Source organism: Paenibacillus sp. VT-400 (assembly GCF_001029205.1).
Lineage (GTDB): Bacteria > Bacillota > Bacilli > Paenibacillales > Paenibacillaceae > Paenibacillus > Paenibacillus amylolyticus.
In genome coordinates this window covers 115,344-173,014 of the sequence record NZ_LELF01000065.1, presented here as the reverse complement: position 1 = coordinate 173,014, position 57,671 = coordinate 115,344, and the positions used below count along the sequence as shown (strand labels likewise).

Sequence of the window (57,671 nt, the reverse complement as noted above, 5' to 3'; positions counted from 1 at the left end):
TGCGTATGAAGAGCGGAGCGATCGGAACCCTCGTAGCGAGCTGGACACAATACAGAGCTGGAGACAACAGTACAGTGCTGTGGTGTGAGAATGGTGTTATGAAGATCGGAACAGTGGAAGGCGATGAAGTTATCGTTGAGCTGACCAATGGTACAGTTGAGACGTACAAAGTTGGTGCCATGGCTACCAACGAGAAACAAGTGCCGAGTGGTGTAATTGACGCATTTGTAGAGTCGATTGTCACTCAAACACCTCCAGCGATTTCAGGGGAAGAGGGCTTGCGTTCCCTGCAAGTGATCTTGGCAGCATTCGAATCCGAGAAAACAGGTCAGATCGTTAAACTGTAATCCAACTGAATGACAGTGCAATTTCTAACGTTCTATATGGCTTAATCTATGATATAAAGGACTTACCTTCAGAGATGTGCTCTGGGGTAAGTCCTTCTGTATTTGTTGATGAATGATTAATTTTCTTTAGATGCCAGCCGGTACATCACTGCCCAGATCCAACCATGCGATTTCAGCAGGAGTCAGCGTGATGCGGGACCCTTCGTCACAGGACAGCAGCTCCGCCTGATTCTGGGCACCGATCAGGGCACAGGTTGGGAACGTCTGATTCAATACATAAGCGAGTGCAATCTGAATGGGTGATGTTTTCTTCGAATTAGCCAATTGTTCAGCCCGACGCAACCGTTCCCAGTTGCCATCACTGTAGAATACACGCACCAGATCTTCGTTATCCCGAACTTCAGGTGTGAATCTTCCAGTGAAGAAACCACGTGCTTGGGAAGACCAGGACAGTAATGGCAACTTGGTTTGATCATGCCATGCGAGCGTCTCTGCATCTGCTGACACACAGCCTTCCCAGAAAGGCTCGTTTGCTTTAGCGAGACTGAGATTCGGACTGCTGAAGGTGAAGCCCTTCAGGCCATTAGCCGCAGCGTACGCATTGGCTTCTTCTAAACGTTGCCAAGTCCAGTTGGAAGCACCGATGGCTCCGATTTTGCCAGAGTTAATATGTTCGTTCAGTGCTTCAAGAATAACACTCACAGGGGTGTTTGGATCATCGCGGTGCAAGGCATACATCTCTACGTGATCTGTCTGAAGACGCTCCAGACTTTCCATCAAGTCACTGCGGATGGCATCAGCGTTCACACGTGGCCCATTCTGGTCATGATGCGCGCCTTTGGTGAGAATGACGATCTGGTCGCGGTTACCACGTTCTTTCATGTAACGACCAAGGACTTCTTCACTCTGTCCACCACAATAGATATGAGCTGTATCTACAGTGTTACCGCCAATCGACAGAAAAGCATCCATGTTCGTAGCTGCTTTATCGTAGGCATTATGCACGAAATAATCGGTTCCTTTAATCAATCTGGAGACACGTTTACCTGCACCAGCAATTTCGATATATTCCATAAGTCAGTTCATCCTCTCAATTATAGTGTAATTCGTGTACGTTCTTCCGCTGAACGAAGGCAAGCTTCCAGTACTTTCATATTAGCTACCGCATCGGAAGGGGCGAAGCGCAGATCCTTGCCCTGAAGTACAGCACGTGCCATATCATCTCCCTGTAGAGAGTAGTGGTTCACTTGCGGGACTTCAATCTCTCTGCGTTCACCACCAGCCGTTACATAGAAGTTGGAACTGCGGTCCTGTCCGCTGATAAATGCCGAAGGGACTTCAATAATACCGTCGGATCCCAATACTTCCAGCGTATTGCGGAAGGCTGCCCACATGCTGCTGTCAAACGTCACGCCAACGTGATTATCGAATTCCAGCAGTCCGGAAGCCATCATATCGACCTGATCATGCTCTGGGGAGAACATGCCAATAACAGTGGCTGCACTTGGTTCTTGACCAAGCAGCAGGCGTGCTACGCTGATGGAATAACATCCGATATCATACAGTGCACCTCCGCCCCAATCCCGCCGAAAGCGGACATTGCCGGATGCATTGGAGTTATTAAATGAAAATGTGCTGTGCATACCACGAATCTCACCAATCTCACCGCTGGCAATGATATCCCGAATCTGCTCATATCGTGGGTGATGGCGGTACATGAATGCTTCAGCCAGATGCACACCTGCATCTTCACAAGCTTGAACCATCTCCTGAGCTTCCTGTTCTGTCAGAGCCAGTGGTTTCTCGCACAAAATATGTTTGCCTGCTTCAGCAGCCCGGATCGTCCATTCTCGATGAAGATGATTCGGCAGTGGGATATATACGGCATCGATGGAATCATCAGCGAGCAAAGCTTCATAACTGCCATAAGCCTTGTCGATCCCAAGTTTCTCGGCCGTCTGTTTGGCTTTATCTTCGTCTCGACTGGCAATCGCGGTTACTTCATTTAACTCGGATTGTTGCAGGCCTGGAATGACGGATTCCACAGCAATGCTAGCGCTACCAAGAATGCCCCAACGCAATTTTTGAACTGAATTCATGTGTTGTATCCTCCCGTTTATGAATGTATATTGTGATTATAAAGAATAGATCAATGAATTAAAATGATAATATATTGAAGTTAGTTAACACAATATTGTTGATCAAGGAGAACCGGCTATGATGAGACAAACCGTATTGCTTACCCTGCAGGATATTCCATATTTTTGTTATCCCGAGTCCGTTGGACATTATATGGACCACGTCCAGCATGCCGTGTTGCGTGAGGCCGGCGCACTGAACAATTTTAATATTCACTACGTCGCTTCGGGCAAGGGATATGTGGAAGTGGACGGGGTGGTACATGAGCTTCGCGCAGGTCAGGCGTTTCTCTATTTCCCGCAGCAGCGGCAACATTATTATAGTAGTGAAGATGATCCATGGGATGTACGATGGGTTCATTTTTACGGTGAACGTCTGCATGATTATATGATCGAGCGGGGGTTACATCGCAATCTATTGTGGACACTGCGGCAACGCAGCTCTTGGGAAGAGGCTCATCTGGCCTTGCTCACTGAAGCGGAACAGAACACCATGTTGCGTCCAGCTCAGCTATCCACACTGACCTATGCCGTACTTGCCGAGTTCGTGCAGCATGCAGTACCTTTAAAGAGCACACGTACCACAAGTAAGGCGGAGAATCGGGTTCTTGCACTTCTTCCACAGATGCAGCAGGAGGCCTGTCAACCTTTCCTGTTGCAGGACTGGGCGGATCTCGCAGGTGTGAGTTCGTATTACTTTTGCAAAATGTTCAAGAGTGCTGTGGAGATGACGCCCATGGAGTTTATCACTCGTTCACGACTACAGATGGCGAAGCAATGGTTACTCGAACGGCCTACGGCCAACATTGGACAAATCGCGGAGGAAGCGGGGTATCCCAATGCCAGTTATTTTAACCGCCAGTTCATGGCCCATGAGGGGATGACACCTACGGATTACCGCGGATTGTATCACAATTAACCCGTATCCTTTCGATGTTGCCAGTGCTTGAGGTATAGTGGTTTGACACAGAGCTCAATCAAGTCTATTATGGATAAATTAAATCCGTGTATAATGAGGTGCCCTCATGAAATATTCAAAAGCGACAAATTATGCTTTGCATACGATGCTTCATCTTGTAAGTACTGCCCCCGAACAGCTGGTTAGTGTACACCAACTTGCAGAATTGCAGAAGGTATCCCCAACCTATCTGTCCAAAATATTGACCAAATTGGTTAAGGCGGGCATGATCGAATCAACTTCTGGCGCCAATGGTGGCTACCGGCTTAGTCGTAAAAATCCGGATCCTTCTTTCCTGGAGATCATTCATGCGATTGAAGGTCAGGCGTCCCTGTTCGAATGTTCCCAGAATCATAACGCAGGCTGTTTGATCCAGCAGGTGATGGTGCAGGCGGAAGAAGAGATGGAAAGTTTTTTGAACAATAAAAAAATGTCAGAACTGGCTTCCCAGATGAAGGGTGCACATTCCTTGTAACTTGCACTAGAAGTGAAGTTTCAATCGACGATGTTAACTCGTCTGCCACATAGGTATATCCAGATCTTTCCCCAACCTCGTGAGAGGTAAGGAAAGATTTTTTTGTATCGTTGTACCTAATAGAAGGCGAATGGTACAATAAGGAAGGTATAGTATGCATACATACATGATCCTAATCTTACATCACATATTACATCTCTGGAGGGACAACACATGAGCCAATCAACGATCACAGGACTGGAACAATTGCTCGCGCTTGAAAACATTCGGAATACCAAGGCGCGTTATTGCCGCTATATTGATACGAAGCAGTGGGATACCTTGGGTGATGTGTTTGCTCCGGATGCAGTGGCCGATTTCAGCACTGAAGGCAATCCAATTCCGGTATTAACAGGCCGTGATACGATCGTACAAGTATTCCATGATCTGGTGGATGTTGCCGTAACCGTACATCATGTTCATAGCGCCGAAGTTGAATTTGTATCTGAGAACGAAGCAAAGGTCATCTCCCCAATGGAAGATTGGGTCACGTTCCCCGAGGGCAATGAGAACAAATCCTTCCACGGATTTGGGCACTACCACGAAACTTTTGTCAAAATCGACGGCCAGTGGTACATCAAACATACAAGTCTGAAACGTCTTCGTTTGGACCTGTTTGAATAGTATACTCAGTGTAGAAGAATAGAGAAGTTGGTCAACCATAAATAATAGCCCCGAGGAGCGTGATGAACGCATCCTTGGGGCTTTTTTGTGTTAGTGGAAGAGGGCAGCTGACACATGCATCATGCATAGAAAATAGGTAGAAAAAAAGCCAGGTTCAGAACCCGAGGGTCCCTTGCTGACTTCTTTTGGTTAGTTATATGTTAGATCTGATGACTTGTTTTCGTGACTTTCCGTGACTGCATTCTCAGATACACCTGAGAGAAAATAACGGATGCCAGTGCGACCACAGTCATGCCCCAGAAAATATTGGTATACGCTGAGGACAGTGGCATGTTTTGCATCGCCGTTAATGCTACGCCGGTAACAGCAACACTGAAAGCACCGCTGAAGAACTGACTGAGTTGGAACAGCCCCATACCTGCGCCCACCTGATCCATGGTCAGATTGCCTGACAATTCATTGGACACGCTGGTGGTCAGGGAAGAGAAGCCAACGCTGAGCAGGACATAGACAGCCATAATGGCATAGATGTTATTGTCTGCAAATAAGGCGAATAGCCCGGCAGCTGCCAGTAGCAGCCATGGTGCAAATTTCAATAGCAACGTATTGCCGTGTCGGTCAATCATGCGGCCGATCCGGTTGGACAGCAGCATAGACACGACTGCACCGGGGAAGATGACAAGTCCGGATTGAGCAGGTGTCAGTCCATACAGATGCGCCAAAATTTGAGGTAACAGGAACAACGTTGAGAAGTTATTAATGTACGATACAATCCCCAGCGAGCTGAGCATCATATATTTTTTGTCTTTAAACAAAGCAGGTTGAACAAATGGATCTGCCGCGCGCCGAATTCGGAGCCAGAACAGAAGCAGTGCCGCAGCACCGATAACAAGCGTGTACCACTGACGGGAAGTCAGGAATAACAGCACACCCGTAGTACCAATGGCAAGAAGCACGGCACCCAGCAGGTCAAATGAACCTTTTTGCGGTGTTTCCCGCGGGAGCAGTTTGAAGAATACAGGAATCAAGAATAACGTTAATCCCGTAACGATAAACAGATCATGCCATCCCAGAAACTGAGTAATACTTCCGCCGATGACGGGACCAAGTCCAAGCCCCAGTGAACTCGCGGACATGATGACAGCCATCGATTTACCCCGGCGATCATGTGGAATGTACCGGGTAATCAGCACAATGGCAAGCCCCGGAACCGATGCAGCACCCGCAGCCTGGATCAGACGTGCAATGAGCAAAATGATGAAATGATTACTGAAGAACCCGAGAACGGATGCCGCACCAAGTAACGTAAGCCCGGTCGTGAATAATGTGCGAATAGGTATGAAATCCGATAGACGTGAGAACGTAATCGAGGAAATGGCAAATACAATGGAATACCCTGTAACAATCCATGAAGAAGCGACGGATGTAAGCATAAATTCGGCTGCAATTTTGGGCAGGGCCAGATTAAACATCATTGTATTCATCACAACGAGTACAACGGTGAAGCCAAGCAAGCTTACAATTAATCCTTCCTGTATTCCGGTCCGTTCCCCTGATGATGCGGTTGCGGTGTTGTTCATAAAAACCTCCTAAAGTGATGTGTATTTCGCAACATTTCAGAAACGGTGTGTAACATTTGCAAAATGTAATATGATGTCAATCCCGTGCCTAACAGCAGGGGTTACATAACGAAATCATTAAAGTTCGATTGGTGTCGAACATTAGAAATATATCATGGATCTGTGTTAAAATACAATGGATAGTCTGAGAAAAGGGGACTACAGTATGAAAATTTTGCATCATCCACAGGTGTCAGATATTGAACTTTCTTCCGTATTGTATGCGTTAAGCGACCCGACCCGTCTTGGGATTGTTGCGGAAGCAGCGAGAAGCGGGGAGCAGCCATGCAGTCATTTTCATGCACCTGTTGTGAAGTCAACGATGTCGCACCACATTCGCACCCTGCGGGAAGCCGGAGTTATTCGGGTCAGAGTGCAGGGCACACAGCATTTTCTCACCCTGCGATCCGATGATCTGGAAACGCGCTTTCCGGGACTCCTGCAACCGTTATTGCAGGCCGCAGCTCAGACGAGCACAGATCTTTCCTAAATGTTGTCCTTTCTTCAGGTCGAAGAGGGGACATTTTTATTTTTTGAAATACTTCTAATACTGATGCGACATTCTGTGTCGTACCATGCCCTATATAATAACGGTGAACACACAAACCATATCGAAAAGAGGTTCACAACCATTGGCAAAAACTAAAAGAGGACGCGTCTTGTGGAGTCTTCCTTCCAGAGGCCGGGGAACATGCCCGGTGTGTAGCAGTACCCGAATTAAATTGTTGTATACGCAAACAAAAACAGACGGTACAAGTCTGAAAGTATGCAAGAAATGTTTCAAAGCCGTGCAATCCAGAGTGGATAAGGCACATGTATAACATAACTGGCCTGTTCTTCGGAACGGGCCATGTCTTTTGATATAATCGAATATATTATGAATGGATGAGATGGGGGCGGGAAGATGAGTAACATGCATCGGATTCACTGGTTTGACGAACAGATTCGGGGTGGACGTTTTCCGAATAGCAGCTGGCTTGCCCGTGAATTTGAAATCTCCCGTCGTCAGGCTCAGCGTGATATTGAATATATGGCAAGTTCCTTGCGAGCCCCTTTGGTGTATATGGCAAAATATCGGGGCTATTGTTATGAGGATCAGAATTTTCGATTGCCCCATTTGTATATGACCGAAGAAGAGCAGCGTGTGCTGAAATATCTGGCGCATCGTTACCGGCATTACGATTATGATCAATCGGACGCGGTGAAACGTGTAGCGCATTTGCTGGAGCGTTTTACGTTGGAGGAACAAGAGATGGGAAGTAGTGAGCTCCCAGTATTTTCGGCGCAACCGAAGCAGCTACAATTCTTTGAATTGTTGTCCCACGCCATAACCGACTTGCGCAGAGTACATATTCATTACAGGGATCATGATGGAGAACGGCAGTTTTCCTTGTGTCCATTAAAGATGATATCCCAGTTTAACGCCGATTACGTGGTGGGTTATGAAGCAGATCCTGTGCAGCAAGTGGCGATTCGCTTGGAGGGCATTGTTCATGTATCGATCTTGGATGAGAGATTTGAGTACAGGTCAGATGCCCTCCTAGGTGGATGGGAAGAACCACTGCCTGTACGTAAACCGTTTGTAGCTGAGATTCGCTTGAAGGAATTGCAGCAAATGGACCTATGGCAAGGGTATCGTATCCAGGCTAGGCACGATCAGATTTATTCAATTGAATTTTATGACACGGATGCTTTCTTACAGCATTTGTTTGTTAGCGAATGGGAGGAACTTTTGTCTCCTGGCTGGCTTAGACGCAAGCTTCAGCAAAGCGCAGAAGAATTAATTGACAGGCTAGCGATACAACGTAAGCAAAACGTGGAATAAAGCAGCATAGAGAGGAGAATATCCGTCCTTGGCTGAGAATATTTTAGATAACCTCATCATGAAGCGGGAGTCCAAATCGTACGTGGATAGTCTGCATGCGATACTCACCCATACGAGCCAGTTTCAAGGTTCCAAGGTTGTACTTGCCGGATATACGGGCATGGCTTTCAAGCTGTCGGTACATCGCAGACTACTTCCCATGTCGGTTACAGCGTATGGGCAATGGGGGGAAGCACATCGTTCGGGAATTGATAACCTGGGGATATTCACGATCTGGGATGGGGGACGTACACGTCATTCCACGTTTGGTTATTATCAGCAGGATGCAGTGAATTGGGTGAGACGGAGTATTGATGAAGGCACTGGTGTGATTTACTGGATTCCTGAGTTCGGTGTTATTCATGGATATGATGACAGTGACCGCATCTTTTATGTGCAAGACGGATGGAGCAAGGAACCGCAGATTTTGTTGTATGACAATTTCGGCTTAAATTTTACCGGATTTTGGTATTGTCAGGTGTTTGGTGATCAGGTCCGCATCCCTGAACAACAGATGCTGCTGGAATCCCTGCGACTGGCAATTGAGGATTGGGATATTCCCTATCGTCTGTTACCTGATCAGAATATTGCTTCAGGTAAAAAGGCATATGATGTGTGGGTGGAGGCCCTGTGGAGTGGGGATTTCGATGAATCCGGTGCAGGTTATATTTTGGAGTCCTTCTGCCATTCGCGAACCGAAATAAGGATGTATTTGCAGGGTGTTCGAGGGATATGGAACGAACTGGACCAGGCTTGTGCATGTTATGAACAGCTTGGGACGTTAATTGACCAAATGAAAGGATATATAGTTCAGCAGGAAAATAGACGTGTCTTGCGATCAGATACGACAGAAAATCTAGCACAGGTACTCGTGAAGGCGAAAGCATTGGAAGAGCAGGCTATTGATTATTTTCGAGTGATATCCAGGAAGTATCCTGACCGTAAAAGGTCCACTATAACACGGTGGGGAGCACATTCAGCACGATAGGATGAGAGGGGAAGGGAGTGAAGGATGATGGCGACAAAAGTAGTATTGCAGGACTGGATTCAATCCCCGCAAGCTGTGAGTTTTGCTGATGAATATAGATCATGGAGCGGTGTGAGCGCATATACAGATGCGTTGTATCGCATTTTATTACATAAACAGTGGACGGTTTTCCCACACCACATGATTGCAGGTATGACAGCAAGTGCATTCCGATTAGTGGTGGATCGGCGTCTGACGTCAGAGTCAATCTCCGCATACAATTGGATGGCAGAGAACTTTGTCGCAGCAGACTTCATTGGTGTGACAACGGGACAACATGGTGGATTTTCATTTGAATCGACTTTCCCGCTCTATCAGAAGCAGGCTCTGCTGGATATCAAAGCTTCCATTGACCGGGGCGTAGGTGCGATTCTCTGGCACGATCAATTTGTCATTGTTACTGGATATGATGATGTGGAACGGGTCTTATTCATCTGTGAAAGTCAAGGTGATGAAATCATTCGTCTGCCCTATGATTCGTTTGGGAGGAACAGTACACCCTACTGGTATTATCAGATTCTGGAAGCCTGTGCATCTATCGATTTATGGGAAGTCTGCAAGGAATCGTTAATCCAGGCCGTGTACAAATGGGAAACTCATGACTATATGCTGCCGCCCCAAGATTATGCCTGTGGGGCGGCTGCGTATGCCGCTATTGCTGCTGCTTTGCAGTCAGGAACATATGACGCTGAACAAGCGGCAACTGTACTTCGCTATTATGCCAAATCAAGATTGGATATTGCCTCTTATGTTGCAGGACTTAAGCATCTGTCCATTCTAATGGACCATGTTATAGACGAGTATGAGCTACTCGCAAACCTGTATACAATGATCGTTGAGGAAATAGACAACCCCATCTCTTGGGATTCCAGTGAACCGGAATGTGTGCAAAGGGTAATTAAGCTTATAGGGAAGGCAGGGGCTACGGAACAACGTGCCATTGATGCCATTAAACGTGCCTTTCCAGAGACGATAGGCAATCGTTTTAAGGATGTTGGATTAAGATAAATGGAGCATGATAGAGAAAATTGAAAAACTCAGCAGGAATAAAACCGGACAGGCCGCAGCCGATCCGGTTTATTTGTATTGAACATATATGCACATTAACTCATGTGATCCACGCTAATCATAACTTTCACAAGAAAAAATAACCAAAATTTTAATTTTGGGGTAATCCAAATCCCCTCTTGTTCCGAATATTATATTAGATGGTCTTTTTTGGATGATGATATTCAAGGACAACAGGGGGCGGGAGTATGGTACATAATCCGGAAACCATTCAGGAATGTATCGAACATGCACGGCAAAGGCTCTACCAGATTGCAGCTCAATACCCGGAACTATGGCATCCGGAGGTTATTCGCCAATCCATGGTGCTGGATGAGTTAATTAATGAATATAACAATGCAACTCGCGGGAGAACGATCTCGAATCAACTGAAATCATGATCTTTCTGAACAAAGAATTCCAAGAGTGGATTCCGTGTGTTTGCCTTACTCTTTTACCGCCCCGAGCACAATCCCCTTTACGAAGAAACGCTGCAAGAACGGATATACGAGCAGGATCGGCAGAGCGCCAATAAAGATCTGAGCTGCGTTCACCGTACGTTGAGACATGTTCTGGAGCTGCGTTGCATCCACGTTCATGTTGGAGAAATCTTGCTGTACAATTATGGTCTGCATTAACGTGGCGAGTGGATATTTGGAAGCATCATTCATATAGATCAAACCGTCAAACCAGGAATTCCATTGACCTACCATGGTGAATAAGGAGATCGTGGCAATGGCGGGCATGGAAACAGGCAGATAGATTTTGAACAGGGTTGTGATATGGTTGGCTCCATCGATAAATGCGGCTTCTTCCAGCTCTTTTGGCACGTTGCGGAAAAAGTTCATCATGAGAATCAGGTTCCAGACAGCCACCGCTCCCGGCAAAATGAGAGCCCACATCGTATTCATCAGTCCAAGCTTCTGGATCAAAATATAGGACGGAATCAATCCCCCGCTAAACAGCATCGTGAAGATGAAAAACCACGCATATAATGAACGTCCTTTAAAGTGCAGACTCTCCTTGGATAACGGATAAGCCGTCAGGAAGACAAGTGTCATACTGAGCAGTGTACCTAGTACCGTACGTTGGACTGAAATCCAGAGTGCACTGAGAAAGTTACTGTTACCAAATGTTTTGGTATAGGCGTCCACGGTAAAATCAATCGGCCACAGTGTCACCAGATTGGCGGATGCTGCCGCTTTACCACTGAAGGAAACCGCCAGAATATGGACCAGCGGCAGGATGCACAGGATCGAAACGGCCGCGATGAATATCAGGTTAAAACCATTGAATATACGGTAACCGGTTGTTTTGTGATACACCTTGATTCCTCCTCAGAAAATACGGTAATTGGCGATTTTGTACGCCATCCGGTACGCAGAGATGACCAGGAACATCGCGACAAATGATTTGAATAGTCCAACAGCGGTCGCAAAGCTCATTTTGCCATTCAGAATTCCCATCCGGTAGACAAAGGTATCGATAATATCGCCTTTCTCATATACCAGCGGATTGTACAGGTTAAAGATCTGGTCAAAACCTGCATTCAGGATGTTGCCCAGTGATAACGTACCTACCACGATAATCATCGGCACGAGTGCAGGCAGGGTAATGTGCAGTGTCTGTCTGAGTCGTGTTGCCCCATCCACCTCCGAAGCCTCATACAATGCCGGGTTAATACCCGCAAGTGCTGCCAGAAATACAATCGTACCGAATCCAAATTCCTTCCACACATCACTGACAACTACCGTTACACGGAACCAGTCGCCATCTCCCAGAAAAAAGATCGGTTCAACTCCAACCGCTGCTAACATCTGGTTTACCAGCCCACCTTCCGGTGATAACATGTCGAGCAGAATTCCACCAAGGACAACCCAGGACAGGAAATGGGGCAGATACACCAAGGTCTGTGAGAAACGTTTGAACGTAGAGTTCCGGACCTCATTCAGCAAAATGGCAAACACCACGGGGGCCACAAGTCCGGCCACTATTTTCATTGAAGCAATCAGTACCGTGTTCCAGATGACCTGAACGCTGTCGGGATATTCGAACATGAACCGGAAATTGTCCCAGCCCACCCATTTGGAGCCAGTGAATCCCAGCCACGGTTTGAAATCTTGAAAAGCAATAATAATGCCGCCCATGGGCACATAGGCGAACAGTAATGTGAGCAGTACAGCAGGCAACAGCATTAGATGCAGCGGCCATGTGCGTTTGAAATTCCAGCGGGTACGTTTGCGTGGATGGGGTGTCATTTTTCGCACCGGCGTATTGGTTGTTAACGGTTGTTCCATAGCCATCAGGGTCCCTCCTTTATCTCGTCCAGCCCTGACAACATGAGGCGAGCAAGCCTCTGCGCAGAGTGGAGCAACTGAATTATAGCAACGGAAAAGGGCGGACTATAGAACAACATTTCAATGCGGATGTTGAAATATTAACTTGTTGATGGAAACAGAGGTTTTCAAGTCACAGGAAAACGGGAGAACATAAAATCATATAGAAATGTAAGGGTTTTCAATATAAAATAGGACTTCGGTGTAGAACGACTTCAAATTCAGGGACAGGGTGAAACAATGAAATTCACAGTATTTGCGAAGACGGTCATTCTCTTAATCTGCCTGCTCGTACCCATTCTGCTGCTCTATACGTATGCGAACCAGGCAAATGTGGATATGGTCGTTGAAGAGAAACAGCAGTCGAGTCTGAACCAGTTCAATTATTTCAGTTCGCAGGTGGATAAAAATATCGAGCAGCTCTCGCTGTATGGCCTAACGTTGCTGCGAGATCCGAGTATCCTGCACTACCGTTACATGACGGACTCAACCAGTCAATATGAGAAGAACAGTATCTATCTGGATATTCTCGACAAATTATCGTTGTACCAGTCCACCAGCCGCTGGAAGAATGATATTACCATTGTCCTGCCGCAAGCAGAACTTGTGTTATCCACCATGTCCAGCCGGACGGTCTACGATGAGAAGATGTTGACGTTCCCGCAACCAGGTCAATGGCAGCTGGAGCAGGGGAGTTTCACCTACTTTTTCACGGATAACTACGAGTGGAATGAAAAACCGGTGAACACAGGCGTGCGAACGGTGATGGAGATTAATTTTGACCCGATGAACGTGGTTGCCATGTTGGATGATTTTAAAGAAACGCAGGGCGGAGATCCCTTCTTGCTGGTACCAGGTAACGATCCGTTGTTGAACCGTACGGCGGACACCGAATTGGTCGAAGCGATCATGCGTGATATGCCTTTTAACGGGCCGGAGAGGGAAGGCAATCATCAATTGGAAGTGGGCGGTAAACAATATCTGGTCAGTTACGTGCACTCCAAACAACTGCAAGCGGTATACGTGAACCCTGTGGTATTGGATGATTTGCTGACCCCAATGGACAAGAGCCGAAATATGTTTATTACCTCCATTCTGTTACTGCTCGTGCTGAGTATCGGGGCCGCACTGCTTTTGTATCGAAAAGTTCAGGTGCCCATCCATCGCTTGATGAAAGGGCTACAACAGATTCGCAAAGGGCAGCTGTCCACACGGATTCCGGTCGATCACTCTCGTGATGAATTCGCGTACCTGACCCAGAGCTTCAACCATATGGCGGAGCAGATTCAGGAATTGATCGAGAAGGTATACGAGGAACGTATCCGCTCACGGGAAGCAACACTGAAACATCTGCAATCACAGATCAATCCGCATTTCCTGTACAACTGCCTGTTTTATATCAAAAATATGACCCAGCTTGGCAACCGTGAAGCGGTTATTGCCATGTCGCTAAGTCTGGGAGACTACTATCGCTACATTACGCGGGGCGAGAATGACATGACAACAGTGGAAGAAGAGATCCGACTGCTGGACCATTACTTGTCCATTCAACAGATGCGGACCAACCGGCTGACCTACGAGATCGCCGTACCGCAGCAACTGATGCAGCTCCATATTCCACGGCTTCTCATTCAACCGATCGTAGAGAATGCGGTGATCCACGGCATCGAACCGATGGAAGGCAGTGGCCATGTCGTCGTAACGGGGATGGCGGTACCCGAACATATTGAGGGACGAAAATATACAAGATATAGCCTGTTTGTAGACAATGACGGTGTCACACTGACAGCGGAAGAGATTGCGGAATTGGAACGGGAGATCAATGAACCGATGGGTGAAGAGATTGGAACAGGGACGTGGAATGTGCACCAACGTCTCGTTACGCGATATGGGCTGTCGTCTGGTCTTCATTTTGGAGCGATTCCCTATGGTGGACTTAGTGTAGAAATTCGATGGTTTGAGGAGGAACAATCGCATGATGAATCTGATGGTCGTGGATGATGAACATTCGGCAGTGGAGTCGATCGCTGTCTCCATACCGTGGAGAGAACACGGGATTGGCCAGGTATTCAAAGCCTATTCAGTCAAAGAGGCACTGGAACATATGGCAACACATCAGGTCCATATTATTATCACGGATATCCGCATGCCGGGTCTGTCCGGTCTGGATCTGGTCAGTCATATCCGGCAAAAATGGGAACAGACAAAATGTATTATTTTATCGGGGCATGCTTCCTTCGATTATGCGAAGCAGGCGCTCAAACATGGGACAGTCAGTTATCTGCTCAAACCGGTCCGGGATGAGGAACTGATCGAATCCGTGCAGCAGGCCGCCGTGCAGATCCGCCTGGAGGGTGAGAAACAAATGCTGCATCAGCGGGCCATGTATTCGGTAAGGGAACATCTGCCCGAGAAGAGGGCGGAGCTAATGAAGGATGTACTGTTAGGGCATAAATTTGCGGATGCTGAACTCGAAGGCAAGCTGGAGCAATTGGAGATCGGGTTCCGTCCACAGGATAAAATGCAACTGCTACTCATCCGATATGATGACCATCAACCCACACATAAAGCATTTCGACTGATGAAGTACGCCATCTCCAATGTGGTGGAAGAGATCTACGGCAGTACCTATCATCTCTGCCATACGGATGATGCCTATGATGATCTGGTCTTCATGGCCAGTCCCAAACAAACCCAAGCCGAACCGGATATGCTGATGGGCCGACTTGGAGAACGATTGCTTCACAGTGTGAGGCAGTATCTGAACGCGACCATTTCCCTGTCCGTTAGTCGTATGGGACGTTTCCCAGATCAGGTGCCCCAGCTATATCATCAAGCCGTGAGTGCGCTTCGCAAGCAGGCCGATGCGGGCAAAGGATTACATCTGAATGCGGCGGCGGGAACCAATGGGGCCACGTTGAAGTCACTTGCGGCGCTGTATGAACCGCCGGGTCTAACGACGTTACTGGAAGCGGGGCGCATGGAGGATGCACACCGCAAGATTGATCAGATCTTTGCAGAGCTGTCGAGCAGTGTGTTCCCGGAGCATGTGTATGTGGCTTTTCATTATTTGGCGGCGGCATTCTCATATATGGCTCATCGGGAAGGAAGGCAGTTAGCCGAAGTGCTTGGCGAGCAGTACCAGCAGTTGCTTAAGGATGGTTATGGCATCTCACTGCGTAGTCTGGAAACGTGGACTCGGTGTGTGATGCAGCAATGGGCAGAGAGTACAAGCGATGCGGGACAGGATGCCGGATCAACGCTGATCAGGCAGGTGCAGCAATGGATCGACCATCATCTGGGCGAGGATTTATCGTTGCAGGTCATTGCCGGAGAGGTGCATCTGCACCCGGTATATCTGTCGAAAATGTACAAACAATCCACAGGTGAAGGCATTAGTGATTATATTATCCGTTCCAGAATGGAACGTGCGGTTCACTTGCTCAAGCATACGGCGATGAAGATCTATGAAGTCGGTCAGGAAGTAGGGTACAACAACACGCCTTATTTCATTCAGGTGTTCCGCAAACATTATGGACTGACCCCGCAAGATTTTCGGAACGGTTAACAAATCAATATGAACATTGAAATTGTGATATATGTTTGCCTCCCCGGCTGCACTATCCTTTTCATGTAAGGTGCATTTGGCACATAAGGGTATCCAAGTTACCTGAGGAGGGGTTAGTTCATGTATAGAAAAATGATGACGGCATTGCTCGCAATAACGATGGTTGCTGTAACGGCATGCAGTTCGGGGGCCAAGGAAGAACCAACGAAGGAAGCCGCTGCACCACTTGCTCTGCAAGACGGGAAGTATGAACCGGCGGTACAGATGAGTTATTTGCGGGCCTGGAATGATGATACGAAATTCAAGAACGGGGAGACGGCACAGAACAATGTGCATACCAAATGGGCCAAGGAACGACTTGGCATCGATCTGACCACGCCATGGGCTGTATCCGTGACCAATGATGCATTTTACACGAAATTGCGCTTGTCCCTGTCCGCTAACGAAGAACTGCCGGATATTGTCTCCATTCGGGGGGACTACAATCTGGTACGGGAATTAATTGAATCCGGCAAATTTGCCAATGCAGGCGAGCTGTTTGACAAGTATGCTTCGGACACATGGAAACAGGCATCCGAATCGGCACCGGAAGAATGGTATCCTTACATGTATGAGGGCGAGCGTTACGGCATTCCGATCTTCGATTATGCGTACAACGGCGATTCGGTCATGTTTATCCGGGAAGACTGGCTGAAGAAGCTGGGGCTGGAAGAACCAAAAACTATAGATGAGCTGGTTACGGTCATGGATGCTTTTACAAATCAGGACCCGGATGGGAACGGCAAGAAAGATACGTATGGTTTGACCGTCGGCATGAAGAATGCACTTAATACCTGGATGACGGAATCCGGCTGGATCTTCGGCATGTACAACACGATGCCTGGACAGTGGAATGATGCCGGAGACGGAACACTGCAATATGGTTCCATTCAGCCAGGTGTGAAGGAAGGCCTTGCGACGATGAAAGATTGGTTGTCCAAAGGTTATCTGCCCAAAGAAGCAGGCGTCTATGACGAGATCAAAGCAGCAGAATTGTTCACCGCTGGTAAAGCTGGAATTATCGTGGGACCACACTGGATGCCAAACTGGCCGATTGATGATGTGAAGAAAAATGTGGATGGTGCCACGTACAAGGCCATTGCCTTACCTACAGGGCCAACAGGAGAGAGCCATCAACATGGCTCTGGTGCAAGCAACGGGGTGGTGCTGATTAACAAGGATATGGCGAACCCGGAAATTTTCTTCACGTATCAAAATTATCTGTTCGACAACTTTGCCAATCCGGAAGTGGGCAGCGAGTTCGAACATGGCTTCGCACAAGGATATGACTATGATATTGTGGACGGCAAAGTGGTTGGTGAAGCCGAGGTAAAGGATGGCGTATCACCACTCAAATATACGATTACGTATGATGGTGCCCGAATTCCGAATCTGATGATGGATACGCTGGCGGAACTTGCGAAGGGCAAAGAGCCGGAGACCCCTTTTGAGAAAAATACGAAAATTGCCAACAAACCGGAAGTGTTTGTAGCCGCTGAGGTGGTCGTTGCGAATAGAGATAACGCGATCAAGAACAAGTTCACCGGGGCACCAACCGAGACGATGAAAATGAAGAAGGACGCAATCGACAAGTTGGAGAAAGATACGTTCAGCAAGATCATCTATGGTCAGGTAGGCATTGAGGAATTTGATGCGTTTGTGACGAAGTGGAAATCCATGGGCGGCGATGATATTACCGCCGAAGTGAACGAGTGGTATAAGACAGTTAATTAATTTACAAAGCAGGGGAGAACTGATGAATTCATCAGTCTACCCTGCTTTTTTTGTCTCGAATAACATTTATGGAAAAATAGAACCTATGAAGTGAATACCAATAATCTATATATATTGAACTAAAACATTCACACGAGAACGAAGAGGGCAGAAATAACCTGAAGAAGCGAAGCGGTCGCCTTTATCCATAGATTTTTACCTTTGTAAGAGTGAATGAAAAAAATCTGGGGATAACAGTGATCGGAAGGTTGTTCTGTCATTGGAGTGGTAAGTGTGAATAACCTTTAGTTCAATCTATATCGTACAGATCGATTATGACTCGCAACGGACAAAGGTAACGTTTTTTCCTAGAATCACATTCTCAACCTTCCATCCTGCATTTAACCAGGATAGTGCCTGTGTATGATTATTGGAATTATTCACCCACCATTGTTCGCGATTATACGCTGTAGGGGGTAACGTAAATCCGAGAATCTCCTCAAGCTCTGCATATGTAAGGGTGATTGAAACTTGATTCAAATAGTTTTCCAAGGGGAAGTATTTGCTGTAGCTCATTTAGTCAGACCTCCTGAAAAGGAATACAATGATTATACAACGTGGGGATGACGATAGCGAGGGCATGCCGAGAGCGTACATAGTTATGAAAGGAATCCGTAGATCTCTTTGACTAGCAAGCAACCGTACGTAAGCCTTATTGTTCCGATTGTACCTGAGAGAGTAAAATAATAGGTAGTATACGAACATTAATACGTATTTATAACATAGATGTCCCGGATTGACCCGGGATTCATAGAGGTTCAAGTAGGTTCAAGTGTAGTTGGTGAACTTTAGATGCATGGAAGGCAGGAGATTAGATGAGTACATTTTATGACCAGGCGATGGAAGAGATGATTACGACGATCCATGAGTGGTTTGATGAACAGGAAAAGCGGGATGACTTGGAAAGTGTTGTGAAGCGAACCACGCTGCAAATGGGTATTTTTAATGATATTGTACTGGATTACAAACCTGGACGGACCACGGTAGACAGCCTGGATCTGGGTTTGGATGATGATGTAAAATTAAAGCAGGCAGGAGCCTTTACCGAGGAACAGGTACGGAACGAGATCGGGCCTAAGCTTGCAGAGGTTGTTCAGGGAAGATTGGACAAGCTGGCAGATACTCCGTTGATTGACTACCGCTTCACCTTGCGAGGGAAATTCCCAACAACCGAAGGCAAGCTGCAACTGACTTTATTGGAATGGATCAACGAAGAGAAAAGAAAGCTGCTCCTTGATCGTATTCATACCTATGTAGACAAGAATCTGGAGAACAGTACATATCCAACGAAGCTATTGGAATCCTTCTTTTTGACGAGTCATCTGCTCGATCCAAAGCTGTTCCCGGAGTTGGATGTAGCATGGACCATCAGGCTGTATGACCGGATTCAAGAGTTGAATCAGGGGCGTCCGGAGGCACTTGCGGAACATCGTGGTGAGATTACTCATGCGTTGACGGCATGGGCGGAGAATCAGTTTTTGCCACAGTATTATGATGTTCAGTCTTCGCCTTATTGTACTAATGAATATTCACTTAAGCCCGGAGCAACGCTGGAGTCGAACATTGAGACACAGGCAGGCCAACATTTGAACGAGCCTGGGGAGGAGCAAACATCCGAAACTCAATCAATCGATCTGCTATTATATACGGCGGTCATGATTCTACGTTTTGAGCCCAGTTATAGCAAATCCAAAGGTGTGACTTTTCTGGAACTCGCGAAGCAACTCGGTAGCAAACGTGCGGCACGTATGATGACAGAAGGTAGCGGAACGTATGCGAAGGACGATATTCATGTGAAAACGGAAGAAGTAGAATGCAAAGCAAATGATGTATTTGCTCTGATGACCATTCACATTCGTAAGGAAGGGGCTGGTGCCTATCAACAGGCACTTACCTTTATCACTCATTTATTGAAACAGGGCTTTCCGAAAAGTTATAAGATCAAGCTCAAGTCCAGCGTAAAGCAGTATTTGCCGATCAAAGGGCTCGCGAAGTCGGATACCCACCGATTCTTTGCCAATGCACTGGAGTACCCGGAATTGCATCCACTTCTGGAAGAGTATGCGCGTGAGGCTATCCAGGAGTTTGAGTTCTACGAGGATACCGAGGGAGAGAAAAGCTGTATGCCGGGCAGTTATGCAACCTTTGGACTGGGGCTTGTGGATGAGCAGTATTTCCCGTTGGTTGAATATTACATGGGTGAAGTGGATGATGAGCATCAGTTGATTCAGGATAAGTTCATTGCGGCATTTGTAGAACAACAGGGTGTCACGGCTCAAGCCATACCTGCGTTAGTCGCCAGCTTGCGTCGTTCGACAGATAGTCTGAAGCTGAAGATTCAGCCCGAACTGGAGAATGAGGAAATACTCGAACTGCTGGTTAGACAGATTCAAAAACTTGAGCATTATGAAGCGGAACGTGTACTCTATCCGATCTTTGGCAAAGTGGAGAAGCTCACAACGCTCGCTCGCAAAGCGGAGGGAAGACGGAAGGAATTATTGCTGGAACTGTTGCAAGCCGCAGGGAAATGAAGATGTACACAAGACAAATAAGATTGTGCTGTGCGAGCCAGTAAAGCATTTTAGAGAAGTGAAAGTGTATAAGGAAAGGTGGGGAGAGTTATGGAAACATTGAGACGAGACATGTGGCAGGCGTTGAACGCTCAGGACAAAGAGGCTTGGATGCGTAAGCTTGTTCGTCAGTTACCAGACGGTATGGTATATGAGGGTCTCGAGACATTTGAACGATTCGGTCAGCGGATGGAAACAGGTGTATTTAGGGAGGATGGGCTGAGATTTGTGTTTGTGCCTGGAGATCAAGTAACACTCGGCTGGGATCGTTGGCAGCATGGTATGAACGAAGAGACATCAGCCGACCTGCATGAAACGGTCAGTGAGTATGGTGTTGAGGACGTGGATTCGTTTCTGGCGAGTCAAATGTCACCTGTGAGAGAAGTTACTATTGCGCCGATGCTCGTGGAATGCGAACTGATCTCGCTTGGCTGGATTGAAGTGTCCGAGGAGGAAGCATTTGCACAGGAAAATCCTGATTTCCCGTCAGCCCTGGAGCAATTTAAGCAATCGGTAATACGTGAATATGAATTGCATCAACAATTTCGTCTGATTCGCCAAAGTGAGAATGGAGTCCGAATCCTGTGGTTCAACGAAGGAATCGAGTTGGAAGACGTCGTGAGGGAGGAAGCTGCGGCGGGTTTTGGTTTGCTGACCGAAGACGAATGGGAGTATATCTATGGCGGCGGTTGTCGCACGTTATTTCCCTGGGGTGACAGCTTCGACTATACGATGAGATTGAAGCACTTTGGAAGTCTGGAAGACGTGGATGAGAATGTGGATGAATCGATAGATCTAGACTCTACACGGGTTGAAGAAAAGGATGATCGTCCTTATGATCTGGCACTGCCGAATTTCTTCGGAGTGCAATTTGCCGGTGATCCCTACAAGTATGAGCTTACACTAGATTCGGCTGGGGATGTGATGCCCAAAGGCGGAGACGGCGGAAGTCTGATTTGCGGTGGTACAGGGCCGCTGGTTGGTTTCTTGCCTGCTGCTGCGGTATATTATCGAGACATTAATGCCAGTGAACTCGACTGGGAGGATTTGATGGATGCGATGTACTATCGCAGGGTTGTTCGTTTGGCTGACCTGGCATTGTAGTCATGAAGAAACGAATCTATCAAGGAAGAGTTATAATGGCGAACAATAAACGTTCAAATCCGTATGAGGATTCACCTTATGTCATCTATGCAGTAGATAGTATTCGGCTGAGTGCAGGCATACTTGTCCTGTTTTTTCTTAACGTATTTCTGCTTATTCCCGTGTTCAGTGTCCCGTTCCAATCACTGTATGCGTATATTCTCGTGCCACCGCTAGCCTTTATGAATATATGGGCGATTGCCCTGATTGCTGCCCCACGCAGACTCCAACTGAATTATGTATTGTTCCGAGGCGTATTTGGCATCGTTTGTTCTGTGGGATTTATGGTGATTCTACAGAAGTTTGCTTACGGGACAATTGGTCTGACAACACCTTGGTACGCCATTGGATCATTTGTGGTATATAGTTTTGCTTTGTTCCAATACGTGAAGTTTCGTTTGCGTAAGCTGCAGCAGCCCCCTCAGCGTAAAAAAAGAGATAAAAGCACAGGTATGCCTGTTGCCACATTAACGATGATTACGGGCGGAGCATATCTTCTGGCCAATATTTCACTGGCCTTTGTTACACAGCAGACTGTGGCTGTTGTGCTAATGTGTGTATACATTATGTTGGCTTTTGTGGTGTTTCATTTTATCATGGACTTGCATCGGTATTACTGGCTTCGCCAGGTCATGAATAAGTCAGAGAGTTAATTGCAGGATAGGGACAGACGAACAGGAAGAGGTCTTTGCAGCAGAGTTTGAGCATACAAAACACACATCAAATCAGCCCCAGCTCATAGAGCGGGACCGAAATGATGTGTGTTTATTTTTGTTTATTTCACTTTTTGTACGGAGACCGCCATTTGCTCCAGTTGAGTGTGAGTCAATTGGTTATTTGGCGAGCTGAGTGTTACATAACGATCATCCAGCTTGAACGTGAGCATATCCGTTTGGTCTGGTGTGTACCATATGGCTGATACGCCACTAGGCAGTTTTACCGTTTTGCCATCATAGCTGAAAGAGTAGTCTTTAGGGGATACCGTGACATTCATACGATTGAAAACAAAGTTTACACCATCACCGCCTGCACCTACGCTTTTGAACGTATCTCCAGCAACCATATGTTGTGGAGCATAGGCTGTGGTGAACCCGTCAAACTTCGCAAATGCCTTACGAATGTTATCCAATTGTTGTTTGCTATAATTCACATCTGCAAATGCAGTGATCCCTTGATCGTTGTTGCCAGTTGCCTTCTGAACAGAGACAGCGACTTGTTGCAACTGAGCTTGGCTCATCTTATGATCCGGTGAGCTTAGGGTAACGTAGCGATCATCCAGTTGGAACGTGAGCATGCCCGTTTGATCTGGTGTATACCATTTGGCGACAACACCATTGGACAGTTTTACGTCTTTGCTTGTATAACCGTCCGAATAATCTCTTGGAGATACATCCACTTTCATATGGCTAAAAATAAAGCTAACACCATCGCCACCCGCACCTACACTTTTGAACGTGTCACCTGCGATCATCTGCTGAGGGGCATAAGCGGTCTCGAACCCATCGAATTGTGCAAAAGCCTTTTGAATGGCCTCTTTTTGTGCTGCACTATACGTTACATTTGTCAGAGCTGATGGATTGCTCGTAGCTTGGCCGATAATGACCTGTCCTTTTTTGCCGTCATAGGATACGGGTACATGCAGTGCATCGGCAAGCGCACGTACAGGCAGATAAGTGGAGTTGTTATAGGTAATTGGCGCAAGTTTGTTGCCATTGCCATCCGTTGGTGAGTAAGCCGCGCCATCAACATTAAAGCTGATTCCATGGTTAAGATATGCGGAGATTTTCTCCAGCTGCGTTCCGGCGAATACGCCCGTTGCTCCAGTTAATGTCATGCCCAGTACCATCATCGTTGCTACGGATTTCTTCATGTTTTTTTTCATCATATATCTCTCCTTCAAGTTGGGGTTTGGTTTGTTTAATGGGCTCGCTGTCCCTTATGGCTTTATATTAAACCCCGAACATATCCAGAATAATTCTGAATTATCTCCAACTTGTAAACATGTGTATATACACGGAGAATGTAGAGCGAAAACTGAAGATGCTTGGCATGTTTGAACGTATTCTTTGCCGAATCGAAACATTTTAGTTAAAAAGATAGAGGATTAGTCCGCCAAAACCAAGTACAATCGCACCAACGTATACATAGGAAAGTTTGCTTAGGTTTTGCTTTGTGCGGCGGTCATATTCGGGGTTGCTGGTCTGATTGGCTTTGGAATTTCCGATGATCATGGTAGCAATACCTCCAAACAAGGCGATACCCACAATTAAAACATAAGGCAACCAGGTCATGAATGGACCTCCTTTGCGAATAATATGTTATGTCCTTATTGTACTTCAGGATAACCTTTGATGTAAGCTTTAGTTGAGAAATAAAGGAAAATGAAGTATCTATATTACAGTATGTATGTGGTCTTGGATCGGAAAGATCACTACAATTTTATATTTTTTTAATTCAAAAAAACCTTGATACAACAGGAGTTCGCAGCTTTCTTCACTGAAAGCTGTGAATTTTTTTTGCCCACAGAGTGATCCAGAATAGAGAACCCTGCGTTACACCCTATGAAGACGACGACGAGGAAAGAAATTATACACACAACATAATCGAGGAGTGAACACGTAATGAAAATGAAGATGAAGAAGTTTATCGCACCTGTACTTAGCTTGACACTGTTGATGCCGGGGATCGCTGGAGCAGCTGCCGCACCACAGACACCAATGACCATGATGAAAGCATCCGTGAACACACCTGCGGCTGACCTGAGAGCAAACCTGGACCACCTGTTGTCCGAGCACTTTGCACTCGCAGTAACGGCAATGGCCAAAGCATATGACGGAGCAAAAGATGCAGATGCAGCCTACAAAGCACTCGACCAGAATGCACTGGATATGCAACCAGCAATCGCTTCCCTATACGGTGACGCAGGTGCCAAAGAATTCGAACGCATCTTCCGCGCTCATAACAAATACACAGATGATTTGGTGAAAGCAACCAAAATGGGCAACCAGGCTGGAATCAAACAAGCACAAGCAAACATCAACGGTTTCGTGGATGAGTTCTCCACATTCCTGAGCACAGCTACCGAAGGCAAGTTGCCAAAAGCAGCAGCCAAACAGGCGCTGAAAGTACATGAAGATCTCGTGCAAAAAGTATTTGATGAGTATGTAGCTGGAGATTACGCTGATGCATACAAGGCTTACCGTGAAGGTTTCAAAGAAATGTTCGACGTAAGTAAAGCACTCTCCACAGCAATTACGACACAAATGCCTGAGAAATTCGAAAATACCAAAGCGGATACAAAAGCAGCTGATCTGAGATCTGCACTCAACCACTTGGCTTCCGAACACTTTGCACTTTCGGCTCTGCAAATGCAAGAGGAATTTGATGGACGCACAGCAGCTTCCAACGCACTGGTTACAGCTGAAGCTGGAAACACAACTGACTTCAAAGCAGCGATTGCTTCCGTTTACGGTAACGATGGTGCCAATGCATTCGAGAAAATTTGGGTAACGAACCACGTTAACGCACAAAGCGACTATGTAAAAGCTGTTAAAAACAACGATGCTACCGCTCGTGTAGCAGTAGAGAAACGTATTGCTGGATTTACAACAGAGTTCGCTACATTCCTGGATTCGGCAACAGCTGGCAATCTGCCAAAAGCAGCAGGACAACAAGCACTGACAACACATGAAAATCAAGTACAAAACGTATTGAATCAATATGCAGCAGGTAACTATGATGCTTCGTACACAACGAATCGTGAAGGCTTCAAAGTGATGTTTGGTGTAGGTCAAGCCTTGGGTAACGCAATTGTGACTCAATTCAACGACAAATTCCAAGAGCCAGCAACACCTGCACCAGCGCCAGAAATGACAACGGTGTGGATGCAACTGAACAGCAAAATGCTGAAAATTAACGATAAAACAACCAACATGGATACCACACCAGTGCTTTGGAAAAACACAACATACATTCCATTGCGTTTCCTGAGTGAAGGTATCGGTGCAACGGTGAAATGGGACAAAAAAGCACAACAAGTAACGGTAATGGCTGGCGATGATACCCTTGAATTCTGGGTGAACAACAACGTTATGGAAGTGAACGGTGTGAAGAAAAACGTGGGTGCAACGGTATTTGTAAATAAAGATGGACGTACGCAAGTGCCTCTGCGCTTCATTGCTGAACTTCTGAACTGGGACGTGAAATGGGCACAAAAAGATGGCTCCATTACGCTGACGAAATCGATGTAATAGTAGAGTGAAACAAGATTAAAACAAAAAGAGCTGCCCCATACGGCAGCTTTTTTGTATTCACCCAAAAGTTCAAATATTTGGTATAATCATCGAGTAATGACCTACATAACAGCTTGAATAGCCGATGGAGTCTAGAATGATGTATGATAATTTGGTATAAGCAAAATGAAGAGGGGGACAGAGGAATGAGTACATCATCAAAATCGGAGCGCCCAGCGAGAAATGTGGATACCCGGTTATTTGTCGCTTGGGCCGTTTCCGTTATCGCAACAGGGGGGAGTCTCTATTTCAGTGAGATCAAGGGCTTTCTTCCATGTGATCTGTGCTGGTACCAGCGCATATTCATGTATCCACTAACGATTTTGCTGGGCATTGCTTACTTTAAGGATGACGTGGGCATCACGAAATACGTACTCCCACTGAGTTTCGTCGGTGGCGGCATTTCGTTATATCATGTAACGATCCAGCGTATTTTTTCGGCTACAGGTAATGCCGTCGCGTGCGGTAAGGTTCCATGTTATACCGACTATTTGAACTGGTTTGGTTTCATCACGATCCCATTACTGGCACTGATCGCCTTTATTATCATCATCGTGATGCTGTGGGGTATCGGCAAAACACCAAAATCTTCTTAATAAGAAAGGATAGATGGTGATGAGCGGACAAGCTCGTTGGTTCATGCCCTTCATTATTCTGCTCCTCCTGACCATGGGATGCTCTTATGAGGATCAGTCACAATCGGGTGAGATGCCAGAGATGATCAAAGTGAAACTTGATGTTCCAGAGAAAGCTTCTCTTCATGAACCAACACGGTTGCAGGTGAAGCTTACACAGGGAGATGCACCGTTAAGTCAGGCTGACCATGTGCAATTCCAGATCTGGAATGAGCTTGATGATCCGCCTTCTGTATCTCCGGAACAAGGTATGATGACAGCGGACGAACTGGAGAATCAGGGGGCTATTACTGCCAATGAGTCAGAGGAAGGGCTGTATGAAATCCAGCATACCTTTGAAGAACCAGGTACGTATGTGGTACAGGTCCATGTTACTCACGGAGCTATGCATAGCATGCCGAGAGCGAGAATTGTAGCGGAATGAAGCAATGGGCGGGTACCAAGGGTTTGGTTCAGGGTTAGCAATGGGTTTATAATGTTAAAGGTATGAAGAATGTTGTAGGAAAAGAGGGTGTTATGGCAACTATTCATGATGTTGCACTCAGGGCAGGAGTTTCTGTAACTACCGTCTCGCGTGTATTAAATAACCGGGGATATATCAGTCAGAAGACTCGGGACAAAGTGTATCAAACCATGGACGAACTGAACTATCGACCCAATGAAATTGCCCGTTCTCTTCTGCGTAAGCAATCCAATGTTATAGGCTTGATTATTCCTGATGTATCCCATCCGTTTTTTGGAGAACTGGCTAGCTATGTTGAGTATCATGCTTACCAGAATGGATTTAAAATTATGTTATGCAATTCCCACATGGACCCTTCCAAAGAGCGTGAATATGTGGAAATGCTCAAGGGTAATCGCGTGGATGGCATTATTATGGGAAGCCACACACTGGAAGTTGATGAGTACATGAATCTGCATTCCCCAATCGTGACCTTTGATCGTAAGATCGGTGAAGACATCCCGTTTATCTCATCTGATAACTATCAGGGAGGGGTTATGGCTGCTGAATTGCTGCTCGCAAAGAATAGACGGCATTTGGCACATATCTGCGGTAATTTGGAATTGCAAATGCTGTCCAATCGCCGGACGACAGGTTTCGTTGATACCTTGCAGGCTCATGGAGTCAAACCGGTCATGATTCATGAAACCGATCTGAATGTGTTTGATCAGCATCAGTATACGGAATTGGTGGATAAGCTGCTTGCACAACACCCCGAGGTGGACGGGCTCTTTGTAACGAGTGATCTAATGGCGGTGCATGCGCTGAAGCAGATCGTGTTAGGTGGGCGCAAGGTACCCGACGATATTGCTATTATAGGTTATGATGATAGTCGTGCGGCAGCGTATACCGTGCCTGGCATTACAACGATCAGGCAGCCGGTGGAGGCCATGGCTAAGCTGGCGATTGATCTGATTCGGCGCCAACTCGCGGAAGAGAAGATCGAAATGGAGCATATTTTGCCGGTTACCATCGTGGAGAGAGAGACGACCTGATACAGGTCGTTTTTTCATATTCGTCCTTTTGCAACGGAAAAATAAAGGCACGATATTTTTTTTAAAATCGTATGTCAAACGATTGACATGTCAAACCTTTGACATTATAATTCGATTTGTAAGCGTTTCCTTTTAAACTATTGATCGGGGGCCATAACAAGATGAAAAGAGAACAGAGATGGATGAAATTATCGGTATTGTCATTGATTATGATGCTTGTATTGTCGGCATGTGGAAGTAAAGCAGCGACGGAGTCCAACTCCTCCTCAGAGGGTAGCAGCAGTGAGAGTGTCAAAATCACCTTGCTTAATTCCAAGTCGGAAATTAACAGTCAGTTGGAACAAGCAGCTAAAGACTTCCATGCCGAAAATCCAAATATAACACTCGAAATTGTACCTGTAGGCAGTGGACAGTCTCCGTTTGAAAAAGCGTCTGCTCTGTATGCCTCCGGCAGCCCTACAACGATGATGATGTTGGATACAGGAGATGTCGAGAAATTCAAGGATCGCGTTCTGGATCTCACATCCGAGTCTTGGATGAAGGATGCAGTGGAGAACAGTACAGCGGCTACAACGTTTGATGGCAAAAATTATGCCTTCCCGTTCTCTATTGAAGGATATGGATTCATCTATAACCAGAATGTATTGGATCAGGCAGTAGGTGGGACATTCGATCCGAAGTCTGTACAGACCACTGCACAGCTTGATGAGTTGTTCCAAAAGATCGCTGCTAATGGAAAATCACCTTTGATTGTATCTCCGATGGATTGGTCGCTTGGTGCGCATTATCTGGGGCTTGCATATGGTGGGCAGTCTTCAGACCGTGCGAAGGTGGATCAATTCATTACTGATCTGAAGGCAGGTCAAGTGGACCTTGCTTCCAATGCCGTGTTTAATGGCTTGTTAGATACATTTGATCTGATGAAAACCTACAATATTGACAAGGCTTCTCCACTGTCCGGAACCTATGAGCGTGGACCGGAGGTGCTTGGCAAGGGTGAGGTAGGTATCTGGTTCCAGGGCAACTGGGCATGGCCACAAATTTCAAGCTTTGATACAGCAGATGGAAAATATGGCTTCCTCCCGGTACCTGTGAGCAATAACCCAGATGATTTCGGTAATACGCAAATCTCTGCTGCCGTATCCAAACGCATATTGCTGGATAAGGAAAAGAGCACACCAGCGCAGCAGGAAGCGGCGAAGAAATTTTTGGATTGGATCGTTTATAACGAAAAAGGTCAGGATTTCCTGGTGAATCAAGCCAGTATTATTCCGGCATTCAGCAACATTACATTGGAGCCAACCGATCCACTTGGCAAATCCATTAGTGAATACATCAAGGCAGGCAAAATCGAGGAATCAATGAGCACACTTCCTGCGGATCACTGGTCCAAACTGGGTGCATCCATGCAGAAATATTTGGCTGACGTCATTGACCGTGCCGGACTTGCCAGTGAAATTCAGGCATACTGGAGCAACGTGAAATAAAGGAATTAATCATAGCCCTGTGCAGCACATAGAGAGAGACTTGCGGTACGCCGGAGATGGTGAACATACAGCTTCCACACGAGGTCTGTTCGACTTGTTTCCGGTATAACCGTCAGGCTAATCATTTGGATAGAGTGGAGGTTGACAATGCTGACCGAAAAAGGATTATGGACACGTCTGCGCACCCGCCTGATCTTTACTGGCCCGACATTATTTGCGTTTGCTACGGTGATGATTATTCCATTTTTGTATGGTATTTATTTGACGTTTACGAACTGGGATGGCATTGCCATCGATCAAAACTTTGTTGGCTGGGATAATTACATCGGTGTGTTCAAGGACACCGTGTTCTGGAAATCATTTGGGATGACGCTGGAGTATGTATTTATTACCGTTGTGCTGACCAATGCGGTTGCCTTCCTGCTCGCTTACGTTGTAACTCGGGGAATGAAGGCACAGGGCTGGTTTCGGGCTGGATTTTTCCTGCCAAATCTGGTGGGCGGAATCGTGCTTGGTTTCATCTGGCAGTTTATTTTTAATCAGGTACTCGTCTTTGCAGGACAAAAAATGAATCTCACGCTGTTCTCCACCTCTTGGTTGGCTGATCCGGATAAAGCGTTCTGGGCTCTCGTTGTGGTGACCGTTTGGCAGTATGCCGGTTATATGATGGTTATCTACATTGCAGGACTGATGAATGTGCCGAAGGATGTTATGGAGGCAGCCAGCATTGATGGGGCAAGTAATCGCAAAATGCTGGCGCGCATTGTATTGCCACTGATGGTTCCTTCGTTTATTGTATGCATCTTTTTGTCACTGCAACGGGGATTCATGGTGTATGATCTGAACGTCTCTTTGACCAGTGGCGGGCCCTTCAAGAGCACAGAGATGGTATCCATGCATGTTTATGAGCAGGCCTTTCTTGCTCGTGACTACGGATTGGGTCAGGCAGAAGCCTTTGTTCTGTTTATCCTTGTAGCCGCCATTACATTGCTCCAGGTTTATTTCAGCAAAAAACTGGAGGTCGAGGCATGATGGCTGGACAATCGCGCATTCTCAACTGGATGAAGTTTATTGCATTAATCATTGTGATGATTTTGTTTGTATTTCCGTTTGTACTTCTAATCGTCAATTCGTTCAAGGCTAACCAGGCAATTACCTCCGATCCGCTGGGCTTGCCAAGCTCCTTTCAATTTGATAATTACGTCAATGCATTTGACAAAATGGGATATGTATCCGCCTTCAGCAATTCGTTGCTCATTACCATTGCGGGTGTATTACTGATTGCTCTTTTTGCGGCGATGACAGCCCATTACTTTGTTCGTCACAAAAGCAAGCTGAATCAGTATCTCTTTTTCCTGATGGTAGCTGCGATGATTATTCCGTTTCAGGCCATTATGATTCCGCTGGTTAAAATATACGGCTCGCTCAGCCTGCTGGATAACAAGTGGTCGCTGATCTACATGTATATTGGCTTTGGCAGTCCGCTCGCCGTATTTATCTACCATGGCTTTATCAAAAGTATTCCTCTGGAGCTTGAAGAAGCGGCTTTAATGGATGGCTGCGGCAGAGTGCAGACCTTTTTCCGTATCGTACTGCCAGTGTTACTGCCAACAACCGTAACGATTAGCGTGCTGAATGTATTGTGGATATGGAATGATTTTTTGCTGCCTTCTCTGGTACTGACTTCATCCGAGCAGCGTACGCTGCCGTTGTCCACGTTTTATTTTTATGGGACATATACAGTGGATTACGGTCCATTGATGGCTGGTCTGGTGTTGACCCTGCTACCTGTCCTGATCGTTTATCTGTTTGCGCAGAAGTACATTATTCAGGGGGTCATGCAAGGGGCAATCAAATAAGTTCAGTCGGGTGATATAGAGAGAGACAGGAGTGAAGGACATATGAACCAGGAACGATGCGAGAAGCAGGAAATAGACACAAGGCAAGAGACAGACCTTGGACTGACGAGTTCTTCGGCTCAAACGAAGGAGAGTTATACACTCGCCCGGGCCAACGCATATATCAAGGCGCATCGACATCAGGTTGATCCAACCTATCGAATGGCCTATCATTTGATGCCAGAGGTGGGCTGGATGAATGATCCCAACGGCTTCATATACTTCGGTGGGATGTATCATTTGTTCTATCAGCATTATCCCTACGAACCGGTATGGGGGCCGATGCACTGGGGCCATGCGGTGAGCCGTGATTTGGTTACGTGGTCTTACCTGCCTGTTGCACTGGCGCCCGATCAGAGCTACGACAGTGGAGGCTGTTTCTCCGGCAGTGCAATCGTGCAGGATGGCAAATTGGTGCTGATGTACACGGGACATGTCGTGACTGGACCCGACAAGGATAACGATTACTTGCAGACACAGAATATCGCTGTCTCGGACAATGGGATTGATTTTGTCAAAAGCGCGATGAATCCGGTCATTCGGCTGGATCAAATCCCAGAGCATACCAGTCCCAAGGACTTCCGTGATCCAAAAGTGTTTGAACGAAACGGTGTGTACTATTGCGTACTTGGATCAAATGATGCTGCTGGCAAAGGTGTCATTCTGTTATACCGTTCAACGGACTTGCTGGATTGGAGTTATGTCAACATTATGGCCCAGAGTGACGGGACGCTTGGTGACAATTGGGAATGTCCAGATCTGTTCACACTGGATGGCCGAGATGTGCTGATCATGTCTCCGCAGCGCATGCCTGCACAGGGAGACAACTATCGCAACTTGCATTCGACCGTTTATATGATGGGATCGCTGGATGAAGACCAAGGTGTGCTGAAGTACGAGCAGTACGTTCCGCTGGACTGTGGCTTCGATTTTTACGCACCTCAGACGATGGAGGATGCACAGGGACGACGAATCATGGTGGCCTGGATGGATACGTGGGAAACAGAAATCCCGACACAACAGTCCCATGGGTGGGCTGGAGCAATGACGTTGCCAAGACAATTGATTCGTAGGGGAGAACGATTGATATTCCAGCCGCTTCCCGAACTTATACAGTACAGGTCGGAAGGCAACGAGCAGTATGGTATACATTTAAGTGGTGAAGGACATGATCTTGATCTTGGAATCAGTGGATACTGTTACGAACTGTATGCTGTATTCGAAGCGGAACAGGCACAACACTTCGGGCTGAAGCTGCGCACGGGTGAGGATGAAGAAACCGTGATTTCCTATGATGTAGAGCAGCGTCGTTTATGCTTGAATCGCGAGCAGGCCGGACAAGGGCCGGGCGGAGAACGAGCTGCGACAGTGGAACTGCTTGACGGGAAACTGGAACTTCATATTTTTATGGATGTCAGCTCCGTTGAGGTGTTCATTCAGCAGGGAGAGCAGGTAATGACAGGGCGGATCTATCCTGGGCCGAGCTCAACAGGTATTAAGGCTTTCTCATCCGGAACGTGTACGTTGACCGAACTTCGCAAATGGGATTTACGAATTCCACGATAAAATTCTATCTATAATTCAGCCTTGACCTTGAAGTATACTTCAAGGTTTATTCTTTTTTTATCAAGAAATATTGGAGGCTGAATAATGAGAATTTTAGAATGGATTTTGGTATTGGTAACCGTAGCTGCTACGGTACTCATGCTAGTGTTTCCGAAGCGCCGGGCAATAACAGTGGGCATACTCACAGCTCTGGTTCTGGCAGTGCTTCTGCATGGCTTGATTAATTCATTTCGCGTGCAGATGATACCAACCTATATCGTTACACTTGTATTATTCATTACGTTAATCATTCAACTCATGAAATCATACCGCGGTGATCGTTATGTTCAGAGCGTGCGGAGACCCAACCGTCTTTCAAGAATAAAGATGACGCTGATATTGATACTGCTTCTGGCCTTCAGTGCAGGTTCAATCATACTGACCTGGCTCTTACCTGCTTTTACGATGCCTGAACCAACCGGCACATATGCCATTGGCACGTTCTCTCAACACCTGGTGGATGAATCTCGCGAAGAGACCAAAACACCCGAGGCAGGAGATAAGCGGGAACTTATGATTAATGTGTGGTATCCGGTGGATCAGAAAACCGCCCAAGGGCTACCGCTGGAGCATTACCCTAGTGAACTGGGAGAAGCGATCAGTCTGGTGTTTGGCATTCCGTCTCAGGTGTTCAGTTATCTGGATACCATTCCAACACATGTGGTGCAAGGAACTGAGATGTCCGCCGTCCAAAGCAAGTATCCGGTTTTGCTATTCTCGCCGGGTATCCGCTCAGCCCGTTTTCAGAGCATGACGATGATTGAGGAGCTGGTTAGCCATGGTTACATTGTGGTGGGGATAGATCACCCTTATACGTCAGCACAAGTGACATTCCCTGATGGACGTGCAGTTTCCTATCAGGCTGACCCTGAATTTGCAACGTCAGGAGAACTATATCAATATAATATAAAAGGTATAGGTATTCGTGCAGAGGATGCAAGCTTTGTACTGGACACTCTCACACAGTGGAATTCACATGATCCGAATCAATTGCTCGAAGGCAAGCTTAATCTGGATTCTGTCGGTATCTTTGGTCACTCCTACGGCGGTGCAACCACGGCGGAAGCGCTGGCTCAGGATGACCGTTTCAAAGCAGGACTTAGTTTGGAAGGCGGTTTCTGGGGTGAAGTATCCACAACAGCCTTGAAACAGCCGTTTATGTATATCATGTCGGGTGGGACAGCCAAAAGTCTGGACCCGGACGCCACTGCCAAGGATAAAGTATTTTATCCCGAGTTTGAGCCTGATTTGGATCGGGTGATGTCAAACAGTCTTAATGATACCTATTATCTGACAGTGGAGAATTTATTTCATCAAAGCTTTACGGATATTTCGTTAATTTCACCAAAAATGTTTGCCAGAGGTATGACGCCAGAACATAATGTGGATATTACCAGATCCTATACGCTGGCCTTCTTTGATCATTATTTGAAGGGGGAGGAGCAGCCGTTGTTGCAAGGCCCTTCATCTAAATTCCCTGAGGCCACTTATGATACCAAGTATACCAAGCTACGTCACCAAAAAGCGGAATAACCCAGCAGAAGGATGGAGGGTATCTATGGAAACCATGACAAGAGGAGAGCTGGCTAAGCGTACCGGTGTAAGTATGGCAACCCTCCGTTATTACGAAGATAGTGGAATTCTGCCTGCTCCCCGTCGTTCCTCCAACGGATATCGGGTGTATACCGAGGATTATCTGGTCAAGATTAAGTTCATTAAGGATGCCCAGTCGCTGGGTTACTCTCTAAAGGAAATACAGGATACGTTACAGTTACTCAGTCAGGAAGACATGGAAAAGGAAACGTTAAAAACCCTTGTACGCGAACGCATCACTGACATTCAGAAGCATATTGACCATCTGGAACAGCTGCAGATTAATCTGGCACGACTGTTGCATACACCGGAGGACGATATCGACAATTATATTCAATCGTTCAGGGTGCAAAAGAAAGAGCCGTAATCGCGGCTCTTTTCCTGTTTAGCAGAAAACAGGAGTTGACTAACGAGCAGGGAATCGGAGATTTAGAAAGAATACATAGTGTAGTTTGCCAATACATAATGGTGTTTAACGTGATTTCAATAATTTCAATAATGAAACTCACACCACAAAAGGAGTAACATTTTCTATGAGGGATTTGCAAGGTTTTGTATCCGATTACATCAAAGGAAAGAAACATCTGCATCTTGAGATTGGCGTTATTACAAAGGGAGATATCGAATATCATTCATTGGGCAATCCCAAAAAGAAGAGCGTGGCTTCTCCTGAACACAGGTTGTTCGAAATCGGCTCTGTAACCAAAGTTTTTACATCGATCCTTCTGTTAGAATTGGAACGTGAACAGCAGCTTTCCGCGGATGACACGGTTGGCAAGTACATACACAACGGTAAAAACGATTATTTGAATAAGGTTACCTTAAAAAGTCTTGCTACGCATACCTCTGGATTACCTAGACTTGCCACAAATCTGAACCCCACGAAAAACCGATTGAATCCGTATTCAGATTATACCGAAGATGATTTACTTGCTTTTCTATCGGATGCTGACTTTGCGGATCAGATGGGTTCATTTGAGTATTCCAATACTGGCGTGGGCTTACTTGGTTATATCCTATGTAAAGTATCAGGAAGTACATATGACGATCTGCTGAAAAAATATATCACAGGTCCATTAAACATGACGGAGACAGCAGCTATGCTGAATGCAGAACAGAATGGCAGATTTGTGGACGGACATACGTCAACGGGGAAAAAGATGCCTCACTGGGATACGGGTGTACATGAAGGCGCAGGGGCGATCAAGTCATCTCTTCACGATATGTGTTTATTTGTACAGGCCAACCTGAATGAAGATCATCCGCCAGCCTCTGCAATACAACAAAGTCATATGTCTGTGATGATTGGAGATTCAACCCATCATTACGCTTGGTTCAGTGATAACATCTCAGATCAGAATATACTCTGGCATAACGGTGGCACATTTGGTTTCTCCAGTTATTTGGCTATAAATAAGGAACAGAGTATAGGCGTCGTATTATTGTCCAATTATTGTTTTGGATCAGCCTCTATTGTGGATGAGTATCTGGATGCGATATTCAAGTTTATAACTAAAAAAGACCTTTATCCACTTATGCCGCTGGACCCTGTGGGTAATAAAATACTGGAAGCCATGATGCAGAGATAAAAAAACACCACGAACAGAGAGCACCTGAGGATGTGCTTCGGCGCTCTCTGTTGGAGGTTTTTTTTCGTTCTATCTTAATAGTCTTGATCATGACATACCCGCTTCACGCAGAAAATGGTGCACAATCTTCGTCTGATACTTGATACGGGTCGAGCGTTTCAGACTCCAACAGGTCTCCACCGTGACGGAACGGGCTTGTAATAGTCTTGAAGCCGCTGTACGGGCAGATCCCGGCAATTCATGCTGCTTGAGGTTAAAATGACGATCACGAATGGCAATCGACCGATTCATCCGTTCGATAACTCTTCTGCAAGCTGGAATCGTCCCACTGCCGGGATTGGTGATCAACGTCTGTCCAAGCACCCGTGAACTAAGCTGTGACAGGCCGTTAGCTTCATGCAGATCGAGCCACCAGTCGGCCCGATGTTCACGCGCCAGCTGAAAAACTGCCGCAGCGAGCGGATGCTTGGCCTTGCCTGACATACGGCGTGGAAACGTACGATTCAGATCTGGCTTGCCTCTGATTTTCTTTGCGTAGGCTCGCTGGTTCACGCGTGGCACGATAATTAACAGCCCTCGCTGAATGGCGTGACGACCTGTCGCAATATCATCTGCGAGTTTTTGAGCAGCGGCCATACTCGCCGTTTCATTCCCGTGAACCCCGGATGTAATGAACATCACGGGTCCCGGCATCATGTCACGTACAATGAAGTAGGGAGTAGCGTGTACGGTGGATGCTAGAAGGACATGTTTGGTTACAAGCATGACGCTTCACCTCCGTTATTAAAGTACGCCATGTCCCTCTTTCATGTAACGGCGTAAGAACAGGTCTTCATCCTATTTCCTCACAAAACGGGCCGACTAATACACCCGATGAATGATATCTTCAAAATCGGGTTCTTTCATCTCTACATCTTCAATCTCACCCCAGTGCTCCAACTGTTTCAGAATGTCCATTGTGCTCCATTCCTTCCGGTTCACTTCGACGGTGACAATCTGCCCTTCCACTCCTGTAATATGAATCGCGGACGACACAACATCCGGGATATGAAACGCTCCTCGGAACGTTACCCGAATCAGCGTAGGTAGTCCGATGGTTTCGCGAAGTGACGAAATCGTGCCGTCATAGGTCAGTTGACCATGGTTAATCACCATGACCCGGCTGCATAACTGCTCAATGTCGTCCATGTCATGTGTGGTCAGCAAAATCGTTTTGCCAAACGTTTCATTTAATGTACGTAGAAATTGACGAATGTTCCGCTTTGCATTCACATCCAGTCCGATCGTTGGTTCATCGAGAAAAAGCAGTTCGGGATCATGCAGCATGGAAGCTGCGAGATCGGCACGCATGCGTTGTCCAAGCGAGAGCTTGCGGACAGGCGTGGCCCAGAACGATTCAAGGTCCAGCAGCTCGGCGAACTGGGACAGTCGTTTCTTTTTATCCTCGGCACGAACGCCGTACATCTCGGCCAGAATATCATATGAATCTTTCACGGGCAGATCCCACCAGAGCTGACTGCGCTGTCCAAACACAACGCCTAGTCGACCAACGGTCCTGCGCCTGTCCTGATGCGGGTTCATACCGTCAAGCTTTACCTCACCCGAGGTTGGGTGCAGGATACCTGTCAGCATTTTGATCGTGGTAGACTTGCCAGCCCCGTTCGGACCGATGTAACCCACAAATTCCCCTGGGCCGATATCAAAACTGATATCGCGTACCGCTTCCTTGGACACATATTCACGTGAAAATAACGTACGTAGACCGGAGAAACGTCCTTCGCGAATAACAGGAGTTTTGAATTCCTTTTGCAGATGCCTTGCTGTGATCATGTTCATGATTCGTTTCGCCTCCTTAGCTACCTGTACTTTGATATTTGGTCATGCCAAATTGCCAGAAACGCAGACTTGCAGCCAAACTTAATACGGCAACCGCCGCAACAGCAACAAGAATCCACGCTCCTCCTTCACCCCGTAACAGGTAAAGTGACGGAATGTAGTTGACAAATCCCACGGGAATCACCGTTAGCAGAATGCCAGACATCCATTTGGGATATAACGTTAGCGGATATTGGGCAGCCGTTCGTGCGGCATCTTCAGTGATCGTCTGTAATTCCTCAATACGTGTGGTCCAGAATCCGAGTGTGGCGGTAGCAAGTCCGATGGAAAAGAGAATGACTGCGCCCGTCAGAATAATGAGCAGGGAGAAGGGAATGGCGATCCAGCCAATCTGTCCGCTATGCATCATGCCTGCCACTGACCAGCAGAGAATGAACCCGCCTTGCAGGACTTCCCCAGCCATGATGCGGAAGTTTTGCGGCAGCAGTGCTAGCAATACGGGCATGGGACGTGTTAACAGTTGATCAAGCTCACCATTAACCAGATATTTTTCCAGATGATGAACTTCGTTTCCGAACGTTCGATACAGTGTTTTGGATAACGTCATGATGGCAAAGAGATAACCGATCTCATGGAGGGACCAGCCTTTAATTGCTCCGAATTTGTGCAGCACGAGAGCAACCATCAGAAACTCGGAGATCTGAATTAAAGCGGCCAGTACGGACGCCATGATGAAATTGAACTTGTATTGCATCCGACTGCGGATGCTTGTTCGAATGAGCATTTTATATAAATTGAACCAGGAAGTTCGCTTCATCCGCCTTGTACCTCCACTTTACGACGTAACACTTGGGTGATGGCAAGACAGATCAACGTCATAAAGACACACCAAAGCAAGGTTCCCCATAACAAGGAGCCATCTTCGAAACCAAGATAGATTCGGGTAGGTACATAGAGCAGGAAAGGGTAGGGTGATATCCAGGCAAGTTGTTCAAGCCAGTTCGGTAGCCATTCCAGCGGAATGAAAAAACCAGCCAGCAGATTCATCATCGCGTGATTGCCCCAGTGAAGCCAAGAGGACTCCGTGGTCCACATCGACGTGGCACCAATGATGTAGTTCATACAGATGGATAAGTATGCGGCGCCGGCAAGACCAAGTGCGGCATAGAATAGTGTTGAAACGTCTGAGGGCCAATGCAGGGAAAAGACAATGGAGAAGAGCAGGTAGATCGGGATGCTTTTGTACACAAACTGGTAGGCAATCTGCCCCCATTCGCGTGCCATCAGGTGGGTGAACAGATGAACAGGCCTCATCAGATCCAGTGCGATCTGCCCTGTCCTGACGGATAAGGGAATACCCAATCCGTTCGTGAGAAAACCCGAGATCCAGAGAGAGGATTGCGTGAACGCAATGTAACTGATCATCCCCTGTGTCCCATATTCTCCGAGAGTATGGTCGGCCCCGATGCCGATCCAGAGGCAGGCATACATGTAACCAAACATGGCGCTTGCCAAGTTATGTACCATGTGTGCCCCGCGGTATTGCAGATTCCGGGAGTAGGCTTTGGAAGCCAGAGTGAAATAAAGCATGTGACACCTCCGATAAGTGGATTGAACGGCGTTTCCGTTCACTTCAGTCAAGGCGAAAAAGAGAGAAGGACAACAGCATACCAATTTATTCCTTCACAGGCAAGACATTTTTTTAGCTAATAATGGTATTAACAGGGGTGTTCATGATTGCGCCACAAGACAACGGTCTGTCCGTTCATTTATAATTGAGAGGTAGTATCGCAAACGTTTACAATGTTAAATATTCAAATTTTAAATAAACCGCCGGGCTTGTGCTTGACGATTGAGGATACAGAACGAACAATCCGGCAAGAGAGAAGGATGTCATGAAGAAAATTGCATGGGTCACCGATAGTACCAGTACACTGGATCCCGTTTTTGCGGAGCAAAATCATATCTACATCGTACCGCTGCGCATCGTATTTGGAGAGGAATGTTACCGGGAAACCGATGACATTACATCTGAAATGTTCTATGAGAAACTTGCGGAGGCTTCACGTGCGAGCAGTTCGCAGCCACCCATTGGCGAATTCATTGAACTGTATGAATCGCTCAAAGACAAGTACGATGAGATTATTACGATTCATTGCTCTACAGAGCTTAGCGGAACGCTGCATACGTCCATGCAGGCTGCAGAGATTGCAGGAGTGACGGTGACCGCAATTGATTCGAAGGCAGGTGCCTATCCTCACCGTGAGATGATTATGCAAGGACTGGAATGGCAGAAGCAGGGATGTTCAGCTGCCGAGATCAAAGTAAACATTGAACAGATGATTGATAACATGTCCTTTTACCTCATACCGGCCAGTCTTCAACATCTTCACCGCAGTGGCCGGGTGTCGGGCACACAGTTGATCATCAGTCAACTGCTCAAGATCCATCTGCTGCTTCGATTTGAAGAGGGCAAAGTGGTTGTGAATGAGAAAATTCGCACGTTCAAGCGGACAAAAGAGCGCATGCTGGATATGCTCAAGCTGGATATGGAGAAAGTAAAGCATGTGTGCATTATGCATGCCAACAATCAGGAAGAAGCCGTCACGATCAAGAAGCAGATTGCCAATCTGCTCCCTAAATTAAAGACCGAAATCATGCCGTTTATCCCTGTGGTAAGTATCCATGCAGGTGCAGGAACCATTGGACTGTGCTGGATACACAGCGAGAACGGATACAGAGACTAGACGTATAAGCACTCATCTATAAACGCTCATAGACCTGTCAGGAAACACACTTGATGTCAAAGTGTTGCTCCTGTCAGGTTTTTTCGTATGTCATTGCCAATTCAAACAAACTGTGAGGTAATAAAGAAAACTGTTCATGTTGGAGGGAAACATGTGTTAAGTCACCGCTTGTTGCTTGTTGAAGATGATCGTTCAATTAGTGAGATGGTCGGGCCATACTTGGAAAAAGAGGGCTACGACGTCACTTATGCATATGACGGCTTAGAGGCAGAACGTCAGTTCAGCCAGTCACAACCCGGGTATGATCTGGTTATTCTGGATCTGATGCTGCCCCGCAAAAGTGGGATGGATGTGCTGCAAACCATTCGGGCAGTCAGTCTGGTACCTGTGCTCATTCTGTCTGCGAAGGATGGGGAGGTGGACAAAGCGTTAGGTCTGGGGTTCGGTGCAGATGATTACTTGAGCAAACCTTTCTCGTTAATCGAACTGACTGCCCGCATCAAAGCTGCGATTCGCCGCGCCAATTATACCACTCCGCCTGTGGCTGAAGTGGCTAAAGATCAGCGTATTCACATTGGAGGACTCGTAGTTGACATGGAGACGTACGAGGTGGAGCGTGAAGGTACACCCGTCAAACTGACATCCAAGGAATTTGGCATTCTGAAGCTATTGGTTACCCATCCTGGCAAAGTGTTCACTAAGGCGCAGATCTACGCTTCCGTCTGGAACGATCACTATTATGGAGATGAAAATATCATTAACGTACATATGCGTCGTCTGCGTGAGAAGCTGGAGGCAGATCCTTCGGCTCCCCAGTATATCAAGACACTCTGGGGCATCGGGTATAAGCTGGAGGCGGAGCAGGGATGACACTGATTTTTGCCATCACGACGGGTATTCTGGCCATTGCCTTCATTGTATTGTGGTTGAAATTCCGGAAACGCACCCAACACCTGTCCTATATTCATCAGAAAATATCCGCTATTTTGGATCAAGGCACCTTTGAGCGTTTACTCGTATTCAATAGTGATGACCAAGTCAGTCAGCTTTTGAAAGACATGAACCAGCTGCTGGATCATGCCCACCGCGCTAAGGCCGGTTATGCGAACCAGGAGAAGGAGATGCGTAATATGCTCTCCAACATTTCGCATGATCTGAAAACGCCACTCACCGTTGTGCTGGGTTATAGTGAGACCTTGCTGCACAGCCCATCATTGACCGATCAGGAGCGGAAGATTATGACGGAGAAAATACAAGATAAGGCGCAGGAAGTGCTGCGTTTGATCCATTCCTTTTTTGATCTGGCAAAGCTGGAATCTGGAGACACGGAGCTAGTACTTAGTCGGGTGAATTTAAGTGAATTATGCCGGTTGAAGATGCTTTCCTTTTATGAAATGTTGACGAATCTGGGATTGCACGTGGAGCTAGAGATACCTACTGGTGATATCTTCGTGCAAGCGAATGAAGAAGCATTGGACCGTGTGCTGGATAATCTCATTACCAATGGAATGAAATACGGGGCAGAGGGTAAGGTACTGGGACTTTCAATTGATCATTCGATAGGTGGACCTGTGACGTTACAGATCTGGGATCAGGGAAAAGGGATTCCTGAGAGCGAGCATAGCCGTGTGTTTGAACGCATGTATACACTGGAGGATTCCCGCAATCGACTCTATCAAGGCAGTGGCCTGGGTCTGACCATTACGAAACGGCTAGTTGAGCGGATGGGTGGAAGTATTCACTTGCATAGTGTGCCACATCAACGGACTGTATTCTCGGTTACCTTAAAGGCTTGGTAGACCCTGCGTTGGCGTGTCCGGTCAGACTTAAGGTTTTTGTAAGATTTGATTAATAAAAAAGAAGACTTTTCTCTTTACAATATAGATATAGGAACCCGGACAGGGGACGTAAAGGAGAACAAGGACGATGAATTATATCGCACGAACAATAGATGTGACCAAAGTATATGAAGGGGTGGAGGTTGTATCCAACGTCAATATGAATATCAAGCAAGGTGAGATCTATGGATTCCTCGGTCCGAATGGTGCTGGTAAAACAACCATCATGAAGATGCTCACCAATCTCGTCAAACCAACCACAGGGGAGATAGAACTGTTTGGGGAGAAGCTAACGCCGACCTCCTATGAAGTGCTGAAGCGAATGGGCAGCATAATTGAATATCCTTTTTTCTACGATAGGCTGTCTGCTCGCGAAAATCTGGAGCTTCACTGTGAATACATGGGGTTTCACAACAAAAAAATCATCAACAATACGATGGAAATGGTAGGGCTGAAGGATACGGGCAAGAAACCGGTCAAGGACTTCTCCTTGGGCATGAAGCAGAGGCTGGGACTGGCTCGTGCACTTATAACCACACCTGAACTGCTCATTCTGGATGAACCGATCAACGGATTGGACCCTGTAGGGATCCGGGAGATGCGAGATTTGTTCAAGCGCCTTAGCAATGAGTATCGCATTACCCTGCTGGTCTCCAGTCACATTCTTGGCGAGATAGAGCAGATTGCGGACACAGTTGGTGTCATTCGCGGTGGTCGCTTGGTGGAGGAAGTATCGATGGAGAGCATTCGTGGAAGTCAAAATGAGTACATCGAGTTACAGGCGGTGGATATCCGCAAAGCGACCTATGTCATTGAACACCAGCTTGGTTTGAGTAATTATAAACTGGTTGATGACCAAACGTTACGCATCTATGATCCGGGAATCATTCCATCGGAACTGAACACCAAGCTGATCCAACACGGCATTGAGATCGAATCGATATCCAAACGGGCTCATTCCCTGGAAGAACACTTCATGAAGCTTGTGAAAGGGGATGAAGACGTTGCTTAAACTAATCAGACTTGAGATGCGGAAGCACCGTTTTGCACGTAATTTTGCAGGAGCAGGTATTGCCAGTATAGCCATTCTTCTTTTCCTGATCATGATTGGATTCGTGGATGTGGGAGCAGAAGATTATGCCTATGCCGATTACCAGACCGCCTTTATGATTATCGATACGTTTGTGAGAGCGACCTTTATCATATTTGCAGGGGCTTTATTATCCAAGCTGGTGATCAGTGAGTATAGAAATAAAACGATGAACGTCATGTTCACCTATCCCATCCAGCGTCATAAAATCATCGCTGCCAAATTGCTTATCGTGTTTGGTTTTACATTTGTGATGATTATGGTTACCGATCTGTTGATGGGTTCACTGCTGTTGATTGTTAATCAATTCTACTCCTTCATTCCTGAATCACTGACGAATCGGGATATATTGGGACTTCTGGTGAAGTACAGTATAAGTTCTTTATCGGCTGCGTGTATGGCACTCATTCCCCTATTCTTCGGTATGCGTAAGCATTCTGTTACAACTACAATGGTCTCGTCCATTTTGCTGGTTTCGATTGTCTGCTCCGGATTCAACGGGTCGGAAGTTTCCATTCATTCTCTTATTATTATTCCTCTGACCCTTGGAGCAATAGGGATATGGATTGCTTCGATGTCCATGGTTCGTCTGGAGACAAAAGATGTGAACTGAATCATTCGGAAAACCATGCTCTGTATGGCTTCAGATGCCATTGACATCCGCTCGTACAAGGGATAGGATAATGTCAACTGAGACACGAAGGAGAATGCAACTACCATGACGATTCCAAAAACATTAACAATAGCTGGTTCGGACACGAGCGGCGGTGCAGGTATTCAAGCTGATTTGAAAACTTTTCAGGAGCTGGGTGTGTATGGCATGACCGTACTGACTACGGTTGTGGCAATGGAGCCCGAAACATGGGATCACCAGGTCTTTCCTGTTGAATTAAATGTGGTTGAAGCGCAGCTTCGCACGGTTCTGGACGGCATCGGTTTCGATGCAATGAAGACAGGTATGCTCGGTTCTGTAGATATTATTGAACTGGTAGCAAAACATATTCGCCGCAGCGGTCTGCCACAGATCGTTATCGATCCGGTAATGGTCTGCAAAGGTACAGACGAAGTACTGCAACCGGAAAATACGGAAGCGATGATCGAATTCCTGTTGCCAGGTGCTGATCTGGTTACACCTAATCTGTTCGAAGCATCCCAACTGGCGAAGAGCGGACCTATTCGCTCCAAGGAACAAATGGAAGCAGCGGCAGCAGCAATTCATGCCCATGGCTCGAAACATGTTCTGATCAAGGACAGAGGTGTCATTAGCCCGGGTAAAGCAATGGATCTACTCTATGATGGAACCAACTACGAATGGTTTGAAGCCGATGTTGTCGGCTCCGGATATACTCATGGTGCGGGCTGCACAACGTCTGCGGCGATTACCGCAGGATTGGCTCGTGGTCTTTCAGTGAAAGAGGCTGTTCGTGAAGGTAAAGCCTTCGTGACCAAAGCGATTGCCGGCGGATTCCCGCTGAACCGTTTTGTTGGCCCTACACTGCATGTGGCACACCGTCTGGAGCAACAACGTTAAAGTGTTGCCAGGGAGCGCGCAGTAGCGCATCAATTCTGGATAACACACTTCGATTTCATTCAAGTAGCTGTCAATGAGCTGGAGCTTGCTCGTTGACGGCTTCTTTTTTTATGCGAATTTTTATAAAAATTAGTAACTTTTGGCTTATATTAATCGTATATATCATGGGAGCATTCCAAAACATGTGTGGACACATGAACGACACATGGAATAGGTATGTTATCATCAGAAATCTAAAAGGAGAGTCGGCCATGATCAGAACAGTGCTTCTGGTGGAAGATGAAAGCCGCATTCGTGAGATTGTGGCCGATTATTTCATAAAAGAACAATGGAACGTCATAGAAGCAGAACATGGAGTACAGGCACTGGAACTGTTGGCTCTGCATGAGGTGGATTTGGTTATTCTGGATGTTTTGATGCCTGAAATGGATGGATGGACGTTATGTGGGCATATTCGATCCCAATCCACCGTACCTATTATCATGCTGACTGCACGGTCTGAGGATGACGATAAAATTCATGGATTTCAGCTGGGCGTAGACGATTACGTTACCAAGCCGTTTAGTCCACGTGTGCTGGTTGCACGTGCAGAGACATTAATGAAGCGTGTTGAAGGTGCATTTGGACGAGAGCAGGGTGTGATTCGCTTCGGACAGGTAACCCTTGATCCATGGGCCAGACGTCTGGAGAAGGACGGAATTGAAGTGGAACTTGCACCAAAGGAATATGATCTGTTGCTTTATTTGGTACGTAATGCAGGCATTGTGTTGTCCCGGGATGCCATTTTGAATCGGATCTGGGGATTTGATTTTGAAGGGGACTCACGTGTTGTAGATACCCACATCAAGAAGTTGCGCAGCAAATTGGGTGATGAAGCCAAGTGTATCCGGACGGTGATTGGTACTGGATATCGTTTCGAGGCAGAAGCATGAGAAGAAATGGCGTAACGATGAAGCTTTTCCTGGTCATGGCAGGATGTCTGGTACTTCTATATGGGACGACGGTTTTTGCTCAGTTGGTCTGGTTCCCCGACTTCTATCAGCATCAAAAGGTCAGCAGTATGAAGAAAAAGCTGTCCAAGTTCGAACAGCAATACTCCAATGGGCATTGGAGTGATTTACAGCTAGCCAAGGAGACCGGGAAGTTCATGCGTCAGAATCAATCACATCTGGTCATTTTGACGAATACCGGAAGATTGGTTAATGACCCGTTCCACATTACGTTGCTTCAAGAGGATGGAAGTCACGTGAAAGTGTCCTTGTCCTTGTTTATCAATAGTGAGAATGCTGGCTGGATCACATCCCATCTGAAATATGGGCAAGAACTGACGGTGAAAGGTCCGGCCAGCGAATCCATGGTCTATCCATTCAAAATCCAGGATGCCACTTCTGCCGCATGGGGAACAGAAAGCTTTCAGGAATCAATTGAACCGGTAAAGGAATGGTCAGGCGTATTGACCGAGGTCGTTCTTCCCAATCTGGCAACGTGGAGTCAGAGGCAGGGACTGCTGGTGCAAGCCCTGGATAGTCGGTTCCCGTTGTCCACCGAAGACCAACTGGCGTTGGCGAATGGCAAAATGCTCAATGAAGAATGGATGGATAGCTGGAGCGGTGTTCGCAATGTCATCACCATTGCTCCAGTGCATCGTTCCGGACCCGAGCAGCAACTGATTTTCTCGCTCACCTCTCTACAGGAGATGAGGGAAGCGAATGAGGCAACACGTTTGTTCTATGCGTATTTCGGCATAGGGGCATTTATATTGATTCTGTTGCTGGCGTTACTCCTGTCCCGAATTGTAACGAAGCCGCTCTTGGCCTTGAACCATGTCGCGAAGAAAATGTCTACGCTGGATTTCACGGTGAAATCACCCATCCGGCGTAATGATGAGATCGGCAGTCTGTCTAACAGCCTTAATGCCTTATCGGGAACCTTGGGTCAGACACTGGAAGAGCTGAGGCAGGCCAACACGCAGATGCGTACAGATATGGAAATGAAGCAGGAGATTGAACAGCGTCAGCGCAAGTTTTTTGCCGATGCATCACATGAACTTAAGACTCCAATCAGCATTATTAAGGGATATTCTGAAGGGCTGAAAGATGGCGTGAGTGAGAGCAAACGGGAGCGTTACATTGAGATCATTGCCGATGAGGCGATCAAAATGGAAACGATGGTTGAAGAGATGCTGGATCTGGTGCGACTGGAATCCTCAGCGGTTCAATTGAATACGGATGCTGTTGCGCTGGCAGACATGATTGAAGATATCGCCGGCCGTCTGGGCCCGCAACTGAAGGACAAAGGATTGGATGTGGTGCTTGTATCCACAACAGAACAGACGGTTGAGGGTGACCGAAGCAAGCTGGAGCAAGTTATTTTCAATATCATGATGAATGCTATACGTCATGCGATACCACATACCGATATAACTATTGAGATCAGCAGGCGTGAAGGTTTTGTCCATATTTCCATTGAGAACAAGGGCGAGCAGATAGCTGAAACTGAGCGGCAGTATATATGGGAGAGGTTCTATCGGGTAGAGCGCTCACGTAATCGTAAAATGGGGGGGACCGGGCTTGGTCTGGCCATTGCGAAGCAGATTCTTGATCTGCATGGGTGCAGTTATGGAGTGGAGAATACACCGGATGGAGTCCGTTTTTATATTATTTTTCCTAAAGCCTAGTACGAAAGGGAGTCAAATCTTATGAAGTCTTTACCATCGATTTTAACCTTGGGGAATCTGAGTTCAGGCATGCTGGCAGTCATTATGGCTATTCATGGTGAATTTGCCCTGGCTGTGATGATGATATGGGTAGCGATGTTCTTTGATCTGTTTGACGGGTATGCAGCTCGTAAATTGCATTGTGAGGGTGAGTTCGGCAAGTCCCTGGACTCGCTTGCGGATGTAGTTTCATTCGGAACAGCGCCCGTGCTGATTCTGTACCTGAATTCCATGATTGAAGTGAGTGTGCTGGGGATGGCACTGACTGCATTGTTTCCGATTTGCGGTGCTTTGCGTCTGGCCCGTTATAACTGTCAGAAGACACCAAGCAGTGGTTTTGTCGGAATGCCGATTACATTTGCGGGAGGTCTGATGTCCTTTTTCGCACTCTGGAGTCCTTATTTCACACATGGTGTAGCCTATCTTGTCATTATTGTATTATCCGGTCTCATGGTGAGCCAAATCCGATTCCCGTCTCTAAAACAAGTGTTAGCCTCACATGAGAAGGATATTGTGGAACCGAAATAAGGAGCGAGTCAGTATGGAATTTGCAAAAGAATTTATTGGTCAATATGGTTATTTCGCAATATACGGACTACTGGCTCTTGGCGTTATTGGCATGCCGATTCCGGATGAGGTGATGATGACTTTTGTCGGTTATCTCGCCTCCATCTCGGTATTGAATTACTCCGTATCCATCGCCGTCAGTTTCGGTGGCGCATTTACCGGAGGGCTGCTTAGCTACATGATTGGCAAAAAAGCGGGCAGGCCGCTGGTTGAAAAATACGGCAAGTGGGTCGGCGTTAATGCCAAACGATTCAGCAGGGTGGAGTCGTGGTTCCTCAAATATGGGTATTGGTCCATCATCCTGGGTTACTTCATTCCAGGCATTCGTCATCTGATGTGTTGTTTCTCCGGGATTAGCAAGATGGCAATTGGCAGGTACGTAGTTGTGTCGGGCATTGGTGCATTCGTCTGGTGTGTTGTCTTTATCTCGATTGGTTTTTATGTTGGCGTGTTAACTTAAAATGGGACAGCCTTTTGTAACAACAGGCAAAGATCGAAGACCTCTTGAGTGTAAGGTGGTCTTTTTTTGTTTTTCTATGAGTTTAGCGAACTTGAATGAGTAACGGCTACGGACGGATAACTTTGTGAAAATACAAAAAGCCGCTCTGACCATTTCCAACCTTCGCGTTGAAGGAGAGAATGGATCAAAGCGGCGTGTGCTTCACGACCAATATATTACATTTCTAAAGCAAGTATAGCTTTAAATACGGAATGATTTCAATACCTTTCAAACAGTTACCCACTTAAATGAGATTCTTCAATTCCTCTTTCAACTTGTTTTTCCCCTTTTTTGCGTGCAAAGGTGATTTTGAGGAGTGGTGGAGTAACCAGTGTTGTTACAATAACCATGATCACGACGCTGGTAAAGTACTCTGAATCAAGCAATCCGGAAGCAAGTCCCGTTGAAGCGATAATGAGCGCAACTTCACCTCTTGATATCATTCCTGAGCCAATGGCCAATGAAGATGACATATTAAATCCGGTCAGTCGGGCACCAGCTCCACCACCGATAAGTTTGGTAACAATGGCGATAAGACTGATAACGACAATAAACCAGATTTGTGAACCCACACCATCAAAGGTGACATTTAAGCCAATACTTACAAAGAAAACTGGAACAAAAATTCCGTAGGCGATCGGTTCCAGTTTGGTTTCGACTTCATGTTTGAAGTTAGTTTGGGAGATGGCGATACCAGCGGCAAATGCACCGATGATTCCAGCAACACCCATCCACTCTGCAAAGTACGAGAAGCCAAAACAAATAATCAATCCCGCAGTAATGACGGTCTCGGTAACTTTCAGTGGTGCCATCCACTTCATGATGCGTGGAACAAGGAACCAGCTGGCAACGATGATGATCACAAAGAACAACAGCTTTTTACCAATAAGCAGAGAAATCGAAGTGTCTCCTCCACCAGTACCCAGCAAGCTCATCATAACGGCAAGAATGACAACGACCAGGACATCATCTACGACAGCTGCCCCAAGGATTGTTGTACCCTCACGCGAGCTGAGTTGATCCATATCTTTCAGTGTCTGAACCGATATGCTGACGGAAGTGGCACAGAATAAAAGTCCAAAGAACAGCGCATGTGTCTGTGACATACCAAAGGTTACGGCCGAACCGTATCCTCCGATAAAAGGCAAAATAATACCGCCGACTGCTACGGCAAAGGCCGCCTTCCAGTTTTTCTTTAACTGCTCCAGATCGGTTTCCAGTCCGGCAATGAACATTAACAGCAATACCCCGATCTCAGCCATATAATGCACGAAATCACTTTGCTGAACCCAACCGAGAATTGCAGGTCCGAGGATGACACCGACAATCAGTTTCCCCAAAACGGATGGCTGACCCAATCTTACGGATAGATCACCAGCGAGTTTGGTAAAGATTAAAATAAGTGCAAGAACCAAAATAAATTCCATAGGTGTTCTTCCCTCCAGTAGTAGCGTATATAGGGTAACCAACCCAAGGGCGATCCATCCTCCGCTTCAAACAGACAAAAAGGCACAGAACGGCATTAACAGAGTGCCGTTCTGTGCCTGAAAAAGACAAAGAGGGGCCCTTGGTGACAGGCTCCTCCAGTTTCAACGCGTATGTGATTAATTGCATTAATTATACCACAAATGAAGGATTCGGTAAATGGGAGCCGGATTGGATTTGAGTGAAAATAGCCGCAAAGGGGCATTTTATAGGGGAGTGAAGCGGTTTTTGTTCAGAGTGTTGTCACTTAACAGCCCGGAATTGGCGAGATATAATGATATAGAACATAGAAGTTAGGATATGAGGAGGATTTTGCATTGGGCAAAAATAACAAAGGGGAGCCGAACATTCAGTCCCCGACGAGTAATAAAAATTTCGCAGGCATCATTATCACGATTTCCATTCTCGCTAATGTCATTATTTTATTATTGTTCTTCGCACCGTCGATTGGTTACAAAGGTGATGTAACCTTTGATATTACGGTGTTGCCGCGGTTTAATGCCGTGTTTAACAGCTTTACCTTCATCTTCCTGCTCGCAGCGCTTATTGCGATTATCAAGCGGAATGTGAAGCTGCACAAACGATTTATTCTTGCTGCATTCTCAACGACACTGTTATTCCTCGTGACCTATCTGACGTTTCATTACCTCTCACCAGAGACGTCCAAATACGGCGGCGAGGGCATCATTCGTTCGATCTATTTCTTCATTCTGATTACCCATAGTATACTGGCGGCCCTGATTGTTCCATTGGCGTTGTTCACACTTGTGTGGGGTTGGACGAATCAATTGAAGAAACACCGCAAAATTGCACGTTGGACGATGCCAATCTGGCTGTACGTCAGTTCTACAGGTGTCGTGGTATACCTGATGATGGCACCATATTATTAATGTGATGAACGTTTCACTGTGCTAATTAGTTTGACTTGTGGGTAATGTTTCCATGGAAGGAGGGTTCACGTTTATGTACAGAGTTGTTTTGATTCGCCATGGACAGAGCATGTGGAATGTAGAGAATCGTTTTACCGGATGGACTGATGTGGATCTGACGACGGATGGTTACGCAGAAGCACGTAAAGCAGGGAAGATCATGAAGGAACAGGGATTTGATTTTGATTACGCCTATGCATCCGTGCTGAAACGTTCTATCCGAACACTCGATATTGCGCTGGATGAGATGGACCTCATGTGGATTCCCATTACGAAGACCTGGAAGCTGAATGAACGCCACTATGGTGCACTGCAAGGACTGAACAAACAGCAGACTGCTCTGAAGTATGGGGAAGACCAAGTAAAGGAATGGAGACGATCCGTTAGCGTATCTCCCCCGGCACTGGACGAAACCGATGACCGATATGTGCAGGATCTGGACAAGTACAAGCGGCTCGGATGCACCATCCCTTTTACGGAGAACCTGATGGATACCTCGAAGCGTGTACTGGAGTACTGGAATGCGGAGATTAAACCGATGGTGTCTGCTGGCAAAAGAGTGCTGATCTCTGCGCATGGGAACACGCTCCGTTCACTCGTCATGCATCTGGACCAATTGTCCGAAGCAGACGTGATGGCGCTCAATATCCCGACAGGCATTCCACTTGTCTACGAATTGGATGAAGATCTGCATCCCATCGGACACTTTTATCTGACCGCCGATGGTTCGACCTACAAACATGAAGAAATGACCCATGTGGCAACGCCATCTGATTAATTGGACATGGACATTTGTCTTGATTGTACGAAAGCTTGTATGATTTATCTCGTTGGGTTGATGTTTCAACAGGACGATTGGAAGATGACCGCTGAATTGAATTCGGAGGTCATCTTTTTTTCTGCGATCAAGCCTGTACTTCGTTTCGTTTTGTTCCCACAGGGTAATTGTCAAACAAGACACGATGTACATTTATCCTGAAGGAGGAGAAACACATGTCTAAAAGAAGAGGAATTATCATGACGGCTATCGGTGCAGGTGTGACTTATCTGATGAGGAACAAACAAGCAAGAGATAAGCTGTTTAGCACTGTCTCGGGTATGATGAAAAACTCCAATTCATCCAATGGAACAAGTAAAACCAGACCACGTGTGGAAGTGAAATAGATTGCGATAGTTCGTTTATCGCTTGAATTAAAAGGATGATCATGAGAAACCTGGAGATGAAGTCGTTCCAGGTTTTTTTGTGCAATCAAAAGCAATTCCTTGCTTTTGTGTGTAATGCGATTTTTGGCAGCAAGAATGATACAATGGATACTTGCAGGACGTATGGAGGGAGATGCACATATGAAGAAAAATCGTCTGGGTACATCCGAACTGATGGTGTCTGAGATTGGGCTGGGATGTATGTCACTTGGAACTGAAATGGAGCACGCTGTGGGCCTGGTTCATGAGGCTCTGGATCATGGGGTCAATCTGTTGGATACAGCCGATCTGTATGACGAAGGGCGTAATGAAGAGATTGTAGGACAAGCTATTAAAGGGCGTCGGGACCAAGTCATTGTGGCGACCAAAGTAGGTAATCGTCGTCTGCCTGGCAAAGAGGGCTGGTCATGGGACCCGTCCAAAGCCTACATTAAGCAGGCTGTACATGAAAGTCTGAAGCGTCTGCAGACCGATTACATCGATCTGTATCAGCTGCATGGCGGGACCTTGGACGACCCCATCGAAGAGACGATCGAAGCGTTTGAGGAACTGAAGAAGGAAGGACTTATCCGATATTACGGAATTTCCTCCATTCGTCCCAATGTGATTCGGGAGTATGTAAAGAGGGCAGCCATCGTCAGTGTGATGAACCAGTACAGCATTGCTGACCGCAGAGCGGAAGAAGAAGTGCTGCCTTTATTGGAACAAAAGGGGATCAGCGTAATTGCCCGTGGGCCAGTAGCTAGCGGTGTGCTTGCCGATTCCGGATCTGCCAAGGCAGACAAAGGTTATCTGGACTACACGCCAGAGCAACTATATACCATTCGGCAAGGGCTAAGTCGTCTTGTTACAGACCAACGGAGCATGGCTCAGACGGCTATTCGCTACGCGTTATCCCATCCTGCCGTAGCAGCTGTTGTCCCTGGTGCCAGTTCAAGAGAACAGTTGCTGCACAATATTGCAGCTTCGAATTCGCCTGAACTCACCGCTGCGGAAATTCAGGAGATACGAGAACTCAGTCCCGCTAATCTGTACAAGCAGCATCGTTAACTCCATTAAGCCTATTTTCAATTGTAACTATACGAGGTACAATGAAGATCAGCCAAAAAAGGAACATATAAGGGAGAGAAGACATATGGAAAGAATTCAAAGTGAACAGCAGTATTTGGATACAATTAACTCTGATGGTTTTACCGTCATTAAATTTGATACAACCTGGTGTCCGGATTGCAAAAACCTGGATCGTTTTATCGGGGACGTTATCGACCAACATACGGACAAAACCTTCTATGCGCTGGATGCAGAAAAGTTCCAGCCGTTTGCTGAAGAGAATGGTGTACGCGGCATTCCAAGCCTGCTCGTCTTCCAGAACGGCAAGAAAGTCGCACATCTGCATAGCAAATGGGCTAAAACACCTGCTCAAATCTCCGAGTATCTGGAGACGCTTGAATCCAAAGTTTAAGTGTACAAAGGCATTAGCAGGTTTGACTAATTAATTTAGCTAAGGAGACCTCTTCTTGTCCTGCGACAGGAAGGGGTTTTTCTGCTTCATCCCAGCACGCATGATGTGCATTCAAATGTGCATTTGAATAACTGAAGTTGAGAAACAACGCTTGTTTAGAATTTGTTCAGTGCTCCCATGTATACTGTGAGAACAAACTGAATATTTGGAGTGAACAAGATCCGTATGAAGAATGAAATTTTTGAAGAAATGCACCAATTAAGTCACAATGATGACCGAAGATACCGGTTGTTGATGATCGGGGTGAAGCAATTGCTGCAGGAACAAAAGGAGAATAGATATAATCTGCGTGAGAGATTGAAGAGTCGAAAGAAACACCGGAACTTTCAAGTAAAAGAGTGGTATTAGACAGGCTTCTTTTCAGAAGTGAACATAAATATGGTTGTCCATGATACATAGTAAACCTAGTCGGCATCACAAGTGAACCAACCCAGCAAAGAAGGAAGTAATGAAGAATCAGACTTCTTCTAATTACGGGTATTGCTGTCTCTGAAGCAGCAACAGAAACAATAGTTCAGAATATAAAATATGGCGGCCTCGCTTCCCAAGGGAATGTGAGGCCGCCATTGATTTTGCCTGTCTAATTACTTGAATTGTAATACTTACATCAAAATAATAAAGAACACGGCTGCCAAGACAAAGCGATACACAGCAAAGACGGTCAGGCTCAATTTTTTCAAAATGGACAGGAACGTCTTGATTGCAAGCATGGCGACGATGAAAGCAGCGATGAATCCAATCGCGAAGATTGGGAAATCACTGCCGTTCAGGTGATCGATACTTTTGTACAGGTCATATCCCGTAGCACCAATCATAATTGGCACAGACACGAGGAATGTGAACTCCGCAGCGGCTACACGGCTTACCCCTGCAAAGAGACCGCCTGAGATCGTTGACCCGGAACGAGAGAAGCCTGGCCACAATGCCAAGATCTGAAATATACCCACCGCGAATGCCTGTTTGTAGGAAATATCATCGACATCATGGGTAGTAATCCGCCCACTCTTCCGACTCCAGCGTTCGGCTACGATCATCAATATACCACCTATAACGAGGCTGTACAGCACGGTTTCCGGACCAAACAAATGTGCCTTGATCCAGTCGCGGAATACAAGTCCGATGACTACGGCAGGAACCATCGCTAGGAAGATATGTCCCAGATTGAGGCGGCGGGAGTAAGGTCTGCTCCCTCCGGTGAAGCGGAACATATCAATGAATTTGTTCCAGTACAGTACAACAACAGCAAGTACAGCTCCGAGTTGAACAACCACCTCAAACGTTTTGACTGACTCGTTGTCCTCCGATAAACCCAGCAAGTGGGCAGTCAGAATCATGTGTCCAGTAGAGGACACGGGCAAAAACTCAGTCAAACCTTCGATGATGCCCATAATAATGGATGATATAATGTCCAATTCTCTTCCTCCTTGAAATGCAGGTGACAGCACAGGCTGTCCTGCTTGACCATGCCTGTTCATTTGAACAAGGCTATCACCTATTATGATCACAAATGCACTCAACTTCAACTTATGCTTGTAACCATTTGTTTAAAACTATATTGACAAAAACCTAGTTATCCCATAGGATATAAATTAACTGACTGACTGATCAATCGGGAGGGTTACATGAATGACCAAAATTAACGGTTTGGAACCCGGTGAAGAACGCCGGGACCAAATAATACGCATAGCGATGGAGCGTTTTGCAACCCAAGGCTACCATCAGACGAAAATTTCCGATATCGTCCGCGAGGCTGGTGTGGCGCAAGGGACATTCTACTGGCACTTCAAGAGTAAAGAAGCCATTGCTTCAGAGATTGTCTTAACGGGCAAGGAGGAGTTACTTGAGTCGATTGGACAAGGGTACCGCAAGGATGCCGGATCGGTAGAAGATATGGTGAAAGCATCGGAAAGGCTGTTCACTGACCTGTTCATGTTTGCCGCGCAGAATCGTTATTTTATGGAACTGTTACTCAAAGGCATCGTGACGGAAGAATCCGTACAACGCCTGATTGAGGAGACACGTAATGCTGTGGAAACTGCGTTTCGTCACAATATGGAACGTGCCATCGAACTCGGCATGTTGCCTAAGGGCATGGATGTACCGCTCCGAGCAGCGTTATTGGTAAGCATGATTGAAGGCATGATATCACGCTGGTTGTTCGGTTCCGATGAGTTGCACAGCAAGTTCTCAGCCATGACAGCTTCATCGCTGGCAGCTGAGGCAGCAAGCTTTGAGTTTTACGGACTACTGGGCACATAAGATTCACATGATTAAACAAATAGCAGGGAATAATGGGTACAACTGCGGTTTAGTCACAATAAAGTAACCCAATGTACATCCAGATTAATACACGACTGAGAGGAAGTTAACGTAATGAACAACACATATGGATCGAAAACTCGTAAAGGCTGGTCTTTGACAGCAATTCTGCTGATGACCGTGCTGGTACTTAGTGCTTGTGGTAAAGCAACAGATGGTGGAAGCACAAATGGTGCACAGGCAAGTAATGAACTGGAGCAGATCAAGTCGGCTGGCGTTATCAAAGTGGGCATGATGGGCACATACGCACCGTACAACTTCCTGAACGATAAGAAAGAAATGGACGGCTACGATGCTGATATTGCACGTGAAGTTGCGAAGCGTCTTGGGGTTGAAGTTGAATTTGTATCTCAGGAGTTCTCCGGTCTAACACCAAGTCTGCAAGCGAAGAAGCTGGATGCGATCATTAGCCAGATGACGATTACCGATGATCGTAAGAAAGTACTGGATTTCAGTGATCCGTATATTACGAATCAAGTTAAAATTATTGTAAAAGAAGACAATAACGATATTACCAAGCTGGAAGACTTCAAAGGAAAAACGATTGGCGTTGGTCTGGGTACAAATGATGAATCATATCTGCGTAATGAAGTGTTGCCAAAAGTGGGAGACTTCACGATCAAAACCTATGACGATGTCATCTCTTCACTCAAAGATCTGAATGCTGGGCGGATTGACGCAACAATCAACAATATGTACGCTCTGAAACCGATTGTGGATGCCAACGGATTGAATATCAAAGCTGTAGGTGAAGCTATTAAGAGTGACCAGGCAGGTATTGCTGTTCGCAAAGACAATCCGGAACTCGTAGCAGCACTGAATGATGCTCTCAAAGGCATGAAAGATGATGGCACGTACAATACCATTTTCAAAAAATGGTTTGGTGAAGAGCCTGCGCAATAATGAACCTGCAAGGCGAAGGGAAGATTTGACCCATGGAACTAGTATTTGAGAATATCCCCTTCTTTCTGAAGGGGGCTTATTATACGCTGTATGTAACTGTGATCTCCATGTTTTTTGCGTTCATCATCGGGGTGCTTGTTGCGATTGCTCGTCTGAAGGGACCGATTTGGCTTAGGTTGATCGCAAGGTTTTATGTATCCATCATGCGGGGAACCCCGCTGCTGGTGCAATTATTCGTTATTTATTACGGATTGGTCGATTATGGAGTGACCTTGGGATCGCTCACCGCAGCGTGTCTGGGACTGAGTCTGAATGCAGGTGCG

60 protein-coding genes (2 of these 60 cut by a window edge) are annotated in these 57,671 nt (G+C 46.5%); 46 read left to right on the top strand and 14 right to left on the bottom strand.

Features of this window, described 5'->3' with window-relative positions; translation table 11 throughout:
• Positions 1–347, top strand: the final stretch of a protein-coding gene (locus EL84_RS10495) for a Gfo/Idh/MocA family protein (protein WP_036668128.1). The gene continues 673 nt to the left of window position 1, outside the view; only the last 347 of its 1,020 coding nucleotides appear in the window; its start codon lies off the left edge, out of view; the stop codon is at positions 345–347.
• Positions 348–473: 126 nt separating this feature from the next.
• Here the strand turns inward: EL84_RS10495 and EL84_RS10490 are convergent, their stop codons facing one another.
• Complete coding sequence (locus tag EL84_RS10490) at positions 474–1,421, bottom strand: aldo/keto reductase (protein ID WP_047841638.1); 948 nt, start codon at positions 1,419–1,421, stop codon at positions 474–476.
• A 20-nt stretch (positions 1,422–1,441) separates the two neighbouring features.
• A complete protein-coding gene (locus tag EL84_RS10485; protein WP_047841637.1) occupies positions 1,442–2,446 on the bottom strand; it encodes a Gfo/Idh/MocA family protein in 1,005 nt (334 codons plus the stop codon).
• A 118-nt stretch (positions 2,447–2,564) separates the two neighbouring features.
• Between EL84_RS10485 and EL84_RS10480 the strand changes: the two genes are divergently transcribed.
• The 3 genes from EL84_RS10480 to EL84_RS10470 all read left to right on the top strand — a co-directional run bounded on the left by EL84_RS10480 (position 2,565) and on the right by EL84_RS10470 (position 4,581).
• Positions 2,565–3,404, top strand: a complete 840-nt coding sequence (locus tag EL84_RS10480; RefSeq protein ID WP_036606789.1) for a helix-turn-helix transcriptional regulator — start codon at positions 2,565–2,567, stop codon at positions 3,402–3,404.
• Positions 3,405–3,510: 106 nt separating this feature from the next.
• On the top strand, positions 3,511–3,918 hold the full coding sequence (locus EL84_RS10475) for an RrF2 family transcriptional regulator (protein ID WP_017692155.1): 408 nt from the start codon (positions 3,511–3,513) through the stop codon (positions 3,916–3,918).
• A 213-nt stretch (positions 3,919–4,131) separates the two neighbouring features.
• The gene (locus EL84_RS10470; protein ID WP_047841636.1) at positions 4,132–4,581 is read left to right on the top strand and encodes a nuclear transport factor 2 family protein; all 450 of its coding nucleotides are present in this window, start codon (positions 4,132–4,134) and stop codon (positions 4,579–4,581) included.
• Positions 4,582–4,781: 200 nt separating this feature from the next.
• Here the strand turns inward: EL84_RS10470 and EL84_RS10465 are convergent, their stop codons facing one another.
• A complete protein-coding gene (locus EL84_RS10465; protein ID WP_047841635.1) occupies positions 4,782–6,161 on the bottom strand; it encodes an MFS transporter in 1,380 nt (459 codons plus the stop codon).
• A gap of 205 nt (positions 6,162–6,366) precedes the next feature.
• On the opposite strand from EL84_RS10465, the gene EL84_RS10460 reads away from it, so the two are divergent.
• From EL84_RS10460 to EL84_RS10440, 6 genes are all read left to right on the top strand, one after another.
• Positions 6,367–6,690, top strand: coding sequence for an ArsR/SmtB family transcription factor (locus tag EL84_RS10460; RefSeq protein ID WP_047841634.1), 324 nt, complete (start codon positions 6,367–6,369; stop codon positions 6,688–6,690).
• A 142-nt stretch (positions 6,691–6,832) separates the two neighbouring features.
• A complete protein-coding gene (locus tag EL84_RS32515) occupies positions 6,833–7,021 on the top strand; it encodes a hypothetical protein (protein ID WP_074096524.1) in 189 nt (62 codons plus the stop codon).
• A gap of 83 nt (positions 7,022–7,104) precedes the next feature.
• Complete coding sequence (locus EL84_RS10455) at positions 7,105–8,025, top strand: helix-turn-helix transcriptional regulator (RefSeq protein ID WP_047841633.1); 921 nt, start codon at positions 7,105–7,107, stop codon at positions 8,023–8,025.
• Between the two features lie 28 nt (positions 8,026–8,053).
• Entirely contained in the window at positions 8,054–9,052 is a 999-nt protein-coding gene (locus EL84_RS10450; protein WP_235431518.1) for a C39 family peptidase, read from the top strand.
• Positions 9,053–9,076: 24 nt separating this feature from the next.
• On the top strand, positions 9,077–10,099 hold the full coding sequence (locus tag EL84_RS10445) for a hypothetical protein (protein ID WP_161799415.1): 1,023 nt from the start codon (positions 9,077–9,079) through the stop codon (positions 10,097–10,099).
• Between the two features lie 248 nt (positions 10,100–10,347).
• A complete protein-coding gene (locus tag EL84_RS10440) occupies positions 10,348–10,539 on the top strand; it encodes an aspartyl-phosphate phosphatase Spo0E family protein (protein WP_036606805.1) in 192 nt (63 codons plus the stop codon).
• A 45-nt stretch (positions 10,540–10,584) separates the two neighbouring features.
• On the opposite strand, the gene EL84_RS10435 is transcribed toward EL84_RS10440, so the two are convergent.
• Together EL84_RS10435 and EL84_RS10430 are read right to left on the bottom strand one after the other, a co-directional pair.
• Positions 10,585–11,463: a carbohydrate ABC transporter permease gene (locus EL84_RS10435; protein WP_047841631.1), complete on the bottom strand. Its 879-nt coding sequence runs from the start codon at positions 11,461–11,463 to the stop codon at positions 10,585–10,587.
• Positions 11,464–11,475: 12 nt separating this feature from the next.
• Positions 11,476–12,396 carry an ABC transporter permease gene (locus EL84_RS10430; RefSeq protein WP_047841684.1) on the bottom strand — a complete coding sequence of 307 codons (921 nt, stop codon included), beginning with the start codon at positions 12,394–12,396 and terminating at the stop codon, positions 11,476–11,478.
• Between the two features lie 318 nt (positions 12,397–12,714).
• On the opposite strand from EL84_RS10430, the gene EL84_RS10425 reads away from it, so the two are divergent.
• The 3 genes from EL84_RS10425 to EL84_RS10415 all read left to right on the top strand — a co-directional run bounded on the left by EL84_RS10425 (position 12,715) and on the right by EL84_RS10415 (position 17,815).
• Entirely contained in the window at positions 12,715–14,475 is a 1,761-nt protein-coding gene (locus tag EL84_RS10425) for a sensor histidine kinase (protein WP_047841630.1), read from the top strand.
• Positions 14,450–16,042 (top strand): response regulator transcription factor, encoded by a 1,593-nt coding sequence (locus EL84_RS10420; protein ID WP_047841629.1) that lies wholly within the window; start codon positions 14,450–14,452, stop codon positions 16,040–16,042. The genes EL84_RS10425 and EL84_RS10420 overlap by 26 nt, the downstream gene beginning before the upstream one ends.
• A gap of 120 nt (positions 16,043–16,162) precedes the next feature.
• Entirely contained in the window at positions 16,163–17,815 is a 1,653-nt protein-coding gene (locus EL84_RS10415) for an extracellular solute-binding protein (RefSeq protein ID WP_047841628.1), read from the top strand.
• Between the two features lie 312 nt (positions 17,816–18,127).
• Here EL84_RS10415 and EL84_RS10410 read toward each other — a convergent pair whose 3' ends face one another.
• Complete coding sequence (locus tag EL84_RS10410) at positions 18,128–18,370, bottom strand: hypothetical protein (RefSeq protein WP_047841627.1); 243 nt, start codon at positions 18,368–18,370, stop codon at positions 18,128–18,130.
• Positions 18,371–18,669: 299 nt separating this feature from the next.
• Here EL84_RS10410 and EL84_RS10405 point away from each other — a divergent pair, with 299 nt between their 5' ends.
• The 3 genes from EL84_RS10405 (at position 18,670) to EL84_RS10395 (ending at position 22,220) form a co-directional block, all read left to right on the top strand.
• Positions 18,670–20,385: a DUF6138 family protein gene (locus EL84_RS10405; RefSeq protein WP_047841626.1), complete on the top strand. Its 1,716-nt coding sequence runs from the start codon at positions 18,670–18,672 to the stop codon at positions 20,383–20,385.
• Between the two features lie 90 nt (positions 20,386–20,475).
• A complete protein-coding gene (locus EL84_RS10400; protein WP_047841625.1) occupies positions 20,476–21,528 on the top strand; it encodes a hypothetical protein in 1,053 nt (350 codons plus the stop codon).
• Between the two features lie 35 nt (positions 21,529–21,563).
• Positions 21,564–22,220 carry a hypothetical protein gene (locus EL84_RS10395; protein WP_047841624.1) on the top strand — a complete coding sequence of 219 codons (657 nt, stop codon included), beginning with the start codon at positions 21,564–21,566 and terminating at the stop codon, positions 22,218–22,220.
• Between the two features lie 122 nt (positions 22,221–22,342).
• Here EL84_RS10395 and EL84_RS10390 read toward each other — a convergent pair whose 3' ends face one another.
• Positions 22,343–23,452, bottom strand: a complete 1,110-nt coding sequence (locus EL84_RS10390) for a stalk domain-containing protein (RefSeq protein ID WP_235431517.1) — start codon at positions 23,450–23,452, stop codon at positions 22,343–22,345.
• A 199-nt stretch (positions 23,453–23,651) separates the two neighbouring features.
• The gene (locus EL84_RS10385) at positions 23,652–23,858 is read right to left on the bottom strand and encodes a hypothetical protein (protein WP_017692174.1); all 207 of its coding nucleotides are present in this window, start codon (positions 23,856–23,858) and stop codon (positions 23,652–23,654) included.
• A gap of 336 nt (positions 23,859–24,194) precedes the next feature.
• On the opposite strand from EL84_RS10385, the gene EL84_RS10380 reads away from it, so the two are divergent.
• The 11 genes from EL84_RS10380 (at position 24,195) to EL84_RS10330 (ending at position 36,163) form a co-directional block, all read left to right on the top strand.
• A complete protein-coding gene (locus tag EL84_RS10380) occupies positions 24,195–25,817 on the top strand; it encodes a copper amine oxidase N-terminal domain-containing protein (protein ID WP_047841683.1) in 1,623 nt (540 codons plus the stop codon).
• A gap of 188 nt (positions 25,818–26,005) precedes the next feature.
• Positions 26,006–26,455, top strand: coding sequence for a disulfide oxidoreductase (locus tag EL84_RS10375; RefSeq protein WP_047841622.1), 450 nt, complete (start codon positions 26,006–26,008; stop codon positions 26,453–26,455).
• Positions 26,456–26,474: 19 nt separating this feature from the next.
• Positions 26,475–26,918, top strand: a complete 444-nt coding sequence (locus EL84_RS10370; protein ID WP_047841621.1) for a FixH family protein — start codon at positions 26,475–26,477, stop codon at positions 26,916–26,918.
• A gap of 92 nt (positions 26,919–27,010) precedes the next feature.
• Positions 27,011–27,991: a LacI family DNA-binding transcriptional regulator gene (locus EL84_RS10365; RefSeq protein ID WP_047841620.1), complete on the top strand. Its 981-nt coding sequence runs from the start codon at positions 27,011–27,013 to the stop codon at positions 27,989–27,991.
• A 161-nt stretch (positions 27,992–28,152) separates the two neighbouring features.
• Positions 28,153–29,478 (top strand): ABC transporter substrate-binding protein, encoded by a 1,326-nt coding sequence (locus EL84_RS10360; RefSeq protein WP_082218961.1) that lies wholly within the window; start codon positions 28,153–28,155, stop codon positions 29,476–29,478.
• Positions 29,479–29,625: 147 nt separating this feature from the next.
• Entirely contained in the window at positions 29,626–30,510 is an 885-nt protein-coding gene (locus tag EL84_RS10355; protein WP_036606829.1) for a carbohydrate ABC transporter permease, read from the top strand.
• On the top strand, positions 30,510–31,337 hold the full coding sequence (locus tag EL84_RS10350) for a carbohydrate ABC transporter permease (protein ID WP_026081462.1): 828 nt from the start codon (positions 30,510–30,512) through the stop codon (positions 31,335–31,337). Before EL84_RS10355 ends, EL84_RS10350 begins: the two co-directional genes overlap by 1 nt.
• Before the next feature lie 42 nt (positions 31,338–31,379).
• Entirely contained in the window at positions 31,380–32,942 is a 1,563-nt protein-coding gene (locus EL84_RS10345; RefSeq protein ID WP_082218959.1) for a glycoside hydrolase family 32 protein, read from the top strand.
• Positions 32,943–33,026: 84 nt separating this feature from the next.
• A complete protein-coding gene (locus tag EL84_RS10340; protein ID WP_047841619.1) occupies positions 33,027–34,514 on the top strand; it encodes an alpha/beta hydrolase family protein in 1,488 nt (495 codons plus the stop codon).
• 25 nt (positions 34,515–34,539) lie between these two features.
• Positions 34,540–34,941, top strand: coding sequence for a MerR family transcriptional regulator (locus EL84_RS10335; RefSeq protein WP_047841618.1), 402 nt, complete (start codon positions 34,540–34,542; stop codon positions 34,939–34,941).
• A 166-nt stretch (positions 34,942–35,107) separates the two neighbouring features.
• Entirely contained in the window at positions 35,108–36,163 is a 1,056-nt protein-coding gene (locus EL84_RS10330) for a serine hydrolase domain-containing protein (RefSeq protein WP_047841617.1), read from the top strand.
• A gap of 87 nt (positions 36,164–36,250) precedes the next feature.
• On the opposite strand, the gene EL84_RS10325 is transcribed toward EL84_RS10330, so the two are convergent.
• The 4 genes from EL84_RS10325 to EL84_RS10310 all read right to left on the bottom strand — a co-directional run bounded on the left by EL84_RS10325 (position 36,251) and on the right by EL84_RS10310 (position 39,589).
• Positions 36,251–36,928, bottom strand: coding sequence for a succinylglutamate desuccinylase/aspartoacylase domain-containing protein (locus EL84_RS10325; protein WP_047841616.1), 678 nt, complete (start codon positions 36,926–36,928; stop codon positions 36,251–36,253).
• 96 nt (positions 36,929–37,024) lie between these two features.
• Entirely contained in the window at positions 37,025–37,993 is a 969-nt protein-coding gene (locus EL84_RS10320) for an ATP-binding cassette domain-containing protein (RefSeq protein ID WP_047841680.1), read from the bottom strand.
• A 22-nt stretch (positions 37,994–38,015) separates the two neighbouring features.
• Positions 38,016–38,816: an ABC transporter permease gene (locus EL84_RS10315; protein WP_047841615.1), complete on the bottom strand. Its 801-nt coding sequence runs from the start codon at positions 38,814–38,816 to the stop codon at positions 38,016–38,018.
• Positions 38,813–39,589, bottom strand: coding sequence for an ABC transporter permease (locus tag EL84_RS10310; protein ID WP_036606839.1), 777 nt, complete (start codon positions 39,587–39,589; stop codon positions 38,813–38,815). The genes EL84_RS10315 and EL84_RS10310 overlap by 4 nt, the downstream gene beginning before the upstream one ends.
• A gap of 305 nt (positions 39,590–39,894) precedes the next feature.
• Here EL84_RS10310 and EL84_RS10305 point away from each other — a divergent pair, with 305 nt between their 5' ends.
• The 10 genes from EL84_RS10305 to EL84_RS10255 all read left to right on the top strand — a co-directional run bounded on the left by EL84_RS10305 (position 39,895) and on the right by EL84_RS10255 (position 48,948).
• Positions 39,895–40,746, top strand: a complete 852-nt coding sequence (locus tag EL84_RS10305; RefSeq protein ID WP_047841614.1) for a DegV family protein — start codon at positions 39,895–39,897, stop codon at positions 40,744–40,746.
• A gap of 153 nt (positions 40,747–40,899) precedes the next feature.
• Positions 40,900–41,616, top strand: a complete 717-nt coding sequence (locus EL84_RS10300; RefSeq protein ID WP_282320191.1) for a response regulator transcription factor — start codon at positions 40,900–40,902, stop codon at positions 41,614–41,616.
• Positions 41,613–42,545, top strand: coding sequence for a sensor histidine kinase (locus EL84_RS10295; RefSeq protein ID WP_047841613.1), 933 nt, complete (start codon positions 41,613–41,615; stop codon positions 42,543–42,545). Before EL84_RS10300 ends, EL84_RS10295 begins: the two co-directional genes overlap by 4 nt.
• Positions 42,546–42,672: 127 nt before the next feature.
• Positions 42,673–43,596 (top strand): ABC transporter ATP-binding protein, encoded by a 924-nt coding sequence (locus EL84_RS10290; protein ID WP_047841612.1) that lies wholly within the window; start codon positions 42,673–42,675, stop codon positions 43,594–43,596.
• Positions 43,589–44,287, top strand: coding sequence for an ABC transporter permease (locus EL84_RS10285; protein ID WP_047841611.1), 699 nt, complete (start codon positions 43,589–43,591; stop codon positions 44,285–44,287). Before EL84_RS10290 ends, EL84_RS10285 begins: the two co-directional genes overlap by 8 nt.
• A 105-nt stretch (positions 44,288–44,392) precedes the next feature.
• Positions 44,393–45,205, top strand: coding sequence for a bifunctional hydroxymethylpyrimidine kinase/phosphomethylpyrimidine kinase (gene thiD / locus EL84_RS10280; protein WP_017692191.1), 813 nt, complete (start codon positions 44,393–44,395; stop codon positions 45,203–45,205).
• A 251-nt stretch (positions 45,206–45,456) separates the two neighbouring features.
• Positions 45,457–46,137 carry a response regulator transcription factor gene (locus EL84_RS10270; protein ID WP_036606855.1) on the top strand — a complete coding sequence of 227 codons (681 nt, stop codon included), beginning with the start codon at positions 45,457–45,459 and terminating at the stop codon, positions 46,135–46,137.
• Complete coding sequence (locus EL84_RS10265) at positions 46,134–47,882, top strand: sensor histidine kinase (RefSeq protein ID WP_047841609.1); 1,749 nt, start codon at positions 46,134–46,136, stop codon at positions 47,880–47,882. The genes EL84_RS10270 and EL84_RS10265 overlap by 4 nt, the downstream gene beginning before the upstream one ends.
• A 21-nt stretch (positions 47,883–47,903) precedes the next feature.
• Positions 47,904–48,449, top strand: coding sequence for a CDP-diacylglycerol--serine O-phosphatidyltransferase (gene pssA, locus EL84_RS10260; protein WP_036668080.1), 546 nt, complete (start codon positions 47,904–47,906; stop codon positions 48,447–48,449).
• Positions 48,450–48,462: 13 nt separating this feature from the next.
• Positions 48,463–48,948 (top strand): DedA family protein, encoded by a 486-nt coding sequence (locus EL84_RS10255; RefSeq protein ID WP_036606861.1) that lies wholly within the window; start codon positions 48,463–48,465, stop codon positions 48,946–48,948.
• A gap of 275 nt (positions 48,949–49,223) precedes the next feature.
• Here EL84_RS10255 and EL84_RS10250 read toward each other — a convergent pair whose 3' ends face one another.
• On the bottom strand, positions 49,224–50,414 hold the full coding sequence (locus tag EL84_RS10250) for a cation:proton antiporter (protein ID WP_047841608.1): 1,191 nt from the start codon (positions 50,412–50,414) through the stop codon (positions 49,224–49,226).
• 375 nt (positions 50,415–50,789) lie between these two features.
• Between EL84_RS10250 and EL84_RS10245 the strand changes: the two genes are divergently transcribed.
• The 6 genes from EL84_RS10245 (at position 50,790) to EL84_RS10225 (ending at position 54,474) form a co-directional block, all read left to right on the top strand.
• Positions 50,790–51,362, top strand: coding sequence for a DUF420 domain-containing protein (locus tag EL84_RS10245; RefSeq protein ID WP_074096493.1), 573 nt, complete (start codon positions 50,790–50,792; stop codon positions 51,360–51,362).
• Positions 51,363–51,435: 73 nt separating this feature from the next.
• Positions 51,436–52,179 (top strand): 2,3-diphosphoglycerate-dependent phosphoglycerate mutase, encoded by a 744-nt coding sequence (gpmA, locus tag EL84_RS10240; RefSeq protein ID WP_047841607.1) that lies wholly within the window; start codon positions 51,436–51,438, stop codon positions 52,177–52,179.
• Between the two features lie 215 nt (positions 52,180–52,394).
• The gene (locus EL84_RS32245; protein ID WP_017692200.1) at positions 52,395–52,565 is read left to right on the top strand and encodes a hypothetical protein; all 171 of its coding nucleotides are present in this window, start codon (positions 52,395–52,397) and stop codon (positions 52,563–52,565) included.
• A 180-nt stretch (positions 52,566–52,745) separates the two neighbouring features.
• On the top strand, positions 52,746–53,654 hold the full coding sequence (locus tag EL84_RS10235; RefSeq protein WP_047841606.1) for an aldo/keto reductase: 909 nt from the start codon (positions 52,746–52,748) through the stop codon (positions 53,652–53,654).
• An 85-nt stretch (positions 53,655–53,739) separates the two neighbouring features.
• Positions 53,740–54,066: a thioredoxin family protein gene (locus EL84_RS10230; protein WP_047841605.1), complete on the top strand. Its 327-nt coding sequence runs from the start codon at positions 53,740–53,742 to the stop codon at positions 54,064–54,066.
• Positions 54,067–54,291: 225 nt separating this feature from the next.
• The gene (locus EL84_RS10225) at positions 54,292–54,474 is read left to right on the top strand and encodes a hypothetical protein (protein WP_036606873.1); all 183 of its coding nucleotides are present in this window, start codon (positions 54,292–54,294) and stop codon (positions 54,472–54,474) included.
• A gap of 254 nt (positions 54,475–54,728) precedes the next feature.
• Here EL84_RS10225 and bacA read toward each other — a convergent pair whose 3' ends face one another.
• On the bottom strand, positions 54,729–55,538 hold the full coding sequence (bacA, locus tag EL84_RS10220) for an undecaprenyl-diphosphate phosphatase (protein WP_017692204.1): 810 nt from the start codon (positions 55,536–55,538) through the stop codon (positions 54,729–54,731).
• Between the two features lie 214 nt (positions 55,539–55,752).
• Here bacA and EL84_RS10215 point away from each other — a divergent pair, with 214 nt between their 5' ends.
• The 3 genes from EL84_RS10215 to EL84_RS10205 all read left to right on the top strand — a co-directional run.
• Positions 55,753–56,385 (top strand): TetR/AcrR family transcriptional regulator, encoded by a 633-nt coding sequence (locus EL84_RS10215; protein ID WP_047841604.1) that lies wholly within the window; start codon positions 55,753–55,755, stop codon positions 56,383–56,385.
• Positions 56,386–56,499: 114 nt separating this feature from the next.
• Complete coding sequence (locus EL84_RS10210) at positions 56,500–57,348, top strand: substrate-binding periplasmic protein (protein WP_047841603.1); 849 nt, start codon at positions 56,500–56,502, stop codon at positions 57,346–57,348.
• 32 nt (positions 57,349–57,380) lie between these two features.
• Positions 57,381–57,671 carry the 5' portion of an amino acid ABC transporter permease gene (locus EL84_RS10205; protein WP_047841602.1) on the top strand. Its footprint extends 354 nt past the window's final position, so only the first 291 of its 645 coding nucleotides appear in the window; the start codon lies at positions 57,381–57,383; its stop codon lies off the right edge, out of view.

Excerpts from the sequence above, each read along its gene's own strand:
- EL84_RS10475 (WP_017692155.1), top strand. The coding sequence starts at position 3,511 with ATGAAATATTCAAAAGCGACAAATTATGCTTTGCATACGATGCTTCAT.
- EL84_RS10335 (WP_047841618.1), top strand. The coding sequence starts at position 34,540 with ATGGAAACCATGACAAGAGGAGAGCTGGCTAAGCGTACCGGTGTAAGT.
- EL84_RS10385 (WP_017692174.1), bottom strand. The coding sequence starts at position 23,858 with ATGACCTGGTTGCCTTATGTTTTAATTGTGGGTATCGCCTTGTTTGGA.
- EL84_RS10400 (WP_047841625.1), top strand. The coding sequence starts at position 20,476 with ATGGAAACATTGAGACGAGACATGTGGCAGGCGTTGAACGCTCAGGAC.
- EL84_RS10295 (WP_047841613.1), top strand. The coding sequence starts at position 41,613 with ATGACACTGATTTTTGCCATCACGACGGGTATTCTGGCCATTGCCTTC.
- EL84_RS10315 (WP_047841615.1), bottom strand. The coding sequence starts at position 38,816 with ATGAAGCGAACTTCCTGGTTCAATTTATATAAAATGCTCATTCGAACA.
- EL84_RS10265 (WP_047841609.1), top strand. The coding sequence starts at position 46,134 with ATGAGAAGAAATGGCGTAACGATGAAGCTTTTCCTGGTCATGGCAGGA.
- pssA (WP_036668080.1), top strand. The coding sequence starts at position 47,904 with ATGAAGTCTTTACCATCGATTTTAACCTTGGGGAATCTGAGTTCAGGC.
- EL84_RS10430 (WP_047841684.1), bottom strand. The coding sequence starts at position 12,396 with ATGACACCCCATCCACGCAAACGTACCCGCTGGAATTTCAAACGCACA.
- EL84_RS10445 (WP_161799415.1), top strand. The coding sequence starts at position 9,077 with ATGATGGCGACAAAAGTAGTATTGCAGGACTGGATTCAATCCCCGCAA.
- EL84_RS10255 (WP_036606861.1), top strand. The coding sequence starts at position 48,463 with ATGGAATTTGCAAAAGAATTTATTGGTCAATATGGTTATTTCGCAATA.
- EL84_RS10410 (WP_047841627.1), bottom strand. The coding sequence starts at position 18,370 with ATGAGCTACAGCAAATACTTCCCCTTGGAAAACTATTTGAATCAAGTT.
- EL84_RS10390 (WP_235431517.1), bottom strand. The coding sequence starts at position 23,452 with ATGATGAAAAAAAACATGAAGAAATCCGTAGCAACGATGATGGTACTG.
- EL84_RS10305 (WP_047841614.1), top strand. The coding sequence starts at position 39,895 with ATGAAGAAAATTGCATGGGTCACCGATAGTACCAGTACACTGGATCCC.
- EL84_RS10230 (WP_047841605.1), top strand. The coding sequence starts at position 53,740 with ATGGAAAGAATTCAAAGTGAACAGCAGTATTTGGATACAATTAACTCT.
- EL84_RS10235 (WP_047841606.1), top strand. The coding sequence starts at position 52,746 with ATGAAGAAAAATCGTCTGGGTACATCCGAACTGATGGTGTCTGAGATT.
- EL84_RS10420 (WP_047841629.1), top strand. The coding sequence starts at position 14,450 with ATGATGAATCTGATGGTCGTGGATGATGAACATTCGGCAGTGGAGTCG.
- EL84_RS10375 (WP_047841622.1), top strand. The coding sequence starts at position 26,006 with ATGAGTACATCATCAAAATCGGAGCGCCCAGCGAGAAATGTGGATACC.
- EL84_RS10465 (WP_047841635.1), bottom strand. The coding sequence starts at position 6,161 with ATGAACAACACCGCAACCGCATCATCAGGGGAACGGACCGGAATACAG.
- EL84_RS10325 (WP_047841616.1), bottom strand. The coding sequence starts at position 36,928 with ATGCTTGTAACCAAACATGTCCTTCTAGCATCCACCGTACACGCTACT.
- EL84_RS10215 (WP_047841604.1), top strand. The coding sequence starts at position 55,753 with ATGACCAAAATTAACGGTTTGGAACCCGGTGAAGAACGCCGGGACCAA.
- EL84_RS10345 (WP_082218959.1), top strand. The coding sequence starts at position 31,380 with ATGAACCAGGAACGATGCGAGAAGCAGGAAATAGACACAAGGCAAGAG.
- EL84_RS10270 (WP_036606855.1), top strand. The coding sequence starts at position 45,457 with ATGATCAGAACAGTGCTTCTGGTGGAAGATGAAAGCCGCATTCGTGAG.
- gpmA (WP_047841607.1), top strand. The coding sequence starts at position 51,436 with ATGTACAGAGTTGTTTTGATTCGCCATGGACAGAGCATGTGGAATGTA.
- EL84_RS10340 (WP_047841619.1), top strand. The coding sequence starts at position 33,027 with ATGAGAATTTTAGAATGGATTTTGGTATTGGTAACCGTAGCTGCTACG.
- EL84_RS10310 (WP_036606839.1), bottom strand. The coding sequence starts at position 39,589 with ATGCTTTATTTCACTCTGGCTTCCAAAGCCTACTCCCGGAATCTGCAA.
- EL84_RS10370 (WP_047841621.1), top strand. The coding sequence starts at position 26,475 with ATGAGCGGACAAGCTCGTTGGTTCATGCCCTTCATTATTCTGCTCCTC.
- EL84_RS10440 (WP_036606805.1), top strand. The coding sequence starts at position 10,348 with ATGGTACATAATCCGGAAACCATTCAGGAATGTATCGAACATGCACGG.
- EL84_RS10425 (WP_047841630.1), top strand. The coding sequence starts at position 12,715 with ATGAAATTCACAGTATTTGCGAAGACGGTCATTCTCTTAATCTGCCTG.
- EL84_RS10485 (WP_047841637.1), bottom strand. The coding sequence starts at position 2,446 with ATGAATTCAGTTCAAAAATTGCGTTGGGGCATTCTTGGTAGCGCTAGC.
- EL84_RS10460 (WP_047841634.1), top strand. The coding sequence starts at position 6,367 with ATGAAAATTTTGCATCATCCACAGGTGTCAGATATTGAACTTTCTTCC.
- EL84_RS10350 (WP_026081462.1), top strand. The coding sequence starts at position 30,510 with ATGGCTGGACAATCGCGCATTCTCAACTGGATGAAGTTTATTGCATTA.
- EL84_RS10405 (WP_047841626.1), top strand. The coding sequence starts at position 18,670 with ATGAGTACATTTTATGACCAGGCGATGGAAGAGATGATTACGACGATC.
- EL84_RS10395 (WP_047841624.1), top strand. The coding sequence starts at position 21,564 with ATGGCGAACAATAAACGTTCAAATCCGTATGAGGATTCACCTTATGTC.
- EL84_RS10380 (WP_047841683.1), top strand. The coding sequence starts at position 24,195 with ATGAAGATGAAGAAGTTTATCGCACCTGTACTTAGCTTGACACTGTTG.
- EL84_RS10210 (WP_047841603.1), top strand. The coding sequence starts at position 56,500 with ATGAACAACACATATGGATCGAAAACTCGTAAAGGCTGGTCTTTGACA.
- EL84_RS10470 (WP_047841636.1), top strand. The coding sequence starts at position 4,132 with ATGAGCCAATCAACGATCACAGGACTGGAACAATTGCTCGCGCTTGAA.
- EL84_RS10355 (WP_036606829.1), top strand. The coding sequence starts at position 29,626 with ATGCTGACCGAAAAAGGATTATGGACACGTCTGCGCACCCGCCTGATC.
- EL84_RS32245 (WP_017692200.1), top strand. The coding sequence starts at position 52,395 with ATGTCTAAAAGAAGAGGAATTATCATGACGGCTATCGGTGCAGGTGTG.
- EL84_RS10415 (WP_047841628.1), top strand. The coding sequence starts at position 16,163 with ATGTATAGAAAAATGATGACGGCATTGCTCGCAATAACGATGGTTGCT.
- EL84_RS10490 (WP_047841638.1), bottom strand. The coding sequence starts at position 1,421 with ATGGAATATATCGAAATTGCTGGTGCAGGTAAACGTGTCTCCAGATTG.
- EL84_RS10360 (WP_082218961.1), top strand. The coding sequence starts at position 28,153 with ATGAAAAGAGAACAGAGATGGATGAAATTATCGGTATTGTCATTGATT.
- EL84_RS10365 (WP_047841620.1), top strand. The coding sequence starts at position 27,011 with ATGGCAACTATTCATGATGTTGCACTCAGGGCAGGAGTTTCTGTAACT.
- EL84_RS10290 (WP_047841612.1), top strand. The coding sequence starts at position 42,673 with ATGAATTATATCGCACGAACAATAGATGTGACCAAAGTATATGAAGGG.
- EL84_RS10480 (WP_036606789.1), top strand. The coding sequence starts at position 2,565 with ATGATGAGACAAACCGTATTGCTTACCCTGCAGGATATTCCATATTTT.
- EL84_RS10250 (WP_047841608.1), bottom strand. The coding sequence starts at position 50,414 with ATGGAATTTATTTTGGTTCTTGCACTTATTTTAATCTTTACCAAACTC.
- EL84_RS10455 (WP_047841633.1), top strand. The coding sequence starts at position 7,105 with ATGAGTAACATGCATCGGATTCACTGGTTTGACGAACAGATTCGGGGT.
- EL84_RS10320 (WP_047841680.1), bottom strand. The coding sequence starts at position 37,993 with ATGATCACAGCAAGGCATCTGCAAAAGGAATTCAAAACTCCTGTTATT.
- EL84_RS10225 (WP_036606873.1), top strand. The coding sequence starts at position 54,292 with ATGAAGAATGAAATTTTTGAAGAAATGCACCAATTAAGTCACAATGAT.
- EL84_RS10330 (WP_047841617.1), top strand. The coding sequence starts at position 35,108 with ATGAGGGATTTGCAAGGTTTTGTATCCGATTACATCAAAGGAAAGAAA.
- thiD (WP_017692191.1), top strand. The coding sequence starts at position 44,393 with ATGACGATTCCAAAAACATTAACAATAGCTGGTTCGGACACGAGCGGC.